Source organism: Paraburkholderia aspalathi (assembly GCF_900116445.1).
GTDB classification, from domain to species: Bacteria; Pseudomonadota; Gammaproteobacteria; order Burkholderiales; family Burkholderiaceae; genus Paraburkholderia; species Paraburkholderia aspalathi.
Window position 1 is genome coordinate 57672 of the sequence record NZ_FPBH01000028.1, and the last position, 55665, is coordinate 113336.

A 55665-nucleotide genomic window follows, 5' to 3' on the forward strand; every position below is an offset into this window, starting at 1 on the left:
CGGCCACACGCTGCAGATGATGGTGCTGCCGCGTACCAACCCCGCGACGAAGCAGCCCTACCCGCTCGACTTCAACCAGATTGCCGTCGACCCCACCACCGGCGACATCCAGGGCCGGCGCGAATGGGGCGCCGTTTCACTCGCGCGGCTCAATCTGATTCCGTTTATCTACAAGCTGCACTACACGTTGCATTTGCCGTTCACCGGCGGTGTCGATATCGGCACGTGGCTGATGGGCATCGTCGGGATCGTGTGGCTGTTCGATAGCGTGGTCGCTCTGTGGCTGTCGTTTCCGAGCCTCAAGGCATGGCGCAAGTCGTTCGCATTCCGCCTCGGACGCGGCGGCTATGCGCTCACTTTCGATCTGCATCGTTCGGGCGGCGTGTGGATCTGGGGCCTGCTAGCGATCGTCGCGCTAACGTCGGTATCGATGAATCTGTCAGGGCCCGTGGTTCGGCCAGTCGTGTCGCTAGTCTCGAAGCTCACGCCTGATCCGATCAACAACCCCGAAATTCTGCGTGCGCCGCAGCCCGGCGACCAGGTGCTGAGCCGCGAGCGCATCGTGCAGCTAGCCGAGCAAGCCGGTAAGGCGCAGAACCTGAAGGTGCCGCCCGGCGGCGTCTACTACGCGGAATTCCTGCATGCCTACGGCGTCGGCTTCTACGCGACCGGCAACGATCACGGTGATCTCGGCCTCGGCAATCCGTGGATGTATTGGGACGCGGCCACCGGCAAGCAACTCGGCGCGCAGATTCCTGGCAAGGGCACAGCGGGCGACATCTTCATGCAGGTGCAATTCCCCCTGCATTCGGGACGCATCCTCGGTATCGGTGGACGGATTCTGATTAGCGCGATGGGGATTGCAGTCGCCGTACTGAGCGCAACGGGACTACTGATCTGGCTGAAGAAACTGAATGCGCGCCGCCGTTCCGCACAAAACGCACGGCTCGCGCCGGACGCGCGGAATGCGAGTGGCTCCGCAATGCGCTCTTGATCTGAAGAGGGAGCGCCGACTCATTCGGCGCAAGCTTGCAGCGGGGTGATGCGGCCACGGCTTGACCGCCCCACTGCAAGCACATCAACTACGTTTAACGAAACACCACCGTCTTGCTGCCGTTCAACACGACGCGATGCTCGACGTGCCACTTCACCGCACGCGCAAGCGTCACGCACTCGACGTCGCGGCCGATTGCCGTCAGTTGCTCCGGCGTCATGCTGTGGTCGACGCGCTCCACACCTTGCTCGATGATCGGACCTTCGTCGAGATCTGTCGTTACGTAGTGGGCCGTTGCGCCGATCAGCTTCACACCTCGGTCGAATGCCTGGTAATACGGCTTCGCGCCCTTGAAGCTCGGCAGGAACGAGTGGTGAATATTGATCGCGCGGCCGGCGAGCGATTCGCACAGTTGCGGCGACAGAATCTGCATGTAGCGCGCGAGCACTACCAGATCCGCTTGATGCTCGTCGATCACTTCAAGCACGCGCGCTTCCTGCGCGGCCTTCGCGTCGGGCGTGCCGCCCATCAGCGGGAAGTGATGGAACGGAATGTCATAGCTGGCCGCGAGCTGATAGAACTCCTTGTGGTTCGAGATGATCGCCGGAATCTCGATACCCAATTGACCGGTGCGATAGCGGAACAGCAGGTCGTTCAGGCAATGGCCGATCTTCGACACCATGATGACGACGCGCGGCTTCACCGACGCATCGTGCAATTCCCAGCGCATACCGAACTGCTCAGCGAGCGTGGCGAACGACGTACGCAACACGTCCTGGCCCGGATCGCCGCCGACCTGCTGAAAATGCACGCGCATGAAGAACTCGCCGGTGCGGCTATCGCCGAACTGCGCGGAGTCGAGAATATTGCTGCCACGCTCGAACAGAAAGCCCGAAACCGCGTGGACGATGCCGGGCCGGTCGGCGCACGACAGTTTGAGGATAAAGCTGTGATCGGTCGACATGACCTGGGTGACTCCCTTCTTCAGTGCGTAGTTTGTTCGGTGTGTCTTATTCGATGCAGCGTGCTACAGCGTGATCTGGCTTGTCCGCCGAACCTGCACCCGCGCCTGACTAGCGCTTATGCAAGCACCGGTGGCGCGAACAGCGTCTCGATGCCCGGACACGCGTCTTCGTCGATCCAGCGGCGGCGCAGCAGGCAATCCAGCGTAGCCAGACTCGCATCCACGGTTATCGCGCCTTCTTCGATCCAGCCCGCCACTTCGTCGATGCGCGCGAGCCGGTGTTCACCCACTTCGCCGTCCTGATTGCGCGGCGCGAAATCGGCCGGCAGCGCGAGGTCGTAGATAAAAATCTGTTCGGCCTGCGTGCCTTCCGGCAACGATTGCAGCACATGCGCAGTGCGTCCAGCCGTGGCACGCGCGGCGATCTCCTCGGGAATACCGGCTTCTTCCCAGCACTCCTTGATGATCGTCGCCTCGATGCCGAAGCCCCAGCCGATCCCGCCTGCGACGACATTGTCGAGCATGCCCGGGTCGGTGGCCTTGGTGTCGCTGCGGCGCGCGATCCACAATTGCGGCGCGCCATCCGCGTATTCTACGACGCCGTTCAGATGCACCGCGTAGGTCATCGTGCCGAAGAAGCGCGACGCCGCGCGTTCGATGTAGGCGAGCGGCGGTGCATCGAACGCATTGCGGATCGCGTAAGTCTCGTTGCGCCAGCCGGGAATGCGGCCCTCGGCGGCAAGTGCGCCGATCACGGAACCGAGCGCCGCGCTGCGCAGATCGACGGTGTTGAACGCGGGCGCGAGCGTGACGCGCGTATTGTCGATTTCAAACACATCGGGCCAGCGCGCGAGCAAGGGCACATCAGTCGAGCGAATCCAGCCGACCTGCTCGGCGTCGATCCAGAACGGCAGATGCGCGTCTATGTCGAAGCGACGCGCGGCGGTGATGCAAGGCAAAGTCATTCAAAACTCCAAACTGGTCTTCAGCTGCGTTCGGTTGGTGTCAGCCAGCGTAGCGGTGTCCTGTCGATTCAATAGCCTCAATCGCGCAAGGCGACGCGAATCCCGATTGCAATGAACGTCGCGCCAGCAAGCCGATCGAGCCACACGCCCACGCGCGGCCGGCGCTTCAGCCAACCGCCGATCATCCCCGCGCACACGCCGAACAGCGAAAACACCACCACGGTCTGCAACATGAACAACACGCCGAGTTCGAGCATCTGCACCGTGACGCTTTGCGTGCCGTGCGGCTGTACGAATTGCGGCAGGAACACGACGAAGAACAGCGTCACCTTCGGGTTCAGCAGATTGCCGAGCACGCTCTGGCGAAACACCGCGTTCAACGGTTGCGGCGCACGCTCGTGCGCGGTGGCGAGGCCCTGGCTGCGCAGCGCCTTGATGCCGATCCAGATCAGATAGGCAGCGCCCGCCAGCTTGATCACTTCAAACGCAACCGGCGACGAACGCAGCAACGCGGCCACGCCAAGCGCGGCCAACGTGGTGTGGAATGTGATGCCGGCGGCAAAGCCGAGCGCGGCGACGAGACCCGCCGCGCGGCCTTGCGAGATGCCACGCGCTAGCACTTGCAGATTGTCGGGGCCAGGCGCCATCGTGATAGCGATCGAGGTCGCGAGGAACAACAGGAAGTTGGGCATCGTTTCTTACCTTCTTTGTGTGCAGGAAGAAGTTGGCATCCAGCGCTCAATGGCCGCCGAATTCAGTCACCGTATAGAGCGGCAGGCCCGCTTTGCGCAGCAAGGCCGAGCCGCCGAGGTCAGGCAGATCGATAATCGCCGCCCCTTCGATCACCACTGCGCCGAGCCGCTCGAGCAGAATCTTGCCGGCCATCATTGTGCCGCCGGTGGCGATCAGATCGTCCATGATCACGACGCGGTCGCCCGGCTTGCAGGCGTCCTCGTGAATCTCGACGGTCGCGGTGCCGTATTCCAGCTCATAGGATTGCGCGACCCGCTTGTACGGCAGCTTGCCCTGCTTGCGGATCGGAATGAAGCCGAGGTTCAGCTCGTAAGCCAGAATCGGCCCGATGATGAAGCCGCGCGCATCCAGCCCGGCGACGTAGTCGAGCTTCGCGTCGATATAGCGCTGGACGAACAGATCGATCAGAACGCGCAGCGACTTCGGCTCCTGCAGGAGCGGCGTGATATCGCGAAACTGCACACCCGGCTGCGGCCAGTCGGGCACCGTGCGGATATGGCTTTTGATGTAGTCGGCCGCATCGAGCGGCGCGCTCGCGAGCGCGTTGGACATGATGTCTCCGGATGGACCTCGGCGGGTCCGATGAAAGGCTAAATCAGGTTCGGCCGGCGAGGCGCAAGCGGCTCAGCCGTGGCCGGCAACGCCGGCCTCGCCGAAACCACACCCAGGCAACGCCACGCCGGTCGCACCGTTGTTGCTAGGCCGCAGCGGCGCCCGCGCGGCGATGCTTCGAAAGCAGTTCTTCGGCTTCGGCCAACTGTTCGGGCAGACCGCGCAACACCACGATGTCGCTCGCGCGCAGCTTGGTGGACGGGTCCGGCTCGACGCCGCGAATGCCGTGCCGCCGAATGGCCGTCACCTCGACGCCCAGATCGAACAGGCCCAATTCCGCCAGCGTTCGGCCCACCGCGTCCGAGTTTTCGTCGACCGGCACCGATTGTAGCCGCACCTGTTCATGGCCGTCGTCGTCTTCCATGTCGTCCGCACCGTGGAAATAGCCGCGCAGCAGTGCGTAACGCTCGTCGCGCATTTCCTCGACCCGCCGCACCACGCGCCGCATCGGCACGCCCATCAGCACCAGCGTGTGCGAGGCCAGCATCAGACTGCCCTCGACGATTTCCGGAATCACTTCGGTCGCGCCGGCGGCCAGCAGCTTTTCCAGATCGGCATCGTCGACGGTACGAACGATCACTGGCAGCGTCGGCTCAAGCTCGTGAATATTGTGTAGCACGCGCAATGCCGACGGCGTGTTCGCGTAGGTAATCGCGATCGCCGCGGCGCGATGGATACCGGCGGCAAGCAGCGATTCGCGCCGCCCCGCATCGCCGAACACCACGGACTCACCCGCCGCCGCAGCGGCCTGCACGCGATCGGGGTCCAGGTCCAACGCAACATACGACAAGCCTTCATGCTCCAGCATGCGCGCCAGATTCTGCCCGGCCCGGCCGTAACCGCAAATGATCACGTGCCCGCTTTGCTTCAGGCTCTGCGTTGCAATGCGCGTCATCTGCAAGGACTGCATCATCCATTCAGTCGACGACAACCGTAGCACGATTCGATCGGCGTTCTGGATCATGAAGGGCGCAGCCAGCATCGACAGTAGCATCGCCGCGAGAATCGCCTGCAACAGGGTGGCGTCGACGAGATGCTTGTCGAGAATCAGGTTCAGCAGCACGAAGCCAAACTCACCCGCTTGCGCGAGGCCGATACCTGTGCGCATCGCAACACCCGGCGACGCACCGAACAGGCGCGAGAGCCCGGTCACCATCACCGCCTTCAGCAGGATCGGGCCGACCAGGAAGCCGAGCACGATGAACGGATGCTCCCAGATCACGCGCGGATTCAGCAGCATGCCGGTCGTGACGAAGAAGAGGCCCAGCAGCACGTCGCGAAACGGCTTGATGTCCTCTTCCACCTGATGGCGGTACGGCGTTTCGGCGATCAACATGCCGGCGATAAACGCACCGAGCGCGAGCGACAGGCCGAACTTATCCGTGATGAATGCCGCGCCGAGAGTCACCAGCAGCAGGTTGAGAATGAACAGTTCCTGCGAGCGGCGGCGCGCGACCACGTTGAACCAGCGCGTCATGAAGCGCTGACCCACTATTAACAATAGCGCCAACGCCACGACGATCTTGATCGCGGCCACCCCGAGCGCGCTGACGAGATCTTTCGAATCGCCGCCCAGCGCTGCGATCACGATCAACAGCGGCACCACCGCCAGATCCTGGAACAGCAGCACGCCGAAGATGTTGCGGCCGTGCTCGGTTTCGATCTCGAGCCGCTCAGCGAGCATCTTGCTGACAATCGCCGTCGACGACATCGCCAACGCGCCGCCCAGCGCCACGCTCGCCTGCCACGTAATGTGCACCCAGCGCTCAAGCACGAAGCCGAGCGTGACCGCCACGGCAATCGTGCCGATCACCTGCAACAGGCCTAAGCCGAACACGAGCCGGCGCATCGAACGCAGTTTGGAAAGCGAAAACTCCAGCCCGATCGAAAACATCAGGAACACAACGCCGAACTCGGCCAGGTTCTGTGCGCCCACCGAATCGGGAATCAAACCGAACGCGTGCGGCCCGACGACGATGCCGACCGTCAGATAGCCCAGCATCGGTGGAAGATTCAGAAAGCGAAAAGTCACCACTCCGGCCACTGATGCCAGCAGCAGGAATAGCGTCATTTCGAGGGGGGAAATCATCGGCTAAAACGCATCGGTAAAGCGTCCTCGTTCGTCAGCGGACCGCGCACGAGAAAGGCCGTGCGACAAGGTTGAGGGGCCGGTAAAGGCAGCAATAAAGACAGCGGCTTGGCACAGCAGGCCCGGCGCGGCGAACAAGCGCCTTTGCTATACTCCGCGAATGATAGCGAAAATCAATGGCGACCGGGCACTCGCGCTCGCTCGCGACGTGCTCGACATCGAAGCGGACGCCGTGCGCGCGCTTCGCGATCAACTCGACGATGGTTTCGTCGGGGCGGTCGACTTCATCCTGGGTTGCCGTGGACGCGTTGTCGTTTCCGGCATCGGCAAATCCGGCCATGTGGCCCGCAAGCTCGCGGCCACGCTCGCCAGCACCGGCACACCGGCGTTCTTCGTTCATCCGGCGGAAGCGAGTCATGGCGACCTCGGCATGGTGACGGCAGACGACGTGTTCCTCGCGCTGTCCAATTCCGGTGAAACTGAAGAACTCGTGGCGATCCTGCCGCTCATCAAGCGGCTCGGCGCGAAGCTGATTGCGATGACGGGCCGCCCGTCGTCGAGTCTCGCACAACTGGCCGACGTTCATCTGAATTCTGGCGTGTCAAAAGAAGCCTGTCCGATGAATCTTGCGCCCACCGCCAGCACTACCGCCGCGCTCGCGCTCGGCGATGCGCTCGCCGTCGCGGTGCTGGACGCGCGCGGCTTTGGCCGGGACGACTTCGCTCGCTCGCATCCGGGCGGCGCGCTCGGCCGCCGCCTGCTGACTTATGTGCGCGACGTGATGCGCACCGACGACCAGGTGCCGAAGGTGACGCCTGACGCAACTGTGCGCGACGCGTTGTTCCAGTTGACCGCCAAGCGCATGGGCATGACGGCGATCGTCGATCACAACGATCACGTGACCGGCATCTTCACCGACGGCGACTTGCGCCGCGTGCTCGAACGCGACGGCGATTTCCGCGAACTGTCGATTGCCTCGGTCATGACCGCCGGCCCGCGCACCATCGGTCCGGATCAACTTGCTGTCGAAGCCGTGGAACTGATGGAGCGCCACCGCATCAATCAGATGCTGGTCGTCGACGAAGCAGGCAAGCTGATCGGCGCACTCAACATGCACGACCTGTTCTCGAAGAAGGTGATCTGATGCCCGTCGCCCCCCTTACCGCCACTGAACGCGCAAGCCGCGTCAAGCTGATGATTTTCGACGTCGACGGCGTGCTGACCGACGGCGGCCTGCTGTTTACGGCGGAAGGCGACACGATGAAGGGCTTCAACTCGATGGACGGCCACGGCATGAAGCTGCTGCGCCAGGCCGGCATCGAAACGGCGATCATCACCGGGCGCAAATCGGGCATCGTCGCGGTGAGGGCGAAGGAAATGAACATCGCCCACGTCTATCAGGGCGTGCAAGACAAACCCCAGGCGTTCGCCGACCTGCTCGAGCAAACCGGCATGACGGCGGAACAATGCGGCTATATGGGCGACGACTGGGTCGATCTCGGCGTGATGCTGAAGGTCGGTTTCGCGGCGGCGCCGGCCAATTCGCATCCTGAAGTGATCGCGCGCGCCCATTGGGTCAGCGAGGCGCGCGGCGGCCACGGCGCAGCGCGCGAAGTCTGCGACACCCTGCTGCGCGCGCAGCACAAATACGAGGCGCTGCTCGCGGCAGCCTGCAGCGGCGAACAGCGAGGCCTCGTCGGATGAATCGGTTTCGCTGGACCTCACTGATTCCGCTCGTCGCGATGGCCGCGCTCGCCGGAATTACATGGTGGCTGCTGCAAGCCACGCTGCCGCGGCAGAACGAAGGCGTGCTGCGCCCCAAGGAGCACACGCCCGACTACTTCGCGGACAATTTCTCGGTTTCCGAGCTCGATCAGTCGGGCTCGACGCAATACCGTCTGACCGCCCAGTCCCTGATTCACTACGAGGATGACGAGCTGAGCGACCTGGTCAAGCCGGCCATGCGCGCCTTTCAGCCCGGCAAGCCGATCGTCACCGCGACCGGAGACACCGGCACGGTGAACGGCGACGCCTCGATCGTCAATCTGTACGACAACGCGCGCATCGTACGGGCGGCCGGGAACGGCGATCCGCAGATGCAGGCAGATTCGCAGCATTTTAGGGTGCTGGTCAACGACGATGTGATCGAGACCGAAAAGCCGGTTAAACTTCAGCGCGGCATGTCTGTGATGACTGCCAGCGGCATGAACTACAACAACGTCACCCGGGTGATGCAGCTGTTCGGCAATGTGAAGGGCGCGATTGCCGCGTCCGAAGGCTCCGTCAGCTCGCCCAAGCAACCCGGGTAATCCATTCCAGGCGTGACTGCATGAACGAATCGTTCCCCCGTTTTGATACCGGCCGCTCGCGCACCCTGTCCGCGTGCCGCGCCGGACTCGCTGCGCTGCTCGTCGCGCTGCCGCTTGCCGGCTTCGCGCCGCTTGCGCACGCCGACCGCGCCGACAAGGACAAGCCGCTGAACGTCGAAGCGGACAACATGACTTACGACGACCTCAAACAGGTCAACATCTTCACCGGCCACGTGGTCGCCACCAAAGGCACGATCGTGATCAGGGCCGATCGGGTCGAAGTGACGCAAGACCCACAGGGCTATCAGTACGCCACCGGCACGTCGAGCGGCGGCAATCTGTCGTATTTCCGCCAGAAGCGCGAAGGCCTCGATGAATACATCGAAGGCACGGCCATCCGGATCGACTACGACGGCAAGCAGGATCTGACCACGCTCACCACCAACGCCACCGTCAAGCGCCTGCAAGGCCTCTCAACGGTCATGGACCAGGTGCACGGCAGCGTCATTACCTATGACGGCCAGAGCGACTTCTACACCGCTAAGGCGGGTAAGGACGTCGCCGGCCCGGGCAACCCGACCGGCCGCGTGCGCGCCATGCTGGCGCCGCGCAATGGCGGCGCAGCGCCGTTGAACGGCGCGTCGGCCACGCTCGCGCCGTCCACCACGATCCAGGGAGCACCGAACCAGTGAGTTCCTCAGCGTCCCTCCCCAATCGCAAACCGGCCGGCACTAGCAGTTCGCTCGTGGTCCGCAACCTGAAGAAGCGCTACGGCTCACGCACGGTCGTCAAAGACGTCTCGCTCGACGTGAAAAGCGGCGAAGTGGTCGGCCTGCTCGGTCCCAATGGCGCCGGCAAGACCACCTCGTTCTATATGATCGTCGGCCTCGTGCCGCTCGATGCGGGTGAAATCGACCTGGACGGCAAGTCGATCAGCTTGCTGCCGATTCACAAGCGCGCATCATTGGGCTTGTCGTATCTGCCGCAGGAAGCATCGGTGTTCCGTAAGCTCAGCGTCGAGGAAAACATTCGCGCGGTGCTGGAATTGCAGGTCGAAGACAACGGCAAGCGGCTCAGCAAGGAAACCATTACGAACCGCACCGAGGCCTTGCTCGACGAACTGCAGATCGCTCACCTGCGTGAGAATCCGGCGCTGTCGCTGTCGGGCGGCGAGCGTCGGCGGGTTGAAATTGCTCGTGCATTGGCCACCAATCCGAGCTTTATTCTGCTCGACGAACCGTTCGCAGGTGTCGATCCGATCGCAGTGCTGGAAATCCAGAAGATCGTTAAATTTCTGAAGCAGCGCAATATCGGCGTGCTGATCACCGACCACAACGTGCGCGAAACCCTCGGCATCTGTGACCACGCCTACATCATCAGCGACGGCAGCGTGCTGGCCGCCGGTGCACCGAGCGACATCATCGAGAACGAAAGCGTGCGGCGCGTCTATCTGGGCGAGCACTTCCGCATGTAAGTGCACAAAGGATTTCCGGCGGTGCGAGCGCGCATCCGCCGGCCCCTTTGCGGCATCCGCACATCAGCATTTTTGACCTGGGCCGTCCCGCGCCCAGCGCCGCCGAAACGGGCGCACGCGTAATTGCGAATGTCGCAATGTATCGCGGTCGTGGCAAACTCTCTACAATGAATCTCAACTTGCCATGAAAGCCAGCCTCCAACTCCGCCTATCGCAGCATCTTGCGCTGACCCCGCAACTGCAGCAGTCCATCCGGCTGCTTCAGCTGTCCACGCTCGAACTGCAGCAGGAAGTCGCAATGGCGATCTCGCAGAATCCACTCCTCGAGAATGAGGACGACTGGATTGCGAGTCCCCTGCGTGTGGCGGCCGACGGCTCACTGATCGCCCAGTCGCCCAATTCCTCCCCACCGTCCGACCAGATGGGCGGCAATACGTCGTCTTCGTCCACCAGCAGCAGCGAGCGCGCCGAGAACGGCGAGCCGCAAGGTGTCGACGAATACAACGGCCTCGCGAGCGACAACAACGGCGACGCGTCGCAATGGGATCTCGGCGACTACGGCCGCTCCGGCAATGCCTCGGACGACGACGATCTGCCGCCGCTGCAAATCCATGAATCGAGCACCTCGCTGCGCGATCACCTGATGGCGCAACTTCGCGTCACCCAGGCGAGCCAGCGCGACCGTGCGCTGATCACCTTCCTGATCGAATCGCTCGACGACGACGGCTATCTTGCCGCCACGCTCGAGGAAGTGCTGACCGATCTGCCCGAAGAGCTCGAGGTCGATCTCGACGAAATGAACGCTGCGCTTGCGCTGCTGCATAGCTTCGACCCGGCAGGGGTCGGCGCGCGCTCCGCGTCCGAGTGCCTCAAGCTGCAATTGCTGCGGCTCGAACACTCGTCTACGCGCACGCTTGCGCTCGACATCGTCGCCCATCATCTGGAACTGCTCGCGGCACGTGATTTCACGCGCCTGCGCAAACACCTGAAGGCAAACGACGACGATCTACGCGATGCGCATGTGTTGATCCGCTCGCTCGAGCCGTTTCCCGGCGCCGCTTACGGCAAGGCGGAAGCGGACTATGTCGTGCCGGACATCATGGTGCGCAAAACGGCACAGGGCTGGCAGGCGGAACTCAATCCGGAAGTGGTACCGAAGCTGCGCATCAACCATCTGTACGCGAATATTCTGCGCAATAACCGGGGTGATCCCGGCAGCGGATCGTTGCGCCAGCAACTGCAGGAAGCACGCTGGCTGATCAAAAATATCCAGCAGCGTTTCGAAACGATCCTCAGGGTCGCGCAAGCCATTGTCGAGCGTCAAAAGAGCTTTTTTGTCCACGGCGAAATTGCCATGCGCCCCTTGGTTTTGCGAGAAATTGCTGATACGCTGGGCCTACACGAGTCAACTGTCTCCCGTGTGACAACCGGTAAATACATGCTGACCCCATTCGGGACGCTTGAATTTAAGTACTTCTTCGGATCACACGTTTCGACTGACACGGGCGGCGCGGCGTCTTCCACGGCGATTCGCGCGCTCATCAAGCAACTGATAGGAGCGGAAAACCCGAAATCTCCTCTTTCAGACAGCCGCATAGCCGAACTGCTGGCGGAACAGGGCTTCGTGGTCGCACGGCGTACCGTTGCGAAGTATCGCGAGGCCCTCAAGATTCCGGCAGTCAACCTGCGCAAGTCTCTGTAGCCCGCCGCCTCCCGCGACGGGCATTTACCGGCCGCTCCGCAGTTGGCGGACAGGCCGGCCGATGCGACCTGCCAGAAGTCAGTCACCGGGGGGCGACTCAGGCAAGCCGACAGATCGACCGGACCTTCGTCATCGTGCGGAACAAGCGGCCTCTAGCTTGGAGAAGCACTATGAATCTGCAGATCAGTGGACACCACCTCGAAGTAACGCCTGCGTTGCGCGAATACGTGATCACCAAACTGGATAGGGTGCTAAGACATTTTGATCAGGTCATCGACGGCAGTGTGGTCCTCTCGGTCGACAACCACAAGGAAAAGGAAAAGCGTCAAAAGGTTGAAATTAACCTGCATCTGAAGGGCAAAGATATCTTCGTCGAGAGCTGTGACAGCGATCTTTACGCTGCGATCGATCTGATGATCGACAAGCTCGACCGGCAAGTGATACGCCATAAAGATCGGCTGCAAGGCCATCAGCACGATGCGATCAAGTACCAGCCGGCACCGATCCTGGACGTGCCGCCGCAATAAGGAAGATTAGAAGGCCTGCTTTACTTTCCTTCGTTTTCCTCATTCGCCCGCATTTGCTCGCATTTGCGTGTCCCCAGCCAAACCGCCCGAGACCGGGCGGTTTTTCGTTTCAGGGCACCTTTTTCAGGCCGCCGGGCAGACCGGATCAATCCTGCGAAGAAACCCATGATGCATGGATGGCGCGCCGCACCATCCGTGGCTACCCTGTTCTATAATGTTCCGGTTACCATCGGGGTCAAGTTAGCTCAAACGGAAATCGGTCGGCCGGAGTCCTGCGCTTTCGGACTTCAACGCACGTCGCCGTGAGCATCAAACGAATGGAACATCACTCAAACGCCCCAGCGAGGAGAACCCAGGCCACGTTTTCGCCTGTCAACATGAATCGTTTAGCCAAATTTCTTCCCCTCGAGAACGTCGTCGTCGGACTATCGGTCACCAGCAAGAAGCGCGTGTTCGAGCAAGCGGGCCTGATCTTCGAGAACCAGAACGGCATCGCCCGTAGCACGGTCACTGACAATCTGTTTGCGCGCGAGCGCCTCGGATCGACGGGGCTTGGTGAAGGCGTCGCGATTCCGCATGGCCGGATCAAAGGCTTGAAGCAGCCGCTCGCCGCATTCGTCCGCCTTGCCGAACCCATCCCCTTCGAATCGCCCGACGGTCAGCCGGTCTCGCTGCTGATCTTCCTGCTCGTGCCTGAGCAGGCCACCCAGCAGCACCTCGAAATTCTCTCGGAAATCGCCCAGTTGCTGTCCGATCGCGAAGCCCGCGAGCGCCTGCACACGGAAGAAGACCGCGAATCGTTGCATCGCCTGCTCACTCAGTGGCAACCTTGATGCATCGGCGGTTATCCGCACGTCGCCTATTCACCCGGCTTCCCGCCTGCAGGCGGGTACAGCCAGGCGAGGTGCGCGGTCCGCGTTAACGAGGCCGCATCCTTTCCCAAGCAAGCGGTCCACACGGGAGTCACCGACTCATGGATACGTCCAGCATCAACGCCCAGAGCATTTTCGACGACAACGCCGCCATGCTGAAGTTGAGCTGGCTGACGGGGCATGAAGGCTGGGAGCGCGGCTTTTCTTCGGAATCAGTCGCCAATGCCACGTCGAGCGCCGACCTTGTCGGCCACTTGAACCTGATCCACCCGAACCGGATCCAGGTGCTCGGCGACGCCGAAATCGACTACTACAAGCGCCAAACCGACGAAGACCGCTCGCGCCACATGGCCGAGCTGATCGCGTTGGAACCGCCGTTTCTGGTGGTGGCGGGCGGCGTCGCCGCGCCGCCGGAACTGGTGCTGCGCTGCACGCGCTCGTCCACGCCGCTTTTCACCACCCCAATGTCCGCCGCCGCGGTGATCGACAGCCTGCGCCTCTACATGTCGCGCATTCTGGCGCCGCGCGCCACGTTGCACGGCGTGTTTCTCGACATTCTCGGCATGGGCGTGCTGCTCACCGGCGATTCCGGCCTCGGCAAGAGCGAACTCGGGCTGGAGCTGATCAGCCGCGGCCACGGCCTCGTTGCCGACGACGCAGTGGATTTCGTGCGCCTCGGGCCGGATTTCGTCGAAGGGCGCTGCCCGCCGCTGCTGCAAAACCTGCTTGAAGTGCGCGGTCTGGGCCTGCTCGACATCAAGACGATCTTCGGTGAAACCGCGGTGCGCCGCAAAATGAAGCTGAAACTGATCGTGCAACTGGTGCGCCGTCCGGACGGTGAATTCCAGCGGCTGCCGCTGGAAAGCCAAACCGTCGACGTGCTCGGCCTGCCGATCAGCAAAGTCACGATTCAGGTGGCGGCCGGCCGCAACCTCGCGGTTCTGGTCGAGGCAGCCGTGCGCAACACGATCCTGCAACTGCGCGGCATCGATACGCTGCGCGACTTCATGGATCGCCAGCGCCTGGCCATGCAGGACCCGGACAGCCAGTTTCCCGGCAAATTGATCTGAATCCGCGCGCCCCGGCACCGTGTGACGTCCGCAGCCAACGGCAGGCTGCGACGGCGCGCGCACTGGGACCAGATGCTATGATGAACTGTACGGATTTCACGACTCCATGCGCATAATCCTGATCACCGGTATTTCCGGCTCCGGCAAATCAGTTGCCCTGAACGCGCTTGAAGACGCAGGCTATTACTGCGTCGACAATCTGCCGCCGCGTTTTTTGCCGCAACTGGCCAACTATCTCGCCGACGACGGCCAGGAACGCCTCGCGGTCGCCATCGACGCGCGCTCGAGCGCTTCGCTCGACGAAATGCCCGCGATGATCCGCGACCTTTCGCGCGCCCACGATGTGCGTGTACTCTTCCTGAACGCAAGCACGCAGTCGCTGATTCAACGCTTTTCCGAAACACGCCGCCGCCACCCGCTGTCCGGTTCCACGGCGCATGATGCAGACGTCGGCTTGCTGACGTCGCTCGCCGAAGCGATCGAACGCGAACGCGAACTCGTGGCGGGCCTCGCCGAATTCGGCCATCAGATCGACACCAGCAATCTGCGCGCAAACGTGTTGCGTGCGTGGGTCAAACGCTTCATCGAGCAGGAAGATGCCGGGCTCGTGCTGATGTTCGAGTCCTTCGGTTTCAAACGCGGCGTGCCGCTCGACGCCGATTATGTTTTCGACGTACGCACGCTGCCGAACCCGTACTACGATCATGAATTGCGGCCGCTCACGGGCCTCGACCAACCGGTGCGGGATTTTCTCGATGCACTGCCGGTCGTGCATGAAATGATCGACGACATCGAAAAATTTCTCGCTAAATGGTTGCCGCATTTCCGTGACGACAACCGCAGTTATCTGACGGTCGCGATCGGTTGCACGGGCGGCCAGCACCGCTCGGTATTCATTGCTGAGACGCTCGCCGCGCGTCTCGCAACGTCAGCGAATGTCATTGTGCGGCACCGCGATGCGCCGGTTCATGCCGGCGAATCATCGAAGTTAGTGGCTTAACCGGCCGCATCGCGCGGCCTTAACTCGAAGCGTTGCGCCATGTCTTCTTCTACTGTGCTTGCCGATGTGCCGCTGTTTCCGCTGCATACGGTGCTGTTTCCCGATGGACTGCTGCCGCTGAAAATCTTCGAAGCGCGCTACCTCGATATGGCGCGCGAGTGTCTGCGTGAAAAAACGCCGTTCGGTGTGTGTCTGCTGAAAAGCGGCGCGGAAGTGGCGCGCGAAGAAGAGCCTTCGGTGCCCGAAGCAATTGGCTGTCTCGCCGAGATCGAAGAGTGCGATGTCGAAGCCTTCGGCATGCTGCTGATTCGGGCACGTGGCACCCGGCGGTTTCGCCTGCTGTCGCATCGTGTGGAGAGCAGCGGCTTGCTGGTCGGCATGGCGGAGCCGCTTGGCGAAGACATACCGCTCGAGGGCAATGAGCAACTGGCCAAGTTCGGTGCGTGCGCGGAAGTGCTCGAACGGATCATCGCCACGATCCGCGAACGCGACCCGGACAGCTTGCCGTTCGCGGAACCGTTCAGGCTGGAAGATCCGTCATGGGTGTCGAACCGGCTTGCGGAAGTGTTGCCCATCGCCCTTCGTGCAAGGCAAAAGTTGATGGAACTGCAGGACGCCGGCGCGCGAATCGACGTGGTTCATCACTATATGCAGCAGCATCAGCTGCTTTGATTTGATGTGCTTTCGGCTTTTTCGGCTCGCGGCTGGCTAGATCAGCGAGCCGTGCAAACTATCCAGTAGTTTGCGCACCGGCGCGGGTACACCGAACGAATCGAGATCGCTTAACGCGACCCATGCGGTGTCCGCGTCGTTAAGCGCAGCCAATGCGCCCACACCACGATCCAGTTCAGCGAGCCGCGGCTCGATATCCAGCTTGAAATGCGTGAAGACGTGCGTGAGCGGCGCGAGCGGTGAGACCGCTCCGTCGCCACCAAAGGCACGTGCACGCTCGGCAAGCGTGGCTTCGTCGGCGGCTTCGGGCAGGCTCCACAAGCCACCCCAGATGCCCGAGGGCGGGCGCTTTTCCAGCATCACGGCGTTACCGTCGCGCAGCACCAGCATCCATGTGCGGCGCGTCGGCACGGCTTTCTTTGGCCGTGACGTGGGCAGTTCACGCTGACGTCCGGTCACGTTGGCCACGCAGTCGGCGGCGAACGGGCAGCGCAGGCAGTCCGGCTTGCCGCGCACGCACAACGTTGCGCCGAGGTCCATCAGGCCTTGCGTATAGGCGCTGACATCGTCGTTCGATGCGTTGGACGGCAGCAGCGATTCCGCCAGCGTCCACATCGCGTTCTCGACTTTCTTTTCGCCCGGAAAACCTTCCACGCCAAATACCCGCGCCAGCACGCGCTTCACGTTGCCGTCGAGAATCGTGGCACGCGCGCCAAACGCGAAAGAGGCGATCGCCGCTGCCGTCGAGCGGCCAATGCCCGGCAATTCCGCGAGCTCGTCGACCGACTCGGGAAACGCACCGCCATGCTGCTCGACGACCACCTGAGCGCAGCGATGCAGATTGCGTGCACGCGAGTAATAACCAAGGCCGGCCCACAGCGCCATCACATCATCTGCCGGCGCGGCGGCGAGCGAGGCGACATCCGGACAACGCGCAAGAAACTTGGCGTAGTACGGAATTACCGTCGATACCTGCGTCTGCTGCAGCATGATTTCCGACAGCCAGATGCGATACGGATCGCGCGTGTTCTGCCAGGGCAGATCATGACGGCCATGCTGGCGCTGCCACGCAATCAGCCGCGCGGAAAAATCAGACATGACAGGAAAAGCGGGCGTAGCGGACGCGGCGGACGGGCTTATACGAGAAGGCATCGAAAATTTAGCGCTGGCAGGTGGGACAGAAATACGTAGAACGCTGCCCCTGCACGATCTGTTTGATCGGCGTTCCACACACGCGGCATGGCAGCCCCGCGCGATCATAGACGAAATAGTCGAGCTGAAAGTAACCGCTTTCGCCATCGCTGCCGACGAAATCACGCAGCGTGCTGCCACCCTTCTCGATCGCTGCGGCGAGCGTGACGCGCACCGCGTCGGCCAGCAGATCGTAGCGCACGAGCGAGACGCGGCCCGCCGCGGTGGTAGGCCGGATACCGGCGCGAAAGAGACTTTCGGACGCGTAGATATTACCCACGCCGACCACGATCTCCCCTGCCAGCAAGGCCTGCTTCACCGACACCTTGCGCCCGCGCGTGAGCCGGTGCATCAACGCGCCGGAGAACGCCGGCGAAAACGGCTCGACACCGAGGCTCGCGAGCAGCGGATGCTCGAGCACGCCACCGGCTTCGCGCGGGTGCCACAACACCGCGCCGAAGCGCCGCGGATCGCGATAGCGCAAAATGAATTCGTCGAAAATCCAGTCGATGTGATCGTGTTTCGCCGCAGCGGGTGGACGCGGCACATGGCGCAGCACGCGCAGCGTGCCTGTCATGCCGAGATGCACAATGAACCAGCCGGCGTCGATCTCGAATAGCAGATACTTGCCGCGCCGTTCGACCTTGCGCACCACGCTGCCACGCAAGGTTTTCGCAAGGTCCGCCGGAATCGGCCAACGCAGCGCGGGCGTACGCACATCGACGCGTTCAACCTTGCGCCCGGACACATACGGTTCGATTCCCCTTCGGGTAACCTCAACTTCTGGCAACTCTGGCATGTCTAACTGGTCTGCAACTTGCGTGAGTGGTTGTGCGCTTATTGTAGCGAGCGCGTTACAATCGTCCGAAACATTGAACGGATTTCCATGAACTTGTCCTTCGTGAAGCTGTTTTCGAAGCGCCCGGCTAGCGCATCCCGCGTGCCGCACGCCGTGTCCGCTCGCCGCATGCTCGGTGCCGCCGCGCTCGCCGTCTGGGCGCTGGCTGCCGTGCCCGCGCACGCGCAGGACCCGTCGCCAGACTCGGATGACACGTCCGTCACGCTGCCAGACCCGCTCGGCCCGGCAACGGCAGAAGACCAGAAGTCTCTGCCGGGTGTGCCGCTGTCCAGCCAGATCGTATTCCAGGTGCTCGCTGCTGAAGTCGCATTGCAACGCGACCAGCCGGCGCCCGCCTACCAGACCTACCTCGCGCTCGCGCGCGACACGCACGATCCACGCATGGCGCAACGCGCCACGGAAATCGCGCTGGCCGCGCAAAGCCCGTCAGACGCATTGGCCGCCGCGCAATTGTGGCAGCAGTATGCGCCGGATTCGGAACGCGCCGCGCAACTCGATGCATCGCTACTCGTGCTGTCCGGCAAGCCTGACGACGCCGCGCCGATCCTCGCCCGTGAACTCGCGAGAGTGCCGGCCGACAATCGCGGCAGCGCGATTCTGGCGCTGCAGTTGCTGCTCTCGCGCGGCCCGAACCGGATCGGCGGCTTGCATGTGCTGCAGGATCTGCTGAAGAACGACCTGAACCGGCCCGAGGCGCAGTTGGCCATCGCGCGCCAGCAGCTCGTTTCCGACGACGCACCGGGCGCGCGCAAGTCGCTCGAGCAGGCGCTCACGCTCAAGCCGGACTATTTGCCGGCCGCGCTGATGCTGTCGCAGATGGGCCCGGAGGAGCGCAAGGAAGGCATCGCGTCGCTCGAAAAGTACGTGCAGCAGAACCCGAAATCGCATGACGCGCGTCTCGCGCTCGCGCAGATGTATCTCGCGAGCGACCGTCTGGACGACGCGCAGAAGCAGTTCGAGATCATGCACAAGAACAACGCGACCGACCTCACGCCGCTGATGGCGCTCGCGCTGATCAAGATCCAGCAGAAGAATTTCACCGAGGCGCAGACCTATCTGACCCAGTACGCGCAGCAAGCCGAGAAAACGCCAGGCGCCGATCCGGGCCAGGCGTATATCTATCTTGCGCAACTGTCACTCGAACAGAAGAACGAAGCAGCGGCGAGCGACTGGCTGAACAAGGTTTCGCCAGCGAGCCAGCAGTTCGTGCCGGCGCAGATCACGCGGGCGCAATTGCTCGCCAAGCAGGGCAAGACTGAAGACGCGCGCAAGCTGCTGGCCAACCTGCAGGCACCCGATCCGCGCGACCAGGCGTTGATTGCCCGCACCGACGCGGCCATTCTGTTCGACGCGAAGCGCTACCCGGAAGCGGAAACACGCCTGCAGCAGGCCACCGCGAATTTCCCGGACGACCCCGATCTGACCTACGACTACGCGATGGCCGCCGAAAAAACCGGCCATTACGACGTCATGGAAGCGCAGTTGCGCAAGCTGATCCAGACGCAGCCGGACAATCCGCAGGCTTATAACGCGCTCGGCTATTCGCTGGCCGATCGCAATCAGCGGCTGCCGGAAGCGGACAAGCTGGTCGAGAGGGCCTCGGCGCTGGCGCCGAACGACGCGTTCATCATGGACAGCGTCGGCTGGGTCAAGTACCGGATGGGCGATACGTCGGATGCCATCAAGCTGCTGCGCAAAGCGTACGACCTCCAGCCGAACGCCGAAATCGGCGCGCATCTCGGCGAAGTGCTGTGGAAAACCGGCGCGCAGGATCAGGCTCGTGCCGCTTTCCGCGACGCACGCAAGCTCGAACCGGACAACGACACCCTGGTCAAAACGCTTCAACGTCTTCAGGTGAACGATCTTTGATGCGTCTTTCCCGCTTGATCTCCTATCCCCGGGCGCCGCGTGGCGCGGCGCTCGGATTCGTAGCGGCAGCGGTTGTCGCGTTGGCTGGTTGTGCATCGGTTAAGCCGCAGGGGCCGTCCACGTCGAATGCGGCAACGTCCGTCACTGCCCAGACCTCGCGTGCCTATCAAGGCCGTTTCGCGGTCCAGTACAACGATCAGAACGGCCAGCAGCGCAATGCCTATGGCAATTTCACCTGGCAGGAAACGGGTGACACGGTCACCCTGCAATTGCGCAATCCGCTTGGGCAGACGCTTGCCATCGTGACTTCGTCGCCTGCTTCGGCCACGCTCGAACTGCCGAATCGCCAACCGCTCACCGCCGACAACGTCTCCACGCTGATGCAGAACGCGCTCGGCTTCGCGCTGCCGGTCGAAGGGCTGCGTTATTGGCTGCAACCGTCGCCTGCGCCGACTTCGCGCGCGAAAACCGAGAAGGATCCGGAGCAACCTTCGCGTCTGAAGCAGATCACGCAGGACGGCTGGACGATCGATTACCTGGCGTATGCGGACGCACCGGCCACCGGCGTGAAGCGCGTGAATCTGAGCCGCTCGGAACCGCCGCTCGACATCAAGCTCGTGCTGGATCAGTAGTTCAGTAGCCGCGCCCGTTCGCGCAACCTTTGCCGCTTCTTCGGCGCCGCTATGGCGCATGTAGCCCTGACTCATGATTGAAACGACCGACTCGCTGCGCGATTGCCTCGCGCCAGCGAAACTGAACCTCTTCCTGCACATCACCGGCCGCCGGCCGGACGGCTATCACACGCTGCAAACCGTCTTCCAGTTGCTCGACTGGGGCGACATCCTGCACTTCACGCGGCGCGACGACGGCCTCATCACGCGCAGCACTGAGATCGCCGACGTGCCGCCGGAACACGATCTCACCGTGCGCGCAGCAACGCTCCTGAAAGCGCATACCGGCTCGCCCGCAGGTGTCGATATCGAAATCGACAAGCGCCTGCCAATGGGCGCGGGTCTGGGCGGCGGCAGCTCCGATGCGGCCACCACGTTACTCGCGCTGAACCGCCTCTGGAAACTCGATTTGCCGCGACTGGAGTTGCAAGCGCTGGCGTTGAAGCTTGGTGCGGACGTGCCATTTTTTGTTTTTGGGAAAAATGCGTTCGCACAGGGTGTCGGAGAGGCTTTAGACGTTGTACAATTGCCGCCGCGCCATTTCCTGGTGGTGACACCGAGGGTTCACGTTCCAACTGCAGCGATTTTTTCCGAAAAAGCGTTGACAAGAGATTCGAAACCCCTCATAATTACGGACTTTCCTGCAGAACTTAGCTGCAACACTGACTGGCCAGAAAGTTTTGGCCGCAATGACATGCAGCAGGTTGTCGTGGGAAAATACGCGGAAGTAGCGCAAGTGTTGCGATGGTTTGAAGACATCGCACCAGCGCGGATGTCTGGATCAGGTGCAAGTGTATTTGCAGCGTTTCGTAGCAAAGCTGAAGCAGAAGCGGCGCAAGCCAAACTGCCTCACGAATGGAACAGCGCAGTAACTGCAAGTCTCGATCAGCATCCACTCTTTACTTTCGCGTCATAAGTTTTGCATCGTCGAACGTTCCCTCGTTCGGTGAAGCTCAAAGTTAGTGTAGGGGAGTCGCCAAGTTGGTTAAGGCACCGGATTTTGATTCCGGCATTCGAAGGTTCGACTCCTTCCTCCCCTGCCAAAAATTCTCGCATTTCCCTCGCCCCCAGCCTGAAGTAGGTGCACGATGAGCAGCCATGACGGCCTGATGGTTTTTACTGGCAACGCAAATCCCGCGCTTGCACAGGAAGTCGTCAAAATCCTCGGTATTCCCCTCGGCAAAGCAATGGTCAGCCGTTTCTCGGACGGCGAAATCCAGGTCGAGATTCAGGAAAACGTGCGTGGCAAGGATGTCTTCGTCCTGCAATCCACGTGCGCGCCGGCGAATGACAATCTGATGGAACTGATGATCATGGTCGATGCGCTCAAGCGCGCATCCGCAGGCCGGATCACCGCAGCTATCCCCTACTTCGGTTATGCCCGTCAAGATCGACGCCCGCGTTCGGCGCGCGTCGCCATCTCGGCGAAGATCGTGGCGAATATGCTGGAAATCGCCGGCGTCGAGCGGATCATTACGATGGATCTGCACGCCGACCAGATTCAAGGCTTCTTCGACATCCCGGTCGACAATATCTACGCTACGCCCGTGCTGCTCGGCGATCTGCGCAAGCAGAACTACGAGAACCTGCTGGTCGTTTCGCCAGACGTCGGCGGAGTGGTGCGTGCCCGTGCATTGGCCAAGCAACTGAATTGCGATCTCGCGATCATCGACAAACGCCGCCCGAAGGCGAACGTTGCCGAAGTGATGAACATCATCGGTGAAGTCGAAGGCCGCACCTGCGTGATCATGGACGACATGGTCGACACCGCAGGCACGCTCTGCAAGGCAGCTCAGGTTTTGAAGGAACGCGGTGCGAAGCAGGTGTTCGCTTACGCTACCCACCCGGTTCTGTCGGGCGGTGCAGGCGAGCGAATTGCAGCTTCGGCACTCGACGAACTCGTTGTTACCGATACGATCCCGCTCGGCGAAGAAGCCCGCTCGTGCGCCAAGATCCGTTCGCTGACCAGCGCCGGCCTGCTCGCCGAAACGTTCTCGCGGATTCGCCGCGGCGATTCGGTGATGTCGCTGTTCGCTGAAAGTTAAGTATTTGCGAAGGCGCGGCGCGCATAGCAGTACCGCACGCTGCACTTTTGCACAATTGGCATGAACGAACGAAGGTTCGTGCCATCGCTCTGGGGCCTCAGCCGTAATGGCTTGGAGGCCCCGTTTTTACTGCCTGGTCGCGGGCAGTGCATTGGAGATTCAACATGAAAGTAGTCGCTTTCGAGCGTTCCTTGCAAGGTACGGGTGCGAGCCGCCGCCTGCGTATCTCGGGTAAGACCCCGGGCATCGTATATGGCGCTGGTGCTGAAACGCAATTGGTCGAACTGGACCACAACGCACTCTGGCACGCGCTGAAGAAAGAAGTTTTCCACTCGTCGATCCTCGAACTGGAAGTGGCAGGCAAGTCGCAACAGGTTCTGCTGCGCGACGTGCAATACCACCCGTTCCGTCAGCTCGTGCTGCACGTGGACTTCCAACGTGTCGACGCGAAGAAGAAGCTGCACACCAAGGTGCCGCTGCACTTCATGAACCAGGAAACCAACCCGGCAGTGAAGCTGTCGAGCGCGGTGATCTCGCACGTCCTCAACGAAATCGAAATCGAGTGCCTGCCGTCGGCACTGCCGGAATTCCTCGAAGTTGACCTGGCGACGATCGAAGCTGGTCACTCGCTGCACGCCAAGGACATCGTCCTGCCGGCAGGTGTGGCACTGGTTGCTCACGTTGACGCAGAAAACCCGGTCGTCGCATCGGCAACGATCCCGGCTGGCGCAATCGCCGAAGGCGACGCCGCTGCTGCTGAAGGCGAAGGCGAAACGCCGGCTGCCTAAGTGCCTTTTTGGCGCTGAGCAAGCAATCCTCTCGATCCGTTTCAATGAAACGGTCGATGTGACCCGCCGAGGTTCGCCCCGGCGGGTTTTTTTTCGGTTTTTTTCGGCTCGGTCGCGTTCGGCGCCGAGGCCAGATGGACCTATGCAATCATGATCAAGCTGATCGTCGGGCTCGGCAATCCGGGCGCTGAATACACCGCGACGCGCCACAATGCCGGCTTCTGGCTGGTCGATCAACTGGCGCGCGAAGCAGGCACAACACTACGCGACGAGCGGCGCTTTCACGGTTTCTATGCGAAGGCCCGGCTTCACGGCGAAGAAGTGCATCTGCTGCAACCGCAAACATATATGAACCGCTCGGGGCAGTCGGTCGTGGCGCTCGCGCAGTTCTTCAAGATTCTTCCGGACGAAATTCTGGTCGCGCATGACGAGCTCGACATGCCGCCGGGCAGCGTCAAGCTGAAGCTCGGTGGTGGCAGCGGCGGTCATAACGGGCTGAAGGACATCACCGCGCATCTGTCATCGCAACAGTACTGGCGGCTGCGGATCGGCATCGGCCATCCGCGTGACCTGATTCCCGAAAGCGCGCGAGCCGGCGCCAAACCGGACGTCGCCAATTACGTACTGAAGCCGCCGCGGCGGGAAGAGCAGGACGTGATCGATGCGTCGATCGAACGTGCGTTGGCCGTGATGCCGCAGATCATCAAAGGCGAACTCGAGCGCGCGATGATGCAGCTCCACCGCAATCCCTGAGCGGACCCTGCCCGCATCCGCTTCGCCCGTATCGCCATCGACAGGAGAAATCGCTTGAGCCGCTACTGGAGTGACATCGTCCACCGTCTGACGCCGTATGTGCCGGGCGAGCAGCCCGTGGTTGCGCATCCGGTGAAGCTGAACACCAACGAGAATCCCTATCCGCCGTCGCCGCGCGTACTTGAGGCGATCCAGCAGGAACTGGGCGAAGCGGGCGAGTCGCTGCGGCGCTATCCCGATCCGACCGCGCGCAAGTTACGCGAAACGGTAGCCGCATATCACGGCATTCACCCGGAACAGGTGTTCGCGGGCAACGGCTCGGACGAAGTGCTCGCGCTCACCTTTCAGGCCTTGCTGAAGCACGACAAACCGCTGCTGTTTCCGGATATCACATACAGCTTCTACCCGACCTACGCGCGGCTCTTCGAAGTCGACTATCGGACCATCGCACTCGACGACAGCTTCGCCATTAATGTCGACGACTACATGGCGCCTAACGGCGGCGTGCTGTTCCCGAACCCGAACGCGCCGACCGGACGACCGCTGCCGCTCGCCGATATCGAGCGTCTGGTGGCGAGAAATACCGAATCGGTCGTGGTGATCGACGAGGCGTATGTTGATTTCGGCGCTGAATCGGCCATCGCGCTGATCGACCGCTATCCCAACCTGCTGGTGATACAGACGGTATCGAAGTCGCGTTCGCTGGCTGGCATGCGAGTCGGCTTCGCGTTCGGCAATCCGGAACTGATCGACGCACTGAACCGCGTGAAGGATAGCTTCAACTCGTATCCGCTCGACCGCCTGGCGCAAGTCGCGGCCATCGCTGCATACGAGGACGATGCATGGTTTCGCGACACCTGCGCAAAAGTGATTGCGAGCCGTGAGCGGTTGGCGGCAGGCTTGACGGCACTGGGCTTCGAGGTGGTGCCGTCGGCGGCGAATCTGCTGTTCGCGCGTCACGAAGGCTACGACGCAGCGACGCTCGTGGCACGGCTAAGGGAAAAGGAGATTTTCGTGCGCCATTTCAAGGCGGCGCGAATCGACCAACATCTGCGAATCTCGGTCGGCACTGACGCCGAATGCGACATTCTGCTGGACGCACTGCGCGACATTTTCAGCGCTTACGTCGGGTGACGGTAGGATAGCGAGCGATCGGGACAAGCTCACGCGCGACAGACACAAAGCGTTGCCGCAAAAGAAAACGGCGAGGCAGCCGCCTCGCCGTTCTCCATCATCCAATGCTCACGCGCCCTTCGCAGCCTGCAGCGCATGGTACTTCGCCATCAGACCCTCCGCCGATTCCAGATGCTCGGGGTCGCGCGGAATGCACTCGACCGGACACACCTGAATACACTGGGGTTCGTCGAAATGGCCGACACACTCGGTGCATTTCTTCGGGTCGATCACGTAGATTTCCGGGCCCATCGAAATCGCGTCGTTCGGGCACTCAGGCTCGCACACGTCGCAATTGATGCACTCGTCGGTAATCATCAAGGCCATACTTCTCTCACTTCGTGCCGGCCGAAGCCAGCTTTGATCCGTCAATCCGACAGTTTACGCCGGTTACGGTTGTCCCGCCGAGACACCGTCATTCGGATCCAGCACGGCAACCTTTTCCTTCAGCCATTTTTCGACCGACGGGAACACGAACTTGCTGACGTCGCCGCCCAGTTGCGCGATTTCACGCACGATGGTGCCGGAGATGAACTGGTATTGATCGGACGGCGTCATGAACATGGTTTCGACGTCCGGCAACAGATAGCGGTTCATGCCGGCCATCTGGAACTCATATTCGAAGTCCGAGACGGCACGCAGGCCACGCACGATCACCCGGGCGTTATTGCTGCGGACAAAGTCCTTCAATAGCCCTTTGAAGCTCATCACCTGAACGTTCGGGTAGTGCCCGAGCACTTCGTGAGCGATGTCGAGACGCTCTTTCAGCGTGAAGAACGGCTTCTTGTTGCGGCTGTCGGCAACGCCCACCACCAGCGTGTCGAAAATGCTCGACGCGCGCCGAACGAGGTCTTCGTGACCGCGCGTCAGCGGGTCAAATGTGCCCGGGTACACGGCGACTACCATGAGACTTCTCCTCTCTTCAGACAAATGGGCACGTCAAAGCGTCCGCGTGACGCATTTGGCACCGACCGCACGCGTGACGGTAACCGTCCGCGGCTTGTTTTGGAACGCGCATTATTCCTTATTTTCGCGCTGCAGCAAATGAAAGTGGACAGCGCCTGCTTTGCCTTGCCGCACGATTTCCCAACCGGCGAGCGTCTCGTTCCCATCCAGTTCGAGCGAGTCGCCTGCTTCCACGTACAGAAAACCTTCCGGGCTCAGCAGCGGCACGACCAGAGCGAGCGCCTTGCCGAGCAGATCGCCGTCGAACGGCGGATCGAGGAAAACGACGTCGAACGATCTGGGGGCGAGACTCGCCGCGAGGCGCAAGCCGTCGGCTTCCGCGATTTCGATCGAACGCGCCGCGAGGCGCTCCTGGTTCGCGCGCAGCTGGCTGGCGGCCCGCGCATTGCGCTCGACCATCAACACCCGCGCCGCGCCGCGCGAGGCAGCTTCGAAGCCAAGCGCACCGCTGCCGGCAAACAGATCGAGGCAGCGCTGGCCGTCCAGCCGTTGGCCGAGCCAGTTGAAGAGCGTCTCGCGCACGCGGTCAGGCGTGGGGCGCAGGCCGTCGAGGTCGAGCACGGGCAGCGGTGTGCGCTTCCAGTCGCCGCCGATGATACGGATGGCGTGCGGCTTGCCGCCTTTGGACGAAGCGCCGTGGGCGCGTGAAGGAGCAGAACGGGGCATGCAGTTTCGATTACGTTATTAGGGCGCCCGCGACGCCGATGCGTGCGGACCGGAGCGCCAACGTTACCACAGGGGCGCCCGGCGTCCAGCCTGGCCGTTCGGCCAATACGACGGGTGGCGGCGCGCCTGATAAAATGTGCGGCTTCCAGCGCCTTGCATCCCGCATCGCAACGCTGCCTGCCGCTCCCACGGGCCCGTCCCGGCTGCGCGCATCGGCGCGCGCTCTCACCACGCCAGATCATGTTCAGCTTTTTCAAACGATTCAAGGGTTCGAAAGAGTCCGATAACGCGCCAGAAGAATCGCAGACAGCGCCGGAAGCCCTGGCGCCCGAACCCGCCGTAGAGGCGCCGCAAGCGCCCGTCGCGCCGTCAGCGCCGCAGCCGGTAGCTCCGGTTCGCGTCGATACGCAGCCGGCTGCGGCGGCGTCCGCCAATGAGCCCGAAGCCGAAGCACCCGCGCTCGAAACCGTCGAAATCGTCCCGCCGCCTATGCAGGACGCGAACGCAAAGCGCTCGTGGCTCACGCGTCTGAAGACCGGTCTGTCGAAAACGAGTTCGAGCCTGACCGGTATTTTCGTCGGCACGAAGATCGACGAGGATCTGTACGAAGAGCTCGAAACCGCGCTGCTGATGTCGGATGCGGGCGTCGAAGCCACCGAATTTCTGCTCGAATCGTTGCGCGAAAAAGTGCGCACCGAACGCCTCACCGATCCTCAGCAGGTGAAAACAGCGCTACGCACGCTGCTGATCGACCTGCTCAAGCCGCTGGAAAAATCGCTGATGCTCGGCCGCGCGCAACCGCTGGTCATGATGATCGCGGGCGTCAACGGTGCGGGCAAAACCACCAGCATCGGCAAGCTCGCCAAGCATCTGCAAAGCTTCGAGCAGTCGGTGCTGCTGGCTGCCGGCGACACCTTCCGCGCCGCTGCGCGCGAGCAGCTCGCGATCTGGGGCCAGCGCAACAACGTGACGGTGGTGTCGCAGGAAAGCGGCGACCCGGCCGCGGTGATTTTCGACGCGGTTGGCGCCGCGCGTGCGCGCAAGATCGACGTCATGATGGCGGACACGGCCGGCCGTCTGCCGACCCAACTGCATCTGATGGAAGAACTGCGCAAGGTGAAGCGCGTGATCGGCAAGGCGCAAGATGGCGCGCCGCATGAGGTGTTGCTGGTGATCGACGCAAACACCGGCCAGAACGCCCTCGCACAAGTGAAAGCCTTCGACGACGCGCTCGGCCTCACCGGCCTGATCGTCACCAAGCTCGACGGCACCGCGAAGGGCGGCATTCTCGCGGCGATTGCGCGTCAGCGTCCGATTCCGGTGTACTTTATCGGCGTCGGTGAAAAGGTAGAGGACTTGCAGCCGTTCAGCGCGGAAGAGTTTTCGGACGCGTTGCTGGGCGGTTGAACACAGCGACGTTCGTCGCAAAACGAGCAAAAAGGGCGCTCTTCCGAGCGCCCTTTTTTTCATTCAAGCCACAGCATCATTCCGCGTCGGGCTGAACACCAGGCGCTGCGCGAGCGAACGCGTCGATCTGCATCGCGTGTTCGTAGATGCGCTGAATCGTCGGAAACTTCGCCGTATCCACCTTGAAGCGCTGAGCGTTGAACACCTGGGGAATCAGACAGGCGTCAGCCAGTGTCGGCGTGTCGCCGAAGCACAGCTTGCCGGTGCGCGAATCGCCCGCCAGATGTGCATCGAGCGTCGCAAAGCCTGCTTCGACCCAATGCTTGTACCACGCGTCTTTCGCGTCGTCGTCGACACACAGCGTGTGTTTCAGGTATTTCAAAACGCGCAGATTGTTCAGCGGATGGATCTCGCACGCCACCTGCAGCGCCACCGAACGCACATAGGCGCGCTCGGCCGGCGTGCCGGGCAACAGCGGCGGCTCCGGATGCGTCTCCTCCAGATACTCGATGATCGCGAGCGACTGCGGCATCACTTCGTTGCCGTCGACGAACGTGGGTACGATGCCATCCGCATTCACCTTGCGATACTCGGGCTTCAGCTGCTCGCCACCGTCGCGCACGAGGTGCACCGGCATATAGTCGTACGGCAGGCCCTTCAGGTTCAGCGCGATGCGCACGCGATAGGACGCCGAGCTTCGGAAATAGCTGTAGAGCTTCATATTATGTGTCTCCTCCCACCGCGCTTCAGACGACGCGTACGCTGAGCTCGCCGAGCCCGTCCACGCCACCCTTCATGAGGTCGCCCTGCACCACCGCGCCGACGCCTTCCGGCGTGCCGGTGAAAATCAGATCGCCCGGTTGCAGTTCGAACAGCGTCGACAGATAGGCAATCGTCTCGGCTACCGACCAGATCAGTTGCGACACATCCGAATTCTGTTTTTCCTCGCCGTTCACCGACAACCAGATCGCGCCCTTGCCGACATGGCCGACTGTCGTGACTGGATGGACTGGACCGAGCGGCGCCGAGTGATCGAAGCCCTTCGCGGTATCCCAGGGACGGCCCAGCTTCTTCGCTTCGGCCTGCAGGTCGCGGCGTGTCATGTCGAGGCCGAGCGCGTAACCGTACACGCGGTCGAGTGCGCTTTCGGCCGGAATGTTCTTGCCGCCTTTACCGATCGCCGCCACCAGTTCCATCTCGAAGTGGACGTTCTTCGATTGCGAGGGATAGGGGAATTCGCCGGTCGCACCCGGTGCGACATACAGCACGGCATCGGCCGGCTTGGCGAAGAAGAACGGCGGTTCGCGGTCAGGATCGTGCCCCATCTCGCGCGCGTGCGCCTCGTAGTTGCGGCCCACACAGTAGATGCGACGCACCGCGAACTGCTCGCTGGACCCCACGACCGGCACCGCAACGACCGGTGCGGGTGCAAATACGTAACTCATCCCGTTCTCCGTTTCTGGATTGTGCCGCGCCCACGCGGCGATAAAACATCGAGTGTAACGCGCGGCAAAGCGCCGCGCAGCGGATCGGCACCGGCACGCGCGGACCGGCGCTCCGGCCGCATCGTCTCGTGGGATCGCCGGTCCACCGGACCGCCTCGTCGCTATAGATGCGATACTCACACTGGATAGCGTCCTTTGAATTCCCTGGCCGACCGCCCAAGGCGGCACGCCCTCGTCCCACTGCGCCCGATGACCGACTCCGCCGACACCGCCAATTTTTTCCCCTGCGCCCGCTATATCAAGGAAATCGGCCGCGGCCCGAACGGCGCCCGCGCGCTGACCGCCGAAGATACGCGCACGCTTTACACCGCGATGCTCGACGGCCGCGTGGCCGATCTCGAACTCGGCGCCGTGCTGCTCGCATATCGCGTGAAAGGCGAAACCGCCGACGAACTCGCCGCCATGCTGGCCGGCGCGCAGGCGTCGTTCGAACCGCTTCATCTGCCGCACGCGGCATTCCGGCCCGTGTCGATACCCACCTACAACGGCGCGCGCAAGCAGCCCAACCTGGTGCCGCTGCTCGCGTTGCTGCTGGCGCGCGAAGGTGTGCCGGTGCTGGTGCATGGCGTCACGGAAGATCCGGGCCGCGTGACGAGCGCTGAAATCTTCACACATCTGCAGATTCCGCACGCGCGATCGCACGCCGACATCGAAGACGGTCTCGCCGAGCGCCGTCTCGCATTCGCACCGATCGAGGTACTCGCGCCGAAGCTCGCGCACCTTCTCTCGCTGCGCCGGCGGATGGGCGTGCGCAATTCAACGCACACGCTCGTGAAAATTCTGCAGCCGTTCGCGCCCGCCGGGCTGCGGCTCGTGAACTATACGCATCCGCCATATCGCGACAGTCTCACGCAACTGTTCAACACGCACCCGGCCGCCGCGGAGGGCGGCGCCCTGCTCGCGCGCGGCACCGAAGGCGAAGCGGTGGCCGACACGCGCCGCCAGGTGCAAGTGGATTGGCTTCACGACGGCATCTGCGAAACGCGTGTGCCGCACGAGCGCTCGTCGCCCGACGCGCCTGAAGTCGACTTGCCCGAAGCTCGCGACGCCGCGACCACAGCCGCCTGGATCGACGCCGTGTTGCGCGGCGAAGCGCCTGTCCCGAGCGCGATCGAACGGCAAGTGGAGCTGATCGTCGACGTCGCGAAAATACCCGTGTGACGTGCGCGGCGTGAGTGCAACGCGACGCTTGCGGCATTGCCAGCACGCGCCAGGATGACGTCCGCGGGTTGACACGCCGCAGCGAGCCGTCATACATTAGACCCATGCGTTCCCTTCCGAACACCCTCCGAATTACCTCCGGCCGCCTAGCGTGGCCTCTATCGCTACGTCTAGCGTAAGTCAGACGTAGCGCCGCGCGTTGGCAACCTGAATCATCCAGATTAGTTGCCCAAAGCGCGGTCTTCAAAGCAGCTCCCCGCAGTTACTGTCTCACCCCCGACCGTAGTTCTTCACAACCTGTAGTCGTTTGCGTTCGTCCGTTTACCCTTCGGACGAAGCGCGAGGGTCAATTTCATGTTGCGCAATCCCGCTGAAAAATACCGCCCCTTTCCCGCAGTGCGCCTCACCGGGCGCAAATGGCCGAGCCGCACGATCAACCAGGCGCCGATCTGGATGAGCACCGATCTGCGTGACGGCAATCAGGCGCTCATCGAACCGATGAATGCCGCGCAAAAGCTCGAATTCTTCGAGATGCTGGTAGCGATCGGCTTCAAGGAGATCGAAGTCGGTTTCCCGTCGGCCTCGCAAACCGACTTCGATTTCGTGCGCAAGCTGATCGAAGAAAAACGCATTCCCGACGACGTGACGATTGAAGTGTTCGTGCCCTCGCGCGCCGAACTGATTGCGCGCACGTTCGAATCGCTGGAGGGCGCGCCGCGCGCCATCGTGCACCTGTACAACGCAATCTGCCCGTCGTTTCGCAAGATCGTCTTCAACCAGTCGAAGGAGCAGATCAAAGCACTGGCGGTGGAAGGCACGCGCCTCATCAAGGAACATGCGCTGGCGCGGCCCGACACGCATTGGACGTTCCAGTATTCGCCCGAAACCTTCAACACGACCGAACTCCCCTACGCGCGCGAAGTATGCGACGCAGTCGCGCAGACCTGGCGGCCCACGCGCGACCACAAGATGATCGTCAACCTGCCCGCGAGCGTCGAGGCCGCGACACCGAACGTGTTCGCCGATCAGATCGAATGGATGGACCGCAATCTCAGCTATCGCGACAGCATCGTGCTGTCGGTGCATCCGCATAACGATCGCGGCACCGCCGTGGCCGCTACGGAACTGGCGCTGCTGGCGGGCGCGGATCGCGTCGAAGGATGTCTGTTCGGCAATGGCGAGCGCACCGGCAACATGGACCTCGTTACGCTCGCGATGAACCTTCACGCGCAGGGCGTCGACCCGGGCCTCGATTTTTCAGACATCGATGCGGTGCGGCGCGTGGTCGAGCGCTGCAATCAGATTCCGGTGCATCCGCGGCATCCGTATGCGGGTGATGCCGCAAAGCGGCCGGTGTGGAGCGATGAGGATCTGCAGCGCGTAGCTGCCTGAGTGACTTGAGACGGGGCGGAGCCGCCCTCCCCGTTTGGACCGCATTAGCGGCGGCGCAACTGCATCAAAACCCGCCTGACCGACCCACCAGGCGGCCAATTCAGCATGAGCGGTGCAACCCGCCTGCTCTTGCCGTTCGAGCGCTCACAAGGCGCTCACCCACTGCGACTGGCGAAACGGAGTGAGCTCAAAAAGCTCACTCGATCGCGCAACGCGTCGCCTGCCAGGCAATCAGACGCCATTGCCCGTCTTCCTGTGTGTGAATCGCCGTGTACGCAATCGGAAACAGCAGCGCGCCATTGTTCGCTTCCATTTCGATCAGCGCGCGCCCAGTGACGACGCAGGTCTCGCGCCCCACCGGCAGCACATCTTGCGACTGCACCTCGATCTGCCGATAGCGGCGGCGCCCGGCGGTAATACCGTCGATGAACTGTCGCTTCGTTTCGCGCTTGCCGTTCGTATGGACATAGCTCACGTTGTCCGCGAGCAGCGCATCGAGCGACTGCCCGTCGCCGTCGACCATCGCACGGAAGCGCTCGCGCTCGAGCCCGCGAATCGCTTCGATTATCTTTGCCGCCATTGCTCAGCCCCTTGCACCGGTGAGCCGAACGTGGCCACGGTCGTCAGAAGTTATATTGCAAATATAGCTGGTGGAAATTTATACCAGGATTCGGCTCTTTGATACCGCCATTGGAAATATGCTGGAAGCGGTAGCCCGCCTCGTACTGCTGGTGACTGCCGAATTGGAGGCCGACTCCCGCCATGGGGGCGAACTGGAACGCGGTCGCGAGCGTGAGGTCAGTAGAAATTCTCGGGCTCGACAGGAGGCGGATACCGGCACCTGCTTCGATGTAAGGGCGAATCGCACCCGCTCCGTCGATGAAGCGAATGATAGGCGTCACACCGATCTCGCCGATGTTCTCGTGCACATTGCCTTCGTCGGTGTGCCACCAGGCCACGTGCGCTTCGCCGATCAGCGAAAAGTGCCAATCGCCGATCTGCCACCACGTCAGATTCGGATCCCAGACCAGGCCGAGATCGAGTTTTTTAATGTGGTGATCTCCGAGACCGCCGGCGATCTGCACGCCGAACTGGTCGGCTGCCGCCACTCCGGAGCAGGCAAGTAGCAAAGCGGCCGACACACCTTTTAGAGCCAGACCACGCCAAACATTTTTTTTGTTGTTCATCGAACACCCGACCTAGTCGAACGCTGATTACCTTCGAATTGTTCCGCCTATTCTAAAGACAATCCTGATTTCGTGGATTGTCTGAAGAATGTTGAATTTCCGCAATTAGTCACTTCGGTTTTAGAAAAAGTCGGTCACTTATAAGACCGAAAGGAATGTGTTAGGTAAATTCTACGGCGCACACGCACCTGCCGACAGAGACCTTCCATGGCTATCAAAACCTAAATTTCAATAGGAATTTACGGAACTTGGATGCCCCTACGGCCTCTAAGTATTAGCACTCGGCAAATCAGAGTGCTAACATCCAACGCTGGAGTCGTTTTAACTGAACACGCTTTTGTCTGATTCCAAAGGAGTTTCCTACGTGAGCCATGCAATGACCCTTCCGAGTACTTTGAGCCCGTCGTCGGCTAAGGCCGCTTCGGCAGGTGCGCTGGCGCTCTCGCATTCCTCGCTGCTGCCCGGTCAACTGGGCAATATCGACGCCTACATCCAGGCCGTAAATCGGATTCCGATGCTGACGCCGGCGGAAGAACGCCAGTTCGCCACCGAATTTCGCGAGCAGGACAACCTTGGGTCCGCACGCCGTCTCGTCCTGTCGCACCTGCGGCTGGTCGTATCGATCGCGCGCAATTACCTTGGTTATGGACTGCCGCATGCCGACCTGATCCAGGAAGGCAATATTGGCCTGATGAAGGCCGTGAAGCGCTTTGACCCCGAGCAAAACGTGCGCCTCGTGTCGTACGCCATGCACTGGATCAAGGCTGAGATCCACGAATACATTCTGCGTAACTGGCGGATGGTGAAGGTCGCCACCACCAAGGCGCAGCGCAAGCTGTTCTTCAACCTGCGCAGCCACAAGCAGGGTCTCGGCGCATTCACGCCGGACGAGATCGAAGGTCTCGCCAAAGAGCTGAACGTGAAGCGTGAAGAAGTGGCCGAGATGGAAACGCGCTTGTCCGGCGGCGATATCGCGCTGGAAGGTCAGGTCGAAGACGGCGAAGAGTCGTACGCGCCGATCGCCTACCTCGCCGACTCGCATAGCGAGCCGACAGCCGTGCTGGCTTCGCGTCAGCGCGACAAGCTGCAAAGCGACGGTATCGCGAGCGCGCTGGACGCACTAGACGCCCGCAGCCGCCGCATCATCGAGGCTCGCTGGTTGAAGGTGGAAGACGACGGTTCGGGCGGCTCGACGCTGCACGAACTGGCCGACGAATTCGGCGTGTCGGCGGAACGCATCCGCCAGATCGAGGCAAGCGCAATGAAGAAAATGCGCGGCGCGTTGACTGAATATGCGTAACACTTAAAGCTTGAGTCGTGCCGGCTCGTCTGGCGCGCACTGTTTAGCTGCAGAGCCCTGCCCTCGCAAGAAGGCAGGGCTTTTTTGTGCCCACTCGACAATGCCTGCGCTCGATCGAAGACGCACGCGCACTCACTCAAGAACATGCCCACCAAACACGTGTTTCTTGACGTATCACAAACCCCATAGCAATACTGTCCAGACGGCGTGACGTTCGCGACCCAATGCCGCAGTGCCGAACTTACGCGCACTAGGTCATTGCTCCTAGAATCGGGATGAACTCGCCAGGCCTCCGAACCGGCCTGGATCCAGCCGGTTAAACCGGTGTGAAGTTGCCTTCTACCGATCATGACCATAGCCCTGAATCGCCATAGCAACCCTCGCTCGAGCCTGCGCAAACGGCTCGCCGCCTGGGCGCGCGGTCCGACGCTGGCGCGGGATATCGCCATCGTCCTCGCCATCAAATTCGCATTACTGATGGTGCTCAAGTACGCGTTCTTCAATCATCCGCAGGCGGAGCATATGTCGCTGCCGCCTGAACAAGTCGCGCAGGCGCTGCTGTCCGTGCCTGCCTCGCATCCGTCCCAAGGTGGTCAACATGCCCGTTAGCGAAGTCGTAGAACTGTCGCGCCTCCAGTTCGCCATCACGGCGCTTTATCACTTTCTGTTCGTGCCGCTCACGCTCGGTCTGTCCTGGCTACTCGTCATCATGGAGTCCGTCTATGTGATGACCGGCAAGCAGATCTACAAGGACATGACCCAGTTCTGGGGCAAGCTGTTCGGCATCAACTTTGCGATGGGCGTCACCACCGGTCTCACGCTGGAATTCCAGTTCGGCACCAACTGGTCGTACTACTCGCACTATGTCGGCGACATCTTCGGCGTGCCGCTGGCCGTTGAAGGGTTGATGGCGTTCTTCCTCGAATCGACCTTCGTCGGGCTGTTCTTCTTCGGATGGAAGCGGCTCTCGAAAGTGCAGCACGTAAGCGTCACGTTCCTCGTCGCGCTCGGCTCGAATCTGTCGGCGCTGTGGATTCTGGTGGCCAACGGCTGGATGAATAATCCGGTCGGCGCCACCTTCAACTACCAGACCATGCGCATGGAACTCGACAGCATCTTTTCGGTGCTATTCAATCCGGTCGCGCAGGTGAAGTTCGTGCACACCGTATCGGCCGGTTATGTGACCGCTTCGATGTTCGTGCTCGGTGTGTCGTCGTGGTATCTGCTGAAGCGCCGCGACACCGAATTCGCTTTGCGCTCGTTCGCTATTGCCGCCGGCTTCGGCCTGGCCTCGACACTGTGCGTGATCGTGCTCGGCGACGAATCCGGCTACCGCACCGGTGAAGTTCAGCAGGTCAAGCTGGCCGCCATCGAATCCGAATGGGAAACGGCGCCCGCACCGGCGCCCTTCACGATCATCGGCATTCCGAACCAGAAGGAAGAACGCACTGACTATGCGATCCGCATTCCGTATGCGCTCGGCCTCATCGCCACGCGCTCGATCGACGAACCGGTGGTCGGCCTGAAAGAACTGATGGCGCAAAACGAAGTGCGCATCAAGAACGGCATGCTCGCCTACGCCGCACTGCAAAAGCTAAAGCAAGGCGATGTCACGGACGAAGCCAAAGCCGCCTTCGACGCGCACAAAGAAGACCTCGGCTACGGCCTAATGCTCAAGCAGTTCACCGCGAACGTCACCGACGCCACGCCGGATCAGATCGTGCAGGCCGCCAAGAAAACGATTCCCCCGGTAGCGCCCGTATTCTTCTCGTTCCGACTGATGGTCGGCCTCGGCATCCTGTTCCTTGCGACGTTCGTGCTCGCATTCTGGTTTTGCGCGCAGCGCTCCCTGCTGCTGGAGAAACGCCGCTGGTTCCTGCGCTGGGCTGTGTGGGCAATTCCGTTGCCGTGGCTCGCCGCTGAATTCGGCTGGATCGTTGCTGAAGTGGGCCGTCAACCGTGGACCATTGCCGGCATTCTGCCGACCGCATTGTCCGCATCGAGTCTGACGCCGGGGGATCTGTACCTGAGCATTGCCGGCTTCGTCGTGTTCTACACGGTGCTGTTCATCATCGAAATCATGCTGATGTTCAAGTACGCGCGGCTCGGGCCTTCGTCACTGCACACGGGGCGCTATCACCACGAACAACAACAGCCGCTGAATCAGTCGCTGCCGACCAACACGGCCGCATGATTCGCCGCCACTCTGTTCCAAGGGAAAGATCATCATGGATTACGCAACCCTCAAACTGATCTGGTGGGTGTTGATCGGCGTACTGCTGATCGGCTTCGCGCTCACCGACGGCTTCGACATGGGCGCGGCGATTCTGCTGCCGTTCATCGCGAAGACCGACGCCGAACGGCGCATCGTCGTCAATACGGTCGGCGCAACGTGGGAAGGCAATCAGGTGTGGCTCATCACAGCTGGCGGCGCGATGTTCGCCGCGTGGCCGCTGGTGTACGCCGCGTCGTTCTCCGGCTTCTACTTTGCGATGCTGCTGGTGCTGTTCTCACTGTTTTTCCGACCGGTCGGCTTCGACTACCGCAGCAAGCGTGAAGACCCGCGCTGGCGCAGTGCATGGGATTGGGCGCTGTTTGTCGGCGGCTTCGTGCCGGCGCTGGTGTTCGGCGTGGCATTCGGCAACCTGCTGCAAGGTGTGCCGTTCTCGTTCGACACCGATCTGCGCGTTACGTATCACGGCAGTTTCTTCGCGCTGCTCAACCCGTTCGCCGTGCTGTGCGGACTCGTTAGCGTGTCGATGCTGGCCGCGCACGGTGCGGCCTTCGTGAAGATGAAGGCGGACGACGTCGTCGCCGAGCGTGCATCGCTCGCGCTGCGGATCGCTTCGCTCGCCGCCGTGGTGCTATTCCTGCTTGCCGGCGCACTGATCGCCACGATGATCGGCGGCTATCAGATCGTCGACGCCGCGCCGCTCGATACGGTGGCCAACCCGCTGCTGAAGAACGTGATCGGCGCGCCCGGCTTGTGGCTCACCAACTACGCAAACTATCCGTGGATGGTGATCGCGCCGGTGGCGGGCCTCGTGGGTGGCGTGCTTGCCTTGTTGCTGGCGCGCTCGCGTTTTGAAAAGAGCGCCTTCCTGTCGACCTCGCTGATGATCATCGGCGTGATTCTGACGGCAGGCTTCTCGATGTTCCCGTTCATCATGCCCTCCTCGCTCGACGGCCGCAGCAGCCTGACCGTCTGGGATTCGACCTCGAGCCGCATGACGCTGCAGATCATGCTGATCGCCGTAATCATTTTCCTGCCGATCGTCCTGATCTACACGAGCTGGGTGTATCGCGTGATGCGAGGCAAGGTGACCGCCGCGGCGCTCGAAGAAAATCACCATTCTATGTATTGATCAGGAATACGGATAACAGGAGTTTGTGATGTGGTATTTCAGTTGGCTTCTCGGCATTGGCGTGGCGTTGGCCTTCGGCATTATCAATGTGATGTGGCTGGAAACGCGCCGGCCTTTGGAAGCGGGTAAGCAGAAGGCACGTTGATGGATCTGTTACTGGTCGCGCGCCGTTAGGCTCAAGCCGGTAAACGTAAAAGCGGCACCTTGAATCAAGGTGCCGCTTTTTTATTGCTGCTTTTTTAATGCTGCTTCATCGGAACCGAAGCGCAGTAACGGAGCGGCGCAGGCCGCTCCTCAACGTTGCATTACGCCGGCTGCGGCGCCGTACCGGCACCCGTATCGGGCGACAGACGCGTCGCCAGTTGTGCGGCGTAGCGCTGTGCTGCGTCGCCAACGACGATGTGGAACGTGTCGGCCGAAACCCACGCCGTATCGAGCGTAGCAAGACGTTGACGATCAACCGCCGACGGATCACGAACCACGATCCGCAGACGCGTTGCCGCCACGGCATCCAGCGACACGACGTTGCCCGCGCCGCCGAACACGGCGAGCCAACGCAACGGATCCGGATCGAGCGGACCGCCCTGAGCACCGCTTGCGGTCGCCACGGGAGCCACAGGAGCCACAGGAGCCGCAGCGACAGCAGGCGCAGCAGCAGCCACCGGCTTCACGGCATCGCCACCGCCTTGTGCGATCACAGTGCGAATTTCATCAGCGATGATGTCCGCTTCCGGTCCAATAATCACCTGCACGTTGGTCGAACCGCGTTTGAGGACACCACGCGCGCCGATCGTCTTCAGTTCGCTTTCCGAAACCTTGTTGGCATCCACCACCGACAGACGCAATCGCGTCGTACAAGCATCCACCACCGACAGGTTCGACGCGCCACCCAGCGCGGCGATATAACGCCGTGCGCGCGGCACGGCGGCACCCGCCACCGGCGACACGAAACCGCCAGCCGCAAACGACTCGATCTGTTCTTCTTCGGCAGCAGGTTCACGACCCGGCGTTGCCATGTTGAACTTGCGGATAAAGAAGCGGAACAGTCCGTAATACACGACCATGTACACGAGGCCGATCGGAATCGCCCACCAGCCCTTGGTCGACAGGCCGTAGTTCAGCACGTAGTCGATAAAGCCAGCCGAGAAGGTAAAGCCGAGATGAATCCCGAGCGCCGAGCAGATCGCCAGCGACAAGCCCGTCAGCACCGCATGGATGGCATACAGCACCGGCGCGAGGAACATGAAGCTGAATTCGATCGGCTCAGTCACGCCCGTCAGGAACGAGGTAAGCGCCATCGAAGCCAGCAAGCCGAACACCATCGCGCGACGTTCTTTCGGTGCCTCGTGATACATCGCGAGACACGCGGCCGGCAGGCCAAACATCATGACCGGGAAGAAACCCGTCATGAACGTGCCCGCAGTCGGATCGCCCGCGAAGAAGCGATGCAGGTCGCCAGTCACCGGCGCGCCGCCGGGCGGCGTGAAGGTACCGAACACGAACCACGTCAGCGAATTGAGAATGTGATGCAGCCCCGTGACGAGCAGCAAGCGGTTCAGCACGCCGAACACGAACGCGCCGAGCGCACCCGCGGTGGTCAGCCAATGGCCGGCCGTATCGATGACGCCTTGCACCGGCTGCCATACGTAGCCGAACACAATGCCTATCACCAGACAGACCACGCCGGTGACAATCGGCACGAAGCGTTTCCCTCCGAAGAATGCGAGGTAGTCTGGCAGCTTGATATCTTTGTACTTGTTGTACAGCAAGCCCGCGACGATACCCGCCACGATCCCGGACAACACGCCCATGTTGAGCTTGTCGTTGATGTCCTTCATCACCGCGATTTCGACCAGATAGCCGATCGCACCCGCGAGACCCGCCACGCCGTTATTGTCTTTCGCGAAGCCAACCGCCACGCCGATTGCGAACAGCAACGGCAGGTTGTCGAAGATCGCGCCGCCGGCGTCGGCGATCATCTTGATGTTGAACACATCGGGTTGGCCCAATCGCAGCAGCAGGCCGGCAACCGGCAGCACTGCTATCGGCAGCATCAGCGCGCGTCCCAGGCGCTGAATCTTCAGAAACGGATTCCCATCCATTGACACCTCCAATCCTTGTCTCGTTGTCGACAGTCGTCGTTGAGTTCTAGCTTTACGTGGTTACTGAGCGAAGCTGGTTGCGGACTGTGTGGGGTTCAGTCCAAAGGCCAGGTTTCGCGGCTTACTGCTCTTACCGCCTGCGCCGATTCGAGCGCCAGGACATCCTGGGCACGTTGACGGCACAGCTGATAATCGAGGTTGCGCACCCGCGCCTTGATGCCCGGCACCGACACCGGATCCACCGAAAGTTCGGTCACGCCGAGGCCGACGAGGAGCGGCATGGCCAGCGGATCGCCCGCCAGTGCGCCGCATACGCCTACCCATTTGCCATGCTTGTTCGCGCCCTGCACGGTTGCTGCGATCAGGCGCAGCACCGCAGGATGCAAGCCGTCCGCTTGCGCTGCGAGATCGGCCTGGCAACGGTCCATGGCGAGCGTGTATTGCGTCAGATCGTTGGTGCCGATCGAGAGGAAATCCGCGTGTTGCGACAGTTGATCGGCGAGCAACGCGGCCGACGGTACTTCGATCATCACGCCGACTTCGATCGGTTCGGTACGGCCCGATTCACGAGCGAATTCGTCGATGCGTTTGCGGATGCGGATCAACTCGCCGACATCCGTCACCATCGGCAACAGGATGCGTACGGCGCCGAGCGGTTGCACCGCGAGCAGGCCGCGCAACTGATCGTCGAGCAGATCCGGACGGACTTGTGCGAGGCGGATGCCGCGCAGGCCGAGCGCCGGATTCGGTTCGGGCGGCAGCGTCAGGTAATCGACTTCCTTGTCCGCGCCGACGTCCAGCGTGCGAATGATCGCGGTGCGGCCGCTCAGCGCCTCGACGATGGCCTGATAGCTCTGGCGATGTTCGTCGACGGTCGGCGCCGAGGCGCGGTGAATGAACAGCAGTTCGGTGCGCAGCAGGCCGACGGAATCGGCACCGTTGTCGACGGCGGTTTTCGCGTCGTCGAGCGTGGCGATGTTCGCGGCGACTTCGATCGCACGGCCATCGGACGTCACGGCTGCCTGTTGCGACGTACGGCGATTCGCTTCGCGCACACCGGCGAGGCGGCTGCGCTCAAGACGCGCGCGTTCGACGTCGAGCTCAGTCGGCGCGAATTCGAGGCGGCCGGTGGTGGCGTTCACCACAACCTGCGTACCTTCAGGGATCGCGTGCAATGCATCGCCGACTGCCACCAACGCCGGAATGCCGGCCTGACGCGCAAGAATCGCCGCGTGCGAAGTGGCGCCGCCACGCGACATTACCAGCGCGGTGACGCGCGTGCGATCCAGCGAGGACAGATCCGACGGCGTGAACTCCTCTGCCGCCAGCACGGCTTCTTCCGGCAGCGTGCGTGCCGCGGCGTTCGTATAGCCGAGCGCACGCAACACACGCTTTTCAATGTCGCGCAGATCGGCGGCACGTTCCGCGAGCAACGCGTCTTCGATATTGGTCAGGATGGCGATCTGTGCGCGGATCGCTTCGCGCCATGCAAAGCCCGCGCTCTTGCCAAGGCTGATCAGATCGCGCGCGGCATCGACCAGCGTGGGATCTTCGAGCAACACACGGTGGACCGCGAAAATACCCGCCTCGCCCACCGCACCGCGTTGCGACGCATCGCGCACTGTAGTACCGAGATCTGCATCGACGGTGGCAATCGCCTTGTCGAGCAGCCGGCTCTCTGCCGCCGACGTGCCGTTCGCCTTTTCCGGCGGATCAATATCCGCATCGTCCCAACGCACCAGCTTGCCGACCGCGACGCCCGGCGACGCGCACACACCCGCGAGCGTATTCGGCGCGAGCGTTTCGCCCGCAGCTCGCGCAACCGTTTGCGGCGCTGGCGAACTTTGTCGCGCCGGCTTCTCTTCGACTTCACCGTGCGCTTCACGCGTCAATTCGTGTGCAATCGCTTCGATCGCAGCTTGAGCTTGCGGACCAACGCCGAGCAACTCGACAGTCGCACCTTCGCCAGCGCCAAGGCCGAGCAAACCGACCACGCTCTCGATCGCCGCCTTGCGCCCTTCGTAACGTACTTCGACACGCGCATCGAAACCACGTGCCGCTTCACGAGCGCGCGCTGCCGGCCGCGCATGCAGACCGCCCGCGTGGATCAGCGTAACTTGCTGACGCGCTTCTTCGGTCACGTTGGTGGCGCTCGCCTGGCGCGATGCGTCTGCCGCTTCGCCGCTGCGAGCGCGCAGCACCAGCAACGGCGTTTCGCCTGCCTTCAGCATACCGTTCTGCACACGCTCGACAATCTCAAACGCATCCGAATTGGCAATCGCGATCACCGAGACGAGACTCGGCGCATTCAGCGCGACCTGGTCCTGATCGAATTCGATCAGAATGTCGCCGGTACGCACATGGGCGCCTTGCGCGACCATCGGCGCAAAGCCCTTGCCATTCAGTTCGACCGTATCGATGCCGATGTGCAACAGAATCTCGACGCCTTCGGCCGTCGCAAGCGTGACTGCGTGACCGGTGCGGGCGAGATGGGTGATGGTGCCGTCGCACGGCGCGACGAGTCGCCCCTCGAGCGGATCGATGCCGATGCCGTCGCCGAACATGCCGCCCGAAAACACAGGGTCGGGCACGTTCGCCAGCGGCACGACCGGACCGGTCATCGGCGCGAGCAAAACAATATGGCCTTCAGAATGGCTCATCAAGCGGGACTCCTCGACACGTCGCATCTGATTTCTCGTCAGTGAGTTTCGGTGACTTTGTTGAGATGGCGTGGCGCGTCAGGATTGCGCCCGCGAGCGGCGGCAAGGCCGGCAGCCATCACATAAAAGGACAGGATTGCGGCGATCGGATCGAGCGCCGCATGAGCGGTGGTGGCGAGCGGCAGGGTCGCTTCCGGCACGTCGGCCGGCGCGGCGAGCAGCACGCGGGCGCCGCGCGCCTGCATGTCGCGCGCGAGTTGCAGCAAGCCGGCTTGTTCGGGACCACGCGGTGCGAAGACCAGCAGCGGGTAGTCGCGGTCGATCAACTCCATTGGACCGTGCCGCACTTCCGCGCTCGAAAACGCTTCGGCCTGAATGCCGGAGGTCTCTTTCAATTTGAGTGCAGCTTCCTGCGCGATCGCAAGGCCCAGACCGCGGCCAATCACGATCATGCGTTCGACGCCACGCAGTTCATCCACAGCCTTCGACCAATCAAGCTTGCCGGCGGCTTGCAACGCGTCAGGTAGCGTATTTAACGCGCCGAGCAACGCTTCGTCTTTCTGCCAGTGAGCGACCAGTTGCGCGGAGATCGACAGCATGGCGATGTAGCTCTTGGTCGCCGCGACGCTCAATTCCGGACCGGCCACGAGCGGCAGATGAAATTCGCAAGCGTCCGCCAGCGGCGAGCTCGGCGCATTCACTGCGGCCACCGTCAACGCGCCGGCCTTGCGCAACGCTTCCATCGTGCCGACGAGGTCAGGGCTCTTGCCCGACTGCGAGAACGCCAGCGCGAGTTGATCGCGCACTTGCAGCGGCGCTTGCTGGAGCGTCGCGACCGACATCGGCAGCGAGGCAACCGGTACACCGAGGCGGCTCATCGTCAGGCTCGCGAAGTAGCTCGCCGCATGGTCCGAGCTGCCGCGCGCGACTGTCAGCGCAACGTGGCGCGGTTGCTGGGCGAGCTTCGCCGCCAAAGCTTCCACGCGCGACGTATCCCTGAGCTGCGCGGCAACCGTTTCAGCGGACGCCTGCGCCTCTTTAAGCATATTCGACAATTGATTCTCCTTCGACGTAAGTCGCGGTCAACGCCAGTTCACGATCGAACACGACCACATCGGCCCACGCACCGCGCGCGATGCGGCCGCGGTCTTCGATACCGAGGTAGTCGGCGGCATAGCGCGACAAACGGTTTGAAACATCGGCGATCGGCAAGCCGATCGATACGAGATTGCGCAGCGCCTGATCCATCGTCAGCGTGCTGCCGGCGAGCGTGCCGTCGGCGAGACGCACGCCGCCGAGGCACTTCGTCACATGCTGGCTGCCGAGGCGGTATTCGCCGTCGGGCATGCCGGTCGCCGAAGTGCTGTCCGTCACAACGTAAAGACGCGGAATCGCGCGCAAGGCGGCGCGGATCGCGCCCGGGTGGACGTGCAGCAAGTCGGGAATGATTTCGGCGAATTCGGCGTGCGCGAGTGCGGCGCCGACGAGGCCGGGATTGCGGTGATGCAGAGGCGACATCGCGTTGAACAGATGCGTGAAGCCGCAGGCGCCGTGCTTGAGTGCGGCGACGGCGTCGTCGTAGGTGCCGAGCGAATGGCCGAGCTGCACGCGTACGCCGCGCGCCGCCATCTCGGAGATGATCTCCATGTGGCCGGCGATTTCCGGCGCCAGTGTGACCACGCGAATCGGCGCGATCGACAGATACTTCAGCACTTCGTCCATCACGGCCGATACGGCCGCGTCTGGTTGCGCGCCGAGCTTGCCGGGGTTGATGTACGGACCTTCCAGATGCACGCCAAGCACACGCGACCCGCCTGGCGTGCGAATGCGCGCGTTGTTGCCCAGACCCGCGACGACATTCATCAGCTCGTCGCGCGGCGCGGTCATCGTGGTGGCGAGCAGGCTGGTCGTACCGTGACGCGCATGGGTGCGGCTGATCGTCTCGATCGCGTCGCCGCCTTCCATCACGTCGGAGCCGCCGCCGCCATGCACGTGCAGATCGATGAAGCCGGGCAGGATGTACGGCGCGTCATTCTTCGCCGGATCGACGCGTTCGCCGGTCAGTGCCGTGATGCGGCCGTTTTCGTATTCGAGCGTGCCGTGAATCCACCCATCGGTGGTGAGTATGTTTCCGGTCAGCATGAGTCTCTCTGGTGAGGCGTAATGCGGGGTGTGACTGAATTGCGTTCGGCTGTGCCGCACTTGACGGCGGCCCGCTCAGGCGCGCCAATCAGGTGCGCAATTCAGCGACAAAGTCGTAGTAATCGTCGCGGCAATACGTGTCGGTCAGTTCGATCGCACGCTGGTCCGCGCTATACCCGATACGGGTAATGACCAGCAGCGCTGAGCGCGGTTCGATATCCATCAACGAGGCGATTTCGCTCGAAGCATTGACCGCGCGAAAGTGCTGCAAGGCGCGCACGACGGCAGCGCCACGTTGTTCGAGATAGCTATAAAGCGACACGCCGATGGCCAGCGGATCAGGCACGATCGCCGCGGGCAGCGCCGAATGCTCGACCGCCATCACGATGCCATCCGCGCGCCGCAGACGCCGCAGGCTCGTCACCGCCGCACCGGGCGACAGGCCGAGGTGCACCAGCTCATCACGGTTGGCGGCGCGGATATCGCGCTCGAGCCACACCGAATCCGGCCGGAACCCGCGTTGCTGCATCTTCTTCGTGAAACCGGTGAGCCGCGACAGCGGATCTTCGACGCGCGGCGTGATGAAGCTCCCTGCGCCACGCGCCCGCCGGATCAAGCCTTGTTCGACCAGAAGCTCGATCGCCTTGCGCGCGGTGATGCGCGACACGCCGATCGCATCCGAAAGCGTGCGCTCCGAAGGCAGCGCTTCACCCGCCGACCACACGCCGCAGTGGATCGCCGTCGCCAGATTGCGCGCGAGCTGCAGATAGAGCGGCGTGACGTTGCGAGCGTCAGGCATCAGTGCGGACCAGCGAGTTTCCATGGGGCTCCGGCGGTCGTCTAAAAGAATGCGGCCTACGAAAATGAGAGCCCATTATATAACCAACATAATACCAGTCAATCAACTGGTCCCATGCTGGCATGAACTGGCGGAAAGCCTTGCTGGATAAGCGTCAGCGGGTGATTTGAGCGCCCCGGAGAGCGGTTTACATGGATCGGGATTTACCCGTATTCGGGATGCCGGACGGCATCCAGGTGGTTCATAGTGGTTCTCTTCCCGGCCGGATAGACGCCCAAAAATCCATACCTTTCTGATACCACTTAGGGCCGCTCCGTGGCCGCGCGGCTTTTTTAATGGGTTCCGTTCCAATATAGTGATGCGTAGCTAGCCAAAAAAATTCCCCCGGGGAGCAGCATTTGACAGATTCCGAGGCGCTGCGGCGCGCTCAGGCCGTCCGCCATTTCAACCGCTTCTATACCCAGCTCATCGGCGCTCTGCACGAGCATCTGGCAAAGAGCGCCTTCTCGCTGACGGAAGTACGCGTTCTACACGAACTGTCCCGCGGACGCGCGCAGACAGCCTCGGTGCTCGGGCGCAATCTCGGCCTCGATAGCGGCTACCTCAGCCGCCTTCTGACCAGTTTCGAACGACGCAACCTGATTACGCGGCGCCCGTCCGACACGGACGCGCGCCAATCGTTGATCGCCCTCACCGACAACGGCCACGCGGCCTACGCGCCGCTCGATACGGCGGCGATCGACGAAGTAACGGCGCTGCTGAACGGTCTCACCGCGCTTTCCCAGGAACATCTGATCGCCGCGATGAAGGTGATCGAGCGCCTGCTCGATAGCAAGCCGCAGCATGAACTCGTGACCCTTCGGCAGCCACGCGCCGGCGAGTGCGGCTGGCTCGTGCATCGGCAGGCGCAGTGGTTCGCTGCGCAATACGGCTGGGATCAGTCGTTCGAAGGGCTGCTCGCGCGCGTCGTCGCCGATTACTCGCAGCGCAACGATCCCGTGCGCGAGATGTGCTGGGTTGCCGATCAGGACGGCATGGTGGTCGGCTCGGTGTGCATCGTCGGAATCTCGACGACCGTGGCGGGCGCGCGGCTCTTGTGGGTCGAGCCGGACGTGCAGCGTCTTGGCATCGGCACGCAATTGATGAACGAATGCGTGCGCTTCGCGCGACGCGCAGGGTACACAAAACTCACACTGACCACGGCCAGCACGCTCAATGAGCCGCGCCGGCTATGCGAGCGCGCCGGCTTCCAGCTCGTCTGCACGACGGAGGAACGGCGCTTCGGCAAGGATCTGATGATCGAACGGTGGGAGTTGGAGTTGTAGTCCTGCCAACGAATGCGCGACGCACGGACAAAAAAAACGCCACGGTTTGTCACCGTGGCGTTTTTGCTTTGCGAAGCAGGTTGACGGGTGTCGCTTAGAACGACGGCACCACCGAACCCTTGAACTGCGTCTTGATGAACTGGCGCACGTCTTCCGACTGGTAAGCCGCGACCAGCTTCTTGACCCAAGGCTTGTCCTTGTCCTGCGTGCGCACGGCGATCAGGTTCGCGTACGGGCTGTGGATATCTTCGAGCGCGATCGCGTCTTTGGTCGGCTGCAGACCGGCGGCCAGCGCGAAGTTCGTGTTGATCGCGGCAGCGTCGACGTCCGACAGCGAGCGCGGCAGTTGTGCTGCGTCGAGTTCGAGCAGCTTGATCTTCTTCGGATTCTCGGCGACGTCGAGCGCCGTGGCGTTATTGCCGTTCGTGCCCGCGCCGGCCTTCAGCTTGATCACGCCTTGCGTCTGCAACAGCAGCAGCGCGCGGTTCTCGTTCGACGGATCGTTCGGCACCGCGATCTTCGCGCCCTGCGCCAGATCCTTCAGCGACTTCAGCTTCTTCGAATAGATACCGAGCGGCGAAATGTACGTCAGGCCCGCATTGACGATCTTGTAGCCACGTTGCTTGACCTGGCTGTCGAGGTACGGCTGGTGCTGGAAGCTGTTGGCATCCAGATCGCCGGCATCGAGCGCGGCGTTCGGCTGCACGTAGTCGTTGAATTCGACGACCTTCACATTCAGGCCTTCACGCTTCGCCACCTTCGTGACGACTTCCCAGATTTGCGCATCCGGGCCGCCGATGGTGCCGACCTTGATGACCTTGTCGTCAGCGTGTGCGCCGAAGCTGGTGACGATCGCCGCGCTGGCGACTACTGCCGAGAGGGCTTTGAGGATGTTTCTGCGCTGCATGTAATTCTCGCTTGTTCTGATCGATGTCAGATTCGGGTGGAAGCCGGCGGCAGGCATCTTGTGGACACGCCGCCAACTGGACCGTAAATGGTCTCATACGCCCGGCGAGATGGGAAATATCACGATCGCATATGGTTATGCACCTGCAATGGCGCTGTTCATGTGGGACACATTCACCCCGTGGCCGGAGCGAGGCACTAAGCTCCGTAGCTCGCGCGCACCAAATCAACCACTGACCGATAATCGAAGATCATTGCCCGCAAACCCACGCGGCCCACTTGTTCGCTTACGAGAACGCTCATGTACGTCATCAATCTCATCTACACCGCACCCCTCGAGCGCGTCGACGACGCACTCGAAGCACATCGCGCATTTCTGACACAACAGTTCGAAGCAGGCGTATTCGTGGCCGCCGGACCGAAGGTGCCGCGCGACGGCGGCATCATTCTGGCAGTGCGCATCGAGCGCGATAAGCTGGATGAGATTCTCGCCAGCGACCCGTTCGCCGAACAGAAGCTCGCGCGTTACGAGGTGACGGAGTTCAAGGCGACGCGCCTCGCGCCGGGAATGAATTTGCCGATGCCGGCTTGAGGATAACTGCGAAGGAAATTGAATACGGGCGCGCGGCAGATGCACGCGCCCGTCTGCATCAACGCATTAATCGAGCAGCAGCTTGATATCGTGCACCCACGGCGTGGCGCCCTGGCCGTCACGCGCGAATAAACGCAGCTTGCCGTCCGGGTCGAACACATAGCTCGCTGCCGTGTGGTCCATCGTGTAGCTATCAGCTGTCTTGCCCGGCACTTTCGCGTAGTACACGCGGAAGTCTTTCGTGATCTTGGTGAGCTGCGCCTGGTCCGCCGGACGCAAGCCGACGAACGTCGGATTGAACGCCGGCACGTATTGCCCGAGCAGAGCCGGCGTGTCGCGGTCCGGATCGACGGTGACGAACAGCACCTGCACGCGCTTCGCGTCTTCCGGGCCGAGTTGCTGCAACGCTTGCGAAAGCTCAGCCATCGTGGTCGGGCAGACGTCCGGGCAATGCGTATAGCCGAAGAACAGCACCACGACCTTGCTCTTGTAATCCGCCAATGTGCGGACTTGGCCGGTCGTGTCGGGCAGCGAGAAATCGCTCCCGAATTGCGTGTTGCCGGTGATGTCGAGGTTCTGGAACGCCGGCGGCTGCTTGCCGCAACCGGCCACCAGCAACGCGCCGCCGAGTGCGCAAGCGATCACGGTGACACGCGCGGCAGCACGCGCCGTGCGCACAAAGCGTTGTGTGAGCATGGGTGTTACGCGCCGATCACGACGCGCGCATAGTGGTCGATCAACAGCGCGGCGAAGAGCAGCGACAGATAAACGATCGAGTAACGGAACGTCTTGCGCGCCAGATCGTCGGAGTAGTCCCGATAGATCTTCCACGCATACGCGAGGAACACGGCGCCGAGCAAAACGGCCGCCGCGAGGTACACCACGCCGCTCATGCCGGAGATGAACGGCATCATCGTGACCGCGAACAGAATCACCGTGTACAGCAGAATATGCAGGCGCGTGTATTTTTCGCCGTGTGTGTTCGGCAGCATCGGCAGACCGGCGTTTTCGTAGTCTTTGCGGCGATACAGTGCGAGCGCCCAGAAATGCGGCGGCGTCCACACGAAAATGATCAGCACGAGAATCCATGCGTCGCCCGGCACGTGACCGGTGACGGCGGCCCAACCGAGCGCCGGTGGCATCGCGCCGGACGCGCCGCCGATCACAATGTTCTGCGGCGTGGCCGGTTTGAGCAGCAGCGTATAGATAACCGCATAGCCGACGAAGGTGGCGAGCGTGAGCCACATGGTCAGCGGATTGGCGAACGTGTAGAGCGTCCACATGCCGAGCCCACCGAGCACGGCCGAAAACAGCAGAATTTGCGGGGTAGTGATTTCGCCGCGCGCGGACGGCCGCCACGATGTGCGACGCATCTTCGCGTCGATCTTCTGTTCCATCAGGCAATTGATGGCGAACGCCGCGCCGGCCAGCAGCCAGATACCGACCGTGCCGCCGATCAGGACGGTCCACGGCACCATGCCGGGCGTCGACAGAAACATGCCGATGACTGCGCAGAACACAGCGAGCTGCGTGACGCGCGGCTTCGTCAGGGCGATGTACTGGGAGACCCGGCTACCGGGCGTTTGGGAGAGAGTTGTGCTGTCCATGTGGGGTCACGCTGGCGCGGCATCGCGCGCAGGCAACACGGCGCGGCCGGGACGGCTATAAGCGATCCGAAAGTTTAACATAACGAGTAGAAGCAGCAGGATCGCGGCGCCCCCGTTATGCGCGACCGCAATGGGCAACGGCCATTGCAGGACGATGTTCGACAGACCGGTGATGAACTGGATCAGCACCACCAGCAACACGCCGTTTGCCGGTCGCCGCAGCGACTCGAAACGGCGCAGTTTCAGCGCAAACCACACCAGGTAGGCGACCACGGCGATCGCGAACGTGCGGTGGGTCCAGTGAATCGCGACCAGCGCATCTTGAGTGATCATGTCGCCGTCACCGGTCATACCGAGCGCGCGCCACAGGTGAAAGCCGTGCGCGAAATCCATCGGCGGGACCCATTGGCCGTTGCAGGTCGGGAAGTCCGTGCACGCGAGCACCGCGTAGTTCGTGCTGACCCAGCCGCCCAACGCAATCTGCACCACCAGCAGCACGAGACCGGCGATCGCCGCCGCGCGCCAGCGCGCGGCTTCGGGCTCATAGGCCGGCAGCGGCGTTTGGCGCGCGGCCAGCCAGCCGAGCGTGCCGAGCAACGCGAGGCCAAGCAGCAAATGGGTCGTCACGATGATCGGTTGCAACTTCATGGTCACGGTCCATGCGCCGAACGCACCCTGCACGAGAATCAGCAGCAGCAGGGAAGTCGGCCACCACGGCGACACATGCAGCGGACGGCGCTTGATGCGAGCCGTCCACGCAATCAACGTCTGCGCGATGATCAGCACGCCGATCGCCATCGCGAAGTAACGGTGAATCATCTCGATCCAGGCCTTCGTCATGCTGACCGGTCCGGTCGGCATCAATTGATGCGCGGCGGTAATCGCGGCGTGCGCGATGAACGGCGACGACGTGCCATAGCAACCAGGCCAGTCCGGGCAGCCGAGACCAGAATCGGTGAGACGCGTAAAGCCGCCGAACATCACCAGGTCCAGCGTCAGGAAAGTGGTGAGCCACACCAGCTTGCGGAATTTGTTGTCGTCGGCCTTGACCCACACATAGGACAGCGGCAACAACGCGATACACAAGCCGATCAGGGCCAGTTGCAGTACGAACATCTTTCTTACCCTGGTTGCGGCGTCAGCCGATCCTCGACCACTTGAGCAGCTTGGTCAGGTCACCCTTGATCTTGCTGGGGTTCGGATCTTTCGGAAAACGCATCATCAGATTGCCATTCGGATCGACCAGATAGATGTGGTCGGTGAGCTGGGTGCCGGTATCGGCCGGCAGCCATGCGGACACCTGCGCCGGGTTGGCGATCAGCATGTCGGTGTCGGGATAGGCCTTTTGTATCACGTCGGAGACGTTGCCTGCATCGGTGCGCAGCCACACTTCGACGACGCGCTCGCGTTCCGGGCCCTGAGCTGCGCGGATTTGTCGCATGAAGTACAGCTTGGTGGCGCACGCTTTGTCGCACGCGCTGTTGTCGACGGAGATCATCAGCCAGTGGCCGCGCAGCGACGCGAGCTTGAGCGGCTTGCCGTCTTCCCCCGTCACGACGATCGATTCGGGAATCGGCCGCTGCGGTTCGATCAGCGCGCCGTAGTTCGTGCTGCCGCCGGCCGGCTTGACCACGTAATAGACGAAATACGACACGGCTATCGGTGCTGCACAGATGATCGCCAGCAATAGCAGCATCCAGCGGCCGCGCTTCCACGATCCCGCGCCATTGGGTTGATCTGCCATCACTTTCGGAGCTGCGGGTTTGCCGGCTTGCGGCGAACGGGGAGATTGCGTCGACACTACGGGACCTCTTTCAATGATTGCGCGGCTTCGAGCCCTTCTCTCAGGGCACGAAACCGCAGGCGATGCGTTACACGCTCGGGGCGTGCTCTTTCTTCGCGGCGCGGCGCGCGGCGTACAAGCCGAACACCAGAGCCGCAGCCGCCATGCCCCACCACTGGAACATGTAGCCGTAGTTGGTTTCGACGCCGGTGGTTGGCGCCGGCCAGTCGCGCACCAGCTTGTCGCCGTCGTCGCTCAATTGCTGGATCACGAACGATTGCAACGGCAACCCGGTTTCCGCAGCGTAGGCCGCCGTATCCAGATTCTGGCGGATTTTCTGATGCGCGGCCGATCCGCCCTGCCCCAACTCGAATGCCCGCGAGGCATCGGCGCGCGCAATGCCTTCAATTTCGATCTCGCCTTGCGGCGTGATGTACGGCGCGATGGTCTCGCGATTGTTCATGTTGCGCGGCAGCCAGCCGCGATTGACCAGCACGAAACCGCCGTCGGCCAGTTTAAAAGGCATCACGACGTAAAAGCCCGGCTGATCGTTATACGGGCGATTATCCAGATAGACGACTTTGTCCGCGACGAAACTGCCGCGCGCCTTCACGCGATGGAATTCGATGTCCTTGAGTGCAACCGGCGTAGCACTCACGGGCCGCGCAGGTGCGTCTTCGAACTGCGTGATCTGGGCTTCGAGCGCTTCCTTCTGATGCGCACGGTCGCGCTGCCAGAAGCCAAGCCGCACCGTCACTGCAATCACCAGCAGAATCAGCAGCGCGGGGATGAGGCGAAACTTCATCGAACACGCTCCGGCGCCAGCGCATGCGACGGCGTCCTGAACGTACGGCAGACGCTGACGCGCGGTGCGATAATAAACGTCTTGCCTCTGCGCTTCCTGGTTTCAGTTGGTTCCATGCACATTCTCGTTCCCATCGCCTTCGTCCTGATCATCGCCAGCATGGTGTCCGCGCTTTACTTCATGATGCATGACAAGGGCAAAACCAAGCGGATGGTCTGGTCGCTCGCCACGCGGGTGGGTCTGTCGATCTCGCTGTTCCTGTTCATCCTGTTCGCTCACTGGATGGGCTGGATTCAGTCGACCGGTATTCCTTACGGGCGTTGAGCTTGGCGGAAAAAGCTTCACGTCACCCAACCCACCAAACAAAACGCCGCCCTGACAGGGTCGAGGGCGGCGCTCCATGACTTGCGTACTGCTCGTGCGCTGCGCCCTTGATGGGCGATGCGCGAACGACCTGCACACGTTCCGGAAACCACTCGGTTTTCAGTACGTATGCAGACCAGACTGCGTTACAGCCAGTACACGACGACGTACAGCCCAAGCCACACGACGTCCACAAAGTGCCAGTACCAGGCGGCGCCTTCGAATGCGAAGTGATGCTCCGCAGTGAAGTGGCCGCGAATCATCCGCGCTAGCACCACGGCCAGCATCGTACCGCCGAGGAACACGTGGAAACCGTGGAAGCCCGTCAGCAGGAAGAACGTCGAACCATACACGCCCGAAGCCAGCGTCAGGTTCAGTTCGTTGTACGCGTGGAAATACTCGAAGCCTTGCAGGAACAGGAAGCAGACGCCGAGCACCAGCGTAGCAGCCAGCCAGATGATCGCCTTCTTGCGATGATCTTCACGCAGCGCGTGGTGCGAAACCGTCAACGTAGCGCCCGACGACAGCAGCAGCGCCGTGTTGATGGTCGGCACCGGCCACGGCTGCATCGACTTGAAGGTCGAGACCAGCGCTGCCGGACCGTTGTTCGGCCACACCGCCGAGAAATCCGGCCAGATCAGCTTGTAGTCGAGGCTGCCGAGCTGATGCAGCGCGATTTCACGTGCATAGAACAACGCGCCAAAGAAAGCGCCGAAGAACATCACTTCGGAGAAGATGAACCAGCTCATGCTCCAGCGGTACGACTTGTCGACATTCTTGCCGTACATGCCGCCTTCCGACTCGGCGATCGCGTCGCCGAACCAGTGCCACAAGGTATAGAGCAGCCACAGCAAGCCGACGACGACGCCGATCGGCGCCAGTTCATGTTCGTTGATCCAGGCCGCAAGCGATCCGAGCATGACCAGCAATCCGACCGCGGCGCTGATCGGATGCCGCGACGGATGCGGTACGAAATAGTACGGGCTCTCGTTTTGACCGCTCATTCTTGATTCTCCACTTCAGTCCAGTTGTTCCGGAATCTCCGGCTGTATCTTCGGCGGCGCGTCGATACCGCACCGCTTCTCTCTAATTCGTGGGCTCTGCTTCGCCCGGTACGACTTGTGTGTCTGCCGGCTCAACCTACTACGGCGTGCACGATCAGGATCAGCACTCCGATCAGGATAGCGACGCTGATCAGCGCTGCTGCAAGCACATGCAGCGGGTTCAACTGAGTTGCGTCCGCTTCCAGATCACGACGCTTGCGCACCCCGAAAAACGACCAGAACACGGCTTTCATCGACTGGCCGAAACTGCTCTTGCGTGGGCTGCCGTGGTTATCGCTCATTAACGTCTTCTTCCTTCGCCTGCGGCCAGCGCCGTCAGGCGGGGTTGGCGGTGGTCGCCGCCGTGTTGGCCGTGGGTGCTGCGCTCCCGGCCGTCGCCGCTGCCGGCGTATTCAACTCAAAGAACGTGTACGACAACGTGATCGTTTTCACATCCTTCGGCAACTTCGGGTCGACGACAAACACCACCGGCAACCGCTTCGTCTGGTTCGCAGTCAACGTCTGCTGCGTAAAGCAAAAACACTCGATCTTCTTGAAGTACTCGGTTGCCTGCTTCGGCGCGTAGCTCGGAATGGCCTGCGCCTGAATCGTGCGCGCCTGTTCGTTGCTGACCTCGTACATCACTGTCGTCACTTCGCCCGGATGCACGTCGAGACTACGTTGCTCTGGCTTGAAACCGAGCGGACCGCGCGCGTTCGCATCGAGTTCGATCGAAATCGTGCGACTCATGTCGACCTGCGTATTCTTCGCCTCACGCACCGTAGCATCACGCTGCACGAGGTTGTTGATGCCGGTGATCTGACAGATCGCGCGGTACATCGGCACCAGCGCAAAACCAAAACCGAACATCATCAACGCGACGATGAACAGCTTGATCAGCATCGAACGGTTAAAAGAGCGATCGGCCTGGGCCGGCGGTTGCGTCGACATCTCAATCCTCAACAATCCTGCACACAGACTCGAACACCCGCGTACCGCGTCAGGGGAACCACTTCTGATGAATGATGACGCTCGCAAAAAAAGCCGCGGCGATGACAAACATCACGATACCGATCCGCCGGTTGCCCGCGCGAACCTGCTCGGGCGTACGTCTTTCTTGAGGATTGCGCGTCATGCTCGATTTTCTGAATACTTTCGTCACTACAGGGTGCCACCACTGCTCGCATGGCTGCCCGGTTCTGGCGGCGACTGACACCACGCCGCCAGAACCGGCAAG

Annotated in this window: 58 protein-coding genes, 1 tRNA gene and 1 pseudogene (1 of these 60 cut by a window edge); 31 read left to right on the top strand and 29 right to left on the bottom strand. The window is 62.0% G+C overall.

The window, feature by feature from the left end; all coding sequences use genetic code 11:
- Positions 1 to 994, top strand: the 3' portion of a protein-coding gene (locus BM438_RS33335) for a PepSY-associated TM helix domain-containing protein (RefSeq protein ID WP_093643665.1). 242 nt of this gene lie to the left of the window's left edge; 994 of the gene's 1236 nt are visible here — the last part of the coding sequence; the start codon falls outside the window, past its left edge; the stop codon is at positions 992 to 994.
- Positions 995 to 1088: 94 nt separating this feature from the next.
- Here BM438_RS33335 and purU read toward each other — a convergent pair whose 3' ends face one another.
- From purU to BM438_RS33360, 5 genes are all read right to left on the bottom strand, one after another.
- The gene (gene purU, locus BM438_RS33340; RefSeq protein ID WP_054035832.1) at positions 1089 to 1958 is read right to left on the bottom strand and encodes a formyltetrahydrofolate deformylase; all 870 of its coding nucleotides are present in this window, start codon (positions 1956 to 1958) and stop codon (positions 1089 to 1091) included.
- A 116-nt stretch (positions 1959 to 2074) separates the two neighbouring features.
- On the bottom strand, positions 2075 to 2923 hold the full coding sequence (locus BM438_RS33345) for an NUDIX hydrolase (protein ID WP_093643667.1): 849 nt from the start codon (positions 2921 to 2923) through the stop codon (positions 2075 to 2077).
- A gap of 77 nt (positions 2924 to 3000) precedes the next feature.
- Positions 3001 to 3615 carry a LysE family translocator gene (locus tag BM438_RS33350; RefSeq protein ID WP_093643669.1) on the bottom strand — a complete coding sequence of 205 codons (615 nt, stop codon included), beginning with the start codon at positions 3613 to 3615 and terminating at the stop codon, positions 3001 to 3003.
- Positions 3616 to 3661: 46 nt separating this feature from the next.
- On the bottom strand, positions 3662 to 4228 hold the full coding sequence (locus tag BM438_RS33355; RefSeq protein ID WP_093643671.1) for an adenine phosphoribosyltransferase: 567 nt from the start codon (positions 4226 to 4228) through the stop codon (positions 3662 to 3664).
- 145 nt (positions 4229 to 4373) lie between these two features.
- Positions 4374 to 6377 (bottom strand): monovalent cation:proton antiporter family protein, encoded by a 2004-nt coding sequence (locus BM438_RS33360; RefSeq protein ID WP_093643673.1) that lies wholly within the window; start codon positions 6375 to 6377, stop codon positions 4374 to 4376.
- A 160-nt stretch (positions 6378 to 6537) separates the two neighbouring features.
- On the opposite strand from BM438_RS33360, the gene kdsD reads away from it, so the two are divergent.
- The 11 genes from kdsD to BM438_RS33415 all read left to right on the top strand — a co-directional run bounded on the left by kdsD (position 6538) and on the right by BM438_RS33415 (position 16003).
- Positions 6538 to 7521 carry an arabinose 5-phosphate isomerase KdsD gene (gene kdsD, locus BM438_RS33365; protein ID WP_054035827.1) on the top strand — a complete coding sequence of 328 codons (984 nt, stop codon included), beginning with the start codon at positions 6538 to 6540 and terminating at the stop codon, positions 7519 to 7521.
- Positions 7521 to 8081 carry a KdsC family phosphatase gene (locus BM438_RS33370; RefSeq protein WP_093643675.1) on the top strand — a complete coding sequence of 187 codons (561 nt, stop codon included), beginning with the start codon at positions 7521 to 7523 and terminating at the stop codon, positions 8079 to 8081. Before kdsD ends, BM438_RS33370 begins: the two co-directional genes overlap by 1 nt.
- On the top strand, positions 8078 to 8686 hold the full coding sequence (gene lptC, locus BM438_RS33375) for an LPS export ABC transporter periplasmic protein LptC (protein ID WP_093643677.1): 609 nt from the start codon (positions 8078 to 8080) through the stop codon (positions 8684 to 8686). Before BM438_RS33370 ends, lptC begins: the two co-directional genes overlap by 4 nt.
- Positions 8687 to 8706: 20 nt before the next feature.
- On the top strand, positions 8707 to 9378 hold the full coding sequence (lptA, locus tag BM438_RS33380) for a lipopolysaccharide transport periplasmic protein LptA (protein ID WP_093643679.1): 672 nt from the start codon (positions 8707 to 8709) through the stop codon (positions 9376 to 9378).
- Positions 9375 to 10160: an LPS export ABC transporter ATP-binding protein gene (gene lptB, locus BM438_RS33385; protein ID WP_093643681.1), complete on the top strand. Its 786-nt coding sequence runs from the start codon at positions 9375 to 9377 to the stop codon at positions 10158 to 10160. The genes lptA and lptB overlap by 4 nt, the downstream gene beginning before the upstream one ends.
- A gap of 184 nt (positions 10161 to 10344) precedes the next feature.
- Positions 10345 to 11862 carry an RNA polymerase factor sigma-54 gene (locus BM438_RS33390; protein ID WP_093643683.1) on the top strand — a complete coding sequence of 506 codons (1518 nt, stop codon included), beginning with the start codon at positions 10345 to 10347 and terminating at the stop codon, positions 11860 to 11862.
- A 170-nt stretch (positions 11863 to 12032) separates the two neighbouring features.
- The gene (hpf, locus tag BM438_RS33395; RefSeq protein ID WP_054035819.1) at positions 12033 to 12389 is read left to right on the top strand and encodes a ribosome hibernation-promoting factor, HPF/YfiA family; all 357 of its coding nucleotides are present in this window, start codon (positions 12033 to 12035) and stop codon (positions 12387 to 12389) included.
- 317 nt (positions 12390 to 12706) lie between these two features.
- Positions 12707 to 13222 carry a PTS sugar transporter subunit IIA gene (locus BM438_RS33400; protein WP_074285509.1) on the top strand — a complete coding sequence of 172 codons (516 nt, stop codon included), beginning with the start codon at positions 12707 to 12709 and terminating at the stop codon, positions 13220 to 13222.
- 140 nt (positions 13223 to 13362) lie between these two features.
- Positions 13363 to 14331 (top strand): HPr(Ser) kinase/phosphatase, encoded by a 969-nt coding sequence (hprK, locus tag BM438_RS33405; protein WP_012431656.1) that lies wholly within the window; start codon positions 13363 to 13365, stop codon positions 14329 to 14331.
- A 106-nt stretch (positions 14332 to 14437) separates the two neighbouring features.
- Entirely contained in the window at positions 14438 to 15331 is an 894-nt protein-coding gene (gene rapZ, locus BM438_RS33410) for an RNase adapter RapZ (protein ID WP_093643686.1), read from the top strand.
- A gap of 39 nt (positions 15332 to 15370) precedes the next feature.
- Positions 15371 to 16003, top strand: a complete 633-nt coding sequence (locus BM438_RS33415; RefSeq protein WP_054035816.1) for an LON peptidase substrate-binding domain-containing protein — start codon at positions 15371 to 15373, stop codon at positions 16001 to 16003.
- A 36-nt stretch (positions 16004 to 16039) separates the two neighbouring features.
- Here the strand turns inward: BM438_RS33415 and mutY are convergent, their stop codons facing one another.
- The gene (gene mutY / locus BM438_RS33420; RefSeq protein WP_208620735.1) at positions 16040 to 17155 is read right to left on the bottom strand and encodes an A/G-specific adenine glycosylase; all 1116 of its coding nucleotides are present in this window, start codon (positions 17153 to 17155) and stop codon (positions 16040 to 16042) included.
- Positions 17156 to 17162: 7 nt separating this feature from the next.
- Positions 17163 to 17993, bottom strand: a complete 831-nt coding sequence (mutM, locus tag BM438_RS33425; protein WP_054035812.1) for a bifunctional DNA-formamidopyrimidine glycosylase/DNA-(apurinic or apyrimidinic site) lyase — start codon at positions 17991 to 17993, stop codon at positions 17163 to 17165.
- 87 nt (positions 17994 to 18080) lie between these two features.
- Here mutM and BM438_RS33430 point away from each other — a divergent pair, with 87 nt between their 5' ends.
- From BM438_RS33430 to hisC, 8 genes are all read left to right on the top strand, one after another.
- A complete protein-coding gene (locus BM438_RS33430) occupies positions 18081 to 19922 on the top strand; it encodes a tetratricopeptide repeat protein (RefSeq protein WP_093643690.1) in 1842 nt (613 codons plus the stop codon).
- On the top strand, positions 19922 to 20554 hold the full coding sequence (gene lolB / locus BM438_RS33435) for a lipoprotein insertase outer membrane protein LolB (RefSeq protein ID WP_093643692.1): 633 nt from the start codon (positions 19922 to 19924) through the stop codon (positions 20552 to 20554). Before BM438_RS33430 ends, lolB begins: the two co-directional genes overlap by 1 nt.
- A 73-nt stretch (positions 20555 to 20627) precedes the next feature.
- Positions 20628 to 21509, top strand: coding sequence for a 4-(cytidine 5'-diphospho)-2-C-methyl-D-erythritol kinase (gene ispE / locus BM438_RS33440; RefSeq protein ID WP_093643694.1), 882 nt, complete (start codon positions 20628 to 20630; stop codon positions 21507 to 21509).
- Positions 21510 to 21559: 50 nt separating this feature from the next.
- A tRNA-Gln gene (locus BM438_RS33445) sits at positions 21560 to 21636 on the top strand.
- A gap of 45 nt (positions 21637 to 21681) precedes the next feature.
- Positions 21682 to 22638, top strand: coding sequence for a ribose-phosphate pyrophosphokinase (locus BM438_RS33450; RefSeq protein ID WP_006048037.1), 957 nt, complete (start codon positions 21682 to 21684; stop codon positions 22636 to 22638).
- 164 nt (positions 22639 to 22802) lie between these two features.
- The gene (locus tag BM438_RS33455) at positions 22803 to 23426 is read left to right on the top strand and encodes a 50S ribosomal protein L25/general stress protein Ctc (RefSeq protein ID WP_093643696.1); all 624 of its coding nucleotides are present in this window, start codon (positions 22803 to 22805) and stop codon (positions 23424 to 23426) included.
- A 150-nt stretch (positions 23427 to 23576) separates the two neighbouring features.
- On the top strand, positions 23577 to 24179 hold the full coding sequence (gene pth / locus BM438_RS33460; protein WP_054035803.1) for an aminoacyl-tRNA hydrolase: 603 nt from the start codon (positions 23577 to 23579) through the stop codon (positions 24177 to 24179).
- A 54-nt stretch (positions 24180 to 24233) separates the two neighbouring features.
- Positions 24234 to 25313: a histidinol-phosphate transaminase gene (hisC, locus tag BM438_RS33465; protein WP_093643698.1), complete on the top strand. Its 1080-nt coding sequence runs from the start codon at positions 24234 to 24236 to the stop codon at positions 25311 to 25313.
- Positions 25314 to 25421: 108 nt separating this feature from the next.
- Here hisC and BM438_RS33470 read toward each other — a convergent pair whose 3' ends face one another.
- The 3 genes from BM438_RS33470 to rsmD all read right to left on the bottom strand — a co-directional run bounded on the left by BM438_RS33470 (position 25422) and on the right by rsmD (position 26984).
- Positions 25422 to 25679, bottom strand: coding sequence for a YfhL family 4Fe-4S dicluster ferredoxin (locus BM438_RS33470; protein ID WP_093643699.1), 258 nt, complete (start codon positions 25677 to 25679; stop codon positions 25422 to 25424).
- 63 nt (positions 25680 to 25742) lie between these two features.
- Positions 25743 to 26258 carry a pantetheine-phosphate adenylyltransferase gene (coaD, locus tag BM438_RS33475; protein ID WP_093643700.1) on the bottom strand — a complete coding sequence of 172 codons (516 nt, stop codon included), beginning with the start codon at positions 26256 to 26258 and terminating at the stop codon, positions 25743 to 25745.
- 111 nt (positions 26259 to 26369) lie between these two features.
- On the bottom strand, positions 26370 to 26984 hold the full coding sequence (gene rsmD / locus BM438_RS33480; RefSeq protein WP_093643701.1) for a 16S rRNA (guanine(966)-N(2))-methyltransferase RsmD: 615 nt from the start codon (positions 26982 to 26984) through the stop codon (positions 26370 to 26372).
- Between the two features lie 240 nt (positions 26985 to 27224).
- On the opposite strand from rsmD, the gene ftsY reads away from it, so the two are divergent.
- The gene (gene ftsY, locus BM438_RS33485) at positions 27225 to 28391 is read left to right on the top strand and encodes a signal recognition particle-docking protein FtsY (protein WP_093643702.1); all 1167 of its coding nucleotides are present in this window, start codon (positions 27225 to 27227) and stop codon (positions 28389 to 28391) included.
- Between the two features lie 76 nt (positions 28392 to 28467).
- Here the strand turns inward: ftsY and maiA are convergent, their stop codons facing one another.
- Both maiA and BM438_RS33495 read right to left on the bottom strand, forming a co-directional pair.
- Complete coding sequence (gene maiA / locus BM438_RS33490; protein WP_093643704.1) at positions 28468 to 29112, bottom strand: maleylacetoacetate isomerase; 645 nt, start codon at positions 29110 to 29112, stop codon at positions 28468 to 28470.
- 25 nt (positions 29113 to 29137) lie between these two features.
- On the bottom strand, positions 29138 to 29836 hold the full coding sequence (locus BM438_RS33495; protein WP_093643706.1) for a fumarylacetoacetate hydrolase family protein: 699 nt from the start codon (positions 29834 to 29836) through the stop codon (positions 29138 to 29140).
- Positions 29837 to 30085: 249 nt separating this feature from the next.
- Here BM438_RS33495 and ybiB point away from each other — a divergent pair, with 249 nt between their 5' ends.
- Both ybiB and BM438_RS33505 read left to right on the top strand, forming a co-directional pair.
- Entirely contained in the window at positions 30086 to 31057 is a 972-nt protein-coding gene (ybiB, locus tag BM438_RS33500; protein WP_093643708.1) for a DNA-binding protein YbiB, read from the top strand.
- A 354-nt stretch (positions 31058 to 31411) separates the two neighbouring features.
- Positions 31412 to 32395 (top strand): annotated as a pseudogene (locus tag BM438_RS33505) (2-isopropylmalate synthase); the annotation flags it as partial.
- A gap of 250 nt (positions 32396 to 32645) precedes the next feature.
- Here BM438_RS33505 and BM438_RS33510 read toward each other — a convergent pair.
- Positions 32646 to 33029: a nuclear transport factor 2 family protein gene (locus BM438_RS33510; RefSeq protein ID WP_093643712.1), complete on the bottom strand. Its 384-nt coding sequence runs from the start codon at positions 33027 to 33029 to the stop codon at positions 32646 to 32648.
- A 43-nt stretch (positions 33030 to 33072) separates the two neighbouring features.
- Positions 33073 to 33636, bottom strand: coding sequence for an acyloxyacyl hydrolase (locus BM438_RS33515; RefSeq protein WP_093643714.1), 564 nt, complete (start codon positions 33634 to 33636; stop codon positions 33073 to 33075).
- A gap of 364 nt (positions 33637 to 34000) precedes the next feature.
- Here BM438_RS33515 and rpoH point away from each other — a divergent pair, with 364 nt between their 5' ends.
- The 5 genes from rpoH (at position 34001) to cydX (ending at position 38446) form a co-directional block, all read left to right on the top strand.
- The gene (gene rpoH / locus BM438_RS33520; RefSeq protein ID WP_093643716.1) at positions 34001 to 34936 is read left to right on the top strand and encodes an RNA polymerase sigma factor RpoH; all 936 of its coding nucleotides are present in this window, start codon (positions 34001 to 34003) and stop codon (positions 34934 to 34936) included.
- Positions 34937 to 35284: 348 nt separating this feature from the next.
- On the top strand, positions 35285 to 35545 hold the full coding sequence (cydP, locus tag BM438_RS33525) for a cytochrome oxidase putative small subunit CydP (RefSeq protein ID WP_093643718.1): 261 nt from the start codon (positions 35285 to 35287) through the stop codon (positions 35543 to 35545).
- Positions 35535 to 37130 (top strand): cytochrome ubiquinol oxidase subunit I, encoded by a 1596-nt coding sequence (locus BM438_RS33530; protein ID WP_093643720.1) that lies wholly within the window; start codon positions 35535 to 35537, stop codon positions 37128 to 37130. Before cydP ends, BM438_RS33530 begins: the two co-directional genes overlap by 11 nt.
- A gap of 34 nt (positions 37131 to 37164) precedes the next feature.
- Complete coding sequence (gene cydB / locus BM438_RS33535) at positions 37165 to 38301, top strand: cytochrome d ubiquinol oxidase subunit II (RefSeq protein WP_054035782.1); 1137 nt, start codon at positions 37165 to 37167, stop codon at positions 38299 to 38301.
- Positions 38302 to 38329: 28 nt separating this feature from the next.
- Complete coding sequence (cydX, locus tag BM438_RS33540; RefSeq protein ID WP_093643722.1) at positions 38330 to 38446, top strand: cytochrome bd-I oxidase subunit CydX; 117 nt, start codon at positions 38330 to 38332, stop codon at positions 38444 to 38446.
- A gap of 160 nt (positions 38447 to 38606) precedes the next feature.
- Here the strand turns inward: cydX and nagE are convergent, their stop codons facing one another.
- The 5 genes from nagE to BM438_RS33565 all read right to left on the bottom strand — a co-directional run bounded on the left by nagE (position 38607) and on the right by BM438_RS33565 (position 46028).
- The gene (gene nagE, locus BM438_RS33545) at positions 38607 to 40403 is read right to left on the bottom strand and encodes an N-acetylglucosamine-specific PTS transporter subunit IIBC (protein WP_093643724.1); all 1797 of its coding nucleotides are present in this window, start codon (positions 40401 to 40403) and stop codon (positions 38607 to 38609) included.
- Positions 40404 to 40498: 95 nt separating this feature from the next.
- The gene (ptsP, locus tag BM438_RS33550) at positions 40499 to 43063 is read right to left on the bottom strand and encodes a phosphoenolpyruvate--protein phosphotransferase (RefSeq protein WP_200651379.1); all 2565 of its coding nucleotides are present in this window, start codon (positions 43061 to 43063) and stop codon (positions 40499 to 40501) included.
- Between the two features lie 38 nt (positions 43064 to 43101).
- Positions 43102 to 44109 (bottom strand): SIS domain-containing protein, encoded by a 1008-nt coding sequence (locus BM438_RS33555; protein ID WP_093643729.1) that lies wholly within the window; start codon positions 44107 to 44109, stop codon positions 43102 to 43104.
- Entirely contained in the window at positions 44102 to 45205 is a 1104-nt protein-coding gene (nagA, locus tag BM438_RS33560) for an N-acetylglucosamine-6-phosphate deacetylase (RefSeq protein WP_093643731.1), read from the bottom strand. The genes BM438_RS33555 and nagA overlap by 8 nt, the downstream gene beginning before the upstream one ends.
- An 88-nt stretch (positions 45206 to 45293) precedes the next feature.
- A complete protein-coding gene (locus BM438_RS33565; protein ID WP_054035773.1) occupies positions 45294 to 46028 on the bottom strand; it encodes a GntR family transcriptional regulator in 735 nt (244 codons plus the stop codon).
- A gap of 374 nt (positions 46029 to 46402) precedes the next feature.
- Between BM438_RS33565 and BM438_RS33570 the strand changes: the two genes are divergently transcribed.
- Positions 46403 to 47329, top strand: a complete 927-nt coding sequence (locus tag BM438_RS33570) for a bifunctional helix-turn-helix transcriptional regulator/GNAT family N-acetyltransferase (RefSeq protein ID WP_093643734.1) — start codon at positions 46403 to 46405, stop codon at positions 47327 to 47329.
- Between the two features lie 94 nt (positions 47330 to 47423).
- On the opposite strand, the gene BM438_RS33575 is transcribed toward BM438_RS33570, so the two are convergent.
- Positions 47424 to 48236 carry a MetQ/NlpA family ABC transporter substrate-binding protein gene (locus BM438_RS33575; RefSeq protein WP_093643784.1) on the bottom strand — a complete coding sequence of 271 codons (813 nt, stop codon included), beginning with the start codon at positions 48234 to 48236 and terminating at the stop codon, positions 47424 to 47426.
- Between the two features lie 300 nt (positions 48237 to 48536).
- Here BM438_RS33575 and BM438_RS33580 point away from each other — a divergent pair, with 300 nt between their 5' ends.
- Complete coding sequence (locus BM438_RS33580) at positions 48537 to 48827, top strand: YciI family protein (RefSeq protein ID WP_093643736.1); 291 nt, start codon at positions 48537 to 48539, stop codon at positions 48825 to 48827.
- 66 nt (positions 48828 to 48893) lie between these two features.
- Here the strand turns inward: BM438_RS33580 and BM438_RS33585 are convergent, their stop codons facing one another.
- From BM438_RS33585 to BM438_RS33605, 5 genes are all read right to left on the bottom strand, one after another.
- Positions 48894 to 49523: an SCO family protein gene (locus tag BM438_RS33585; RefSeq protein WP_093643738.1), complete on the bottom strand. Its 630-nt coding sequence runs from the start codon at positions 49521 to 49523 to the stop codon at positions 48894 to 48896.
- Positions 49524 to 49528: 5 nt separating this feature from the next.
- Positions 49529 to 50434, bottom strand: a complete 906-nt coding sequence (cyoE, locus tag BM438_RS33590; protein WP_054035767.1) for a heme o synthase — start codon at positions 50432 to 50434, stop codon at positions 49529 to 49531.
- Between the two features lie 6 nt (positions 50435 to 50440).
- Entirely contained in the window at positions 50441 to 51550 is a 1110-nt protein-coding gene (locus BM438_RS33595; RefSeq protein WP_093643740.1) for a COX15/CtaA family protein, read from the bottom strand.
- Between the two features lie 22 nt (positions 51551 to 51572).
- Positions 51573 to 52235 carry an SCO family protein gene (locus tag BM438_RS33600; protein WP_093643742.1) on the bottom strand — a complete coding sequence of 221 codons (663 nt, stop codon included), beginning with the start codon at positions 52233 to 52235 and terminating at the stop codon, positions 51573 to 51575.
- 70 nt (positions 52236 to 52305) lie between these two features.
- The gene (locus tag BM438_RS33605) at positions 52306 to 53022 is read right to left on the bottom strand and encodes an SURF1 family protein (RefSeq protein ID WP_093643744.1); all 717 of its coding nucleotides are present in this window, start codon (positions 53020 to 53022) and stop codon (positions 52306 to 52308) included.
- Between the two features lie 114 nt (positions 53023 to 53136).
- On the opposite strand from BM438_RS33605, the gene BM438_RS33610 reads away from it, so the two are divergent.
- The gene (locus tag BM438_RS33610; RefSeq protein WP_007179452.1) at positions 53137 to 53346 is read left to right on the top strand and encodes a twin transmembrane helix small protein; all 210 of its coding nucleotides are present in this window, start codon (positions 53137 to 53139) and stop codon (positions 53344 to 53346) included.
- Positions 53347 to 53531: 185 nt separating this feature from the next.
- On the opposite strand, the gene BM438_RS33615 is transcribed toward BM438_RS33610, so the two are convergent.
- From BM438_RS33615 to BM438_RS46395, 4 genes are all read right to left on the bottom strand, one after another.
- A complete protein-coding gene (locus BM438_RS33615; RefSeq protein WP_093643746.1) occupies positions 53532 to 54389 on the bottom strand; it encodes a cytochrome c oxidase subunit 3 in 858 nt (285 codons plus the stop codon).
- Positions 54390 to 54520: 131 nt separating this feature from the next.
- Positions 54521 to 54730, bottom strand: a complete 210-nt coding sequence (locus tag BM438_RS33620; RefSeq protein WP_093643748.1) for a DUF2970 domain-containing protein — start codon at positions 54728 to 54730, stop codon at positions 54521 to 54523.
- Positions 54731 to 54764: 34 nt separating this feature from the next.
- Positions 54765 to 55379 carry a cytochrome c oxidase assembly protein gene (locus tag BM438_RS33625; RefSeq protein ID WP_093643751.1) on the bottom strand — a complete coding sequence of 205 codons (615 nt, stop codon included), beginning with the start codon at positions 55377 to 55379 and terminating at the stop codon, positions 54765 to 54767.
- A 49-nt stretch (positions 55380 to 55428) separates the two neighbouring features.
- On the bottom strand, positions 55429 to 55563 hold the full coding sequence (locus BM438_RS46395) for a cytochrome oxidase small assembly protein (protein ID WP_093643753.1): 135 nt from the start codon (positions 55561 to 55563) through the stop codon (positions 55429 to 55431).
- Positions 55564 to 55665: the final 102 nt, after the last annotated feature.

Coding starts and splice junctions, on each gene's coding strand:
- cydB (WP_054035782.1), top strand. CDS start 37,165: ATGGATTACGCAACCCTCAAACTGATCTGGTGGGTGTTGATCGGCGTA.
- lptA (WP_093643679.1), top strand. CDS start 8,707: ATGAACGAATCGTTCCCCCGTTTTGATACCGGCCGCTCGCGCACCCTG.
- ispE (WP_093643694.1), top strand. CDS start 20,628: ATGATTGAAACGACCGACTCGCTGCGCGATTGCCTCGCGCCAGCGAAA.
- BM438_RS33615 (WP_093643746.1), bottom strand. CDS start 54,389: ATGAGCGGTCAAAACGAGAGCCCGTACTATTTCGTACCGCATCCGTCG.
- rapZ (WP_093643686.1), top strand. CDS start 14,438: ATGCGCATAATCCTGATCACCGGTATTTCCGGCTCCGGCAAATCAGTT.
- pth (WP_054035803.1), top strand. CDS start 23,577: ATGATCAAGCTGATCGTCGGGCTCGGCAATCCGGGCGCTGAATACACC.
- BM438_RS33355 (WP_093643671.1), bottom strand. CDS start 4,228: ATGTCCAACGCGCTCGCGAGCGCGCCGCTCGATGCGGCCGACTACATC.
- maiA (WP_093643704.1), bottom strand. CDS start 29,112: ATGAAGCTCTACAGCTATTTCCGAAGCTCGGCGTCCTATCGCGTGCGC.
- BM438_RS33430 (WP_093643690.1), top strand. CDS start 18,081: ATGAACTTGTCCTTCGTGAAGCTGTTTTCGAAGCGCCCGGCTAGCGCA.
- BM438_RS33565 (WP_054035773.1), bottom strand. CDS start 46,028: ATGGAAACTCGCTGGTCCGCACTGATGCCTGACGCTCGCAACGTCACG.
- mutY (WP_208620735.1), bottom strand. CDS start 17,155: ATGCCTTCTCGTATAAGCCCGTCCGCCGCGTCCGCTACGCCCGCTTTT.
- ybiB (WP_093643708.1), top strand. CDS start 30,086: ATGACCGACTCCGCCGACACCGCCAATTTTTTCCCCTGCGCCCGCTAT.
- BM438_RS33515 (WP_093643714.1), bottom strand. CDS start 33,636: ATGAACAACAAAAAAAATGTTTGGCGTGGTCTGGCTCTAAAAGGTGTG.
- BM438_RS33595 (WP_093643740.1), bottom strand. CDS start 51,550: ATGTTCGTACTGCAACTGGCCCTGATCGGCTTGTGTATCGCGTTGTTG.
- ftsY (WP_093643702.1), top strand. CDS start 27,225: ATGTTCAGCTTTTTCAAACGATTCAAGGGTTCGAAAGAGTCCGATAAC.
- mutM (WP_054035812.1), bottom strand. CDS start 17,993: ATGCCAGAGTTGCCAGAAGTTGAGGTTACCCGAAGGGGAATCGAACCG.
- BM438_RS33390 (WP_093643683.1), top strand. CDS start 10,345: ATGAAAGCCAGCCTCCAACTCCGCCTATCGCAGCATCTTGCGCTGACC.
- kdsD (WP_054035827.1), top strand. CDS start 6,538: ATGATAGCGAAAATCAATGGCGACCGGGCACTCGCGCTCGCTCGCGAC.
- BM438_RS33350 (WP_093643669.1), bottom strand. CDS start 3,615: ATGCCCAACTTCCTGTTGTTCCTCGCGACCTCGATCGCTATCACGATG.
- BM438_RS33345 (WP_093643667.1), bottom strand. CDS start 2,923: ATGACTTTGCCTTGCATCACCGCCGCGCGTCGCTTCGACATAGACGCG.
- BM438_RS33605 (WP_093643744.1), bottom strand. CDS start 53,022: ATGAAGTTTCGCCTCATCCCCGCGCTGCTGATTCTGCTGGTGATTGCA.
- BM438_RS33370 (WP_093643675.1), top strand. CDS start 7,521: ATGCCCGTCGCCCCCCTTACCGCCACTGAACGCGCAAGCCGCGTCAAG.
- nagA (WP_093643731.1), bottom strand. CDS start 45,205: ATGCTGACCGGAAACATACTCACCACCGATGGGTGGATTCACGGCACG.
- purU (WP_054035832.1), bottom strand. CDS start 1,958: ATGTCGACCGATCACAGCTTTATCCTCAAACTGTCGTGCGCCGACCGG.
- BM438_RS33625 (WP_093643751.1), bottom strand. CDS start 55,379: ATGTCGACGCAACCGCCGGCCCAGGCCGATCGCTCTTTTAACCGTTCG.
- BM438_RS33415 (WP_054035816.1), top strand. CDS start 15,371: ATGTCTTCTTCTACTGTGCTTGCCGATGTGCCGCTGTTTCCGCTGCAT.
- lolB (WP_093643692.1), top strand. CDS start 19,922: ATGCGTCTTTCCCGCTTGATCTCCTATCCCCGGGCGCCGCGTGGCGCG.
- BM438_RS33585 (WP_093643738.1), bottom strand. CDS start 49,523: ATGCTCACACAACGCTTTGTGCGCACGGCGCGTGCTGCCGCGCGTGTC.
- cydX (WP_093643722.1), top strand. CDS start 38,330: ATGTGGTATTTCAGTTGGCTTCTCGGCATTGGCGTGGCGTTGGCCTTC.
- BM438_RS33450 (WP_006048037.1), top strand. CDS start 21,682: ATGAGCAGCCATGACGGCCTGATGGTTTTTACTGGCAACGCAAATCCC.
- rsmD (WP_093643701.1), bottom strand. CDS start 26,984: ATGCCCCGTTCTGCTCCTTCACGCGCCCACGGCGCTTCGTCCAAAGGC.
- BM438_RS33620 (WP_093643748.1), bottom strand. CDS start 54,730: ATGAGCGATAACCACGGCAGCCCACGCAAGAGCAGTTTCGGCCAGTCG.
- BM438_RS33360 (WP_093643673.1), bottom strand. CDS start 6,377: ATGATTTCCCCCCTCGAAATGACGCTATTCCTGCTGCTGGCATCAGTG.
- lptC (WP_093643677.1), top strand. CDS start 8,078: ATGAATCGGTTTCGCTGGACCTCACTGATTCCGCTCGTCGCGATGGCC.
- cydP (WP_093643718.1), top strand. CDS start 35,285: ATGACCATAGCCCTGAATCGCCATAGCAACCCTCGCTCGAGCCTGCGC.
- BM438_RS33555 (WP_093643729.1), bottom strand. CDS start 44,109: ATGCTTAAAGAGGCGCAGGCGTCCGCTGAAACGGTTGCCGCGCAGCTC.
- BM438_RS33400 (WP_074285509.1), top strand. CDS start 12,707: ATGGAACATCACTCAAACGCCCCAGCGAGGAGAACCCAGGCCACGTTT.
- BM438_RS33530 (WP_093643720.1), top strand. CDS start 35,535: ATGCCCGTTAGCGAAGTCGTAGAACTGTCGCGCCTCCAGTTCGCCATC.
- nagE (WP_093643724.1), bottom strand. CDS start 40,403: ATGGATGGGAATCCGTTTCTGAAGATTCAGCGCCTGGGACGCGCGCTG.
- hprK (WP_012431656.1), top strand. CDS start 13,363: ATGGATACGTCCAGCATCAACGCCCAGAGCATTTTCGACGACAACGCC.
- BM438_RS33510 (WP_093643712.1), bottom strand. CDS start 33,029: ATGGCGGCAAAGATAATCGAAGCGATTCGCGGGCTCGAGCGCGAGCGC.
- coaD (WP_093643700.1), bottom strand. CDS start 26,258: ATGGTAGTCGCCGTGTACCCGGGCACATTTGACCCGCTGACGCGCGGT.
- BM438_RS33455 (WP_093643696.1), top strand. CDS start 22,803: ATGAAAGTAGTCGCTTTCGAGCGTTCCTTGCAAGGTACGGGTGCGAGC.
- cyoE (WP_054035767.1), bottom strand. CDS start 50,434: ATGGACAGCACAACTCTCTCCCAAACGCCCGGTAGCCGGGTCTCCCAG.
- BM438_RS33610 (WP_007179452.1), top strand. CDS start 53,137: ATGCACATTCTCGTTCCCATCGCCTTCGTCCTGATCATCGCCAGCATG.
- ptsP (WP_200651379.1), bottom strand. CDS start 43,063: ATGAGCCATTCTGAAGGCCATATTGTTTTGCTCGCGCCGATGACCGGT.
- BM438_RS33470 (WP_093643699.1), bottom strand. CDS start 25,679: ATGGCCTTGATGATTACCGACGAGTGCATCAATTGCGACGTGTGCGAG.
- hpf (WP_054035819.1), top strand. CDS start 12,033: ATGAATCTGCAGATCAGTGGACACCACCTCGAAGTAACGCCTGCGTTG.
- BM438_RS33580 (WP_093643736.1), top strand. CDS start 48,537: ATGTACGTCATCAATCTCATCTACACCGCACCCCTCGAGCGCGTCGAC.
- BM438_RS33575 (WP_093643784.1), bottom strand. CDS start 48,236: ATGCAGCGCAGAAACATCCTCAAAGCCCTCTCGGCAGTAGTCGCCAGC.
- BM438_RS46395 (WP_093643753.1), bottom strand. CDS start 55,563: ATGACGCGCAATCCTCAAGAAAGACGTACGCCCGAGCAGGTTCGCGCG.
- BM438_RS33495 (WP_093643706.1), bottom strand. CDS start 29,836: ATGAGTTACGTATTTGCACCCGCACCGGTCGTTGCGGTGCCGGTCGTG.